The organism is Nonomuraea fuscirosea (assembly GCF_003001935.1).
In the GTDB taxonomy this organism is placed as follows: domain Bacteria; phylum Actinomycetota; class Actinomycetes; order Streptosporangiales; family Streptosporangiaceae; genus Nonomuraea; species Nonomuraea fuscirosea.
The window spans coordinates 511,037-568,707 of record NZ_PVNG01000004.1; the positions used below are offsets into that span (position 1 = coordinate 511,037).

Annotated in this window: 38 protein-coding genes (2 of these 38 running past the window's edge); 15 read left to right on the forward strand and 23 right to left on the reverse strand. The window is 73.2% G+C overall.

Going from position 1 to position 57,671, the window contains the following annotated elements; all coding sequences use genetic code 11:
* Positions 1-294 carry the 5' portion of a helix-turn-helix transcriptional regulator gene (locus tag B0I32_RS12510; RefSeq protein WP_106238010.1) on the reverse strand. Its footprint begins 864 nt before the window's first position, so only the first 294 of its 1,158 coding nucleotides appear in the window; the start codon lies at positions 292-294; its stop codon lies beyond the left edge, outside the window.
* Between the two features lie 93 nt (positions 295-387).
* On the opposite strand from B0I32_RS12510, the gene B0I32_RS12515 reads away from it, so the two are divergent.
* Positions 388-786, forward strand: a complete 399-nt coding sequence (locus B0I32_RS12515) for a VOC family protein (protein ID WP_106238013.1) — start codon at positions 388-390, stop codon at positions 784-786.
* Between the two features lie 39 nt (positions 787-825).
* Here the strand turns inward: B0I32_RS12515 and B0I32_RS12520 are convergent, their stop codons facing one another.
* The 10 genes from B0I32_RS12520 to B0I32_RS12565 form a co-directional block, all read right to left on the reverse strand.
* Positions 826-2,124 (reverse strand): MFS transporter, encoded by a 1,299-nt coding sequence (locus B0I32_RS12520; protein WP_106238014.1) that lies wholly within the window; start codon positions 2,122-2,124, stop codon positions 826-828.
* Entirely contained in the window at positions 2,102-6,229 is a 4,128-nt protein-coding gene (locus B0I32_RS12525) for a non-ribosomal peptide synthetase (RefSeq protein ID WP_106238017.1), read from the reverse strand. Before B0I32_RS12525 ends, B0I32_RS12520 begins: the two co-directional genes overlap by 23 nt.
* The gene (locus B0I32_RS12530) at positions 6,226-12,792 is read right to left on the reverse strand and encodes a non-ribosomal peptide synthetase (protein ID WP_106238020.1); all 6,567 of its coding nucleotides are present in this window, start codon (positions 12,790-12,792) and stop codon (positions 6,226-6,228) included. The genes B0I32_RS12525 and B0I32_RS12530 overlap by 4 nt, the downstream gene beginning before the upstream one ends.
* On the reverse strand, positions 12,789-15,944 hold the full coding sequence (locus B0I32_RS12535; protein ID WP_106238022.1) for a non-ribosomal peptide synthetase: 3,156 nt from the start codon (positions 15,942-15,944) through the stop codon (positions 12,789-12,791). Before B0I32_RS12535 ends, B0I32_RS12530 begins: the two co-directional genes overlap by 4 nt.
* Before the next feature lie 10 nt (positions 15,945-15,954).
* A complete protein-coding gene (locus B0I32_RS12540; protein ID WP_106238025.1) occupies positions 15,955-16,149 on the reverse strand; it encodes an MbtH family protein in 195 nt (64 codons plus the stop codon).
* A gap of 1 nt (position 16,150) precedes the next feature.
* Positions 16,151-21,676: a type I polyketide synthase gene (locus tag B0I32_RS12545; protein ID WP_106238027.1), complete on the reverse strand. Its 5,526-nt coding sequence runs from the start codon at positions 21,674-21,676 to the stop codon at positions 16,151-16,153.
* On the reverse strand, positions 21,673-26,775 hold the full coding sequence (locus B0I32_RS12550) for a non-ribosomal peptide synthetase (protein WP_106238029.1): 5,103 nt from the start codon (positions 26,773-26,775) through the stop codon (positions 21,673-21,675). Before B0I32_RS12550 ends, B0I32_RS12545 begins: the two co-directional genes overlap by 4 nt.
* Before the next feature lie 12 nt (positions 26,776-26,787).
* Positions 26,788-28,200, reverse strand: a complete 1,413-nt coding sequence (locus B0I32_RS12555) for a thioesterase II family protein (protein WP_106238031.1) — start codon at positions 28,198-28,200, stop codon at positions 26,788-26,790.
* A gap of 934 nt (positions 28,201-29,134) precedes the next feature.
* Positions 29,135-30,127: a linear amide C-N hydrolase gene (locus tag B0I32_RS12560; protein WP_245955776.1), complete on the reverse strand. Its 993-nt coding sequence runs from the start codon at positions 30,125-30,127 to the stop codon at positions 29,135-29,137.
* Positions 30,128-30,296: 169 nt separating this feature from the next.
* Positions 30,297-31,214, reverse strand: coding sequence for a TetR/AcrR family transcriptional regulator (locus tag B0I32_RS12565; protein WP_146178135.1), 918 nt, complete (start codon positions 31,212-31,214; stop codon positions 30,297-30,299).
* 246 nt (positions 31,215-31,460) lie between these two features.
* Between B0I32_RS12565 and B0I32_RS12570 the strand changes: the two genes are divergently transcribed.
* The 3 genes from B0I32_RS12570 to B0I32_RS12580 all read left to right on the forward strand — a co-directional run bounded on the left by B0I32_RS12570 (position 31,461) and on the right by B0I32_RS12580 (position 34,931).
* Positions 31,461-32,990 carry an MFS transporter gene (locus B0I32_RS12570; protein ID WP_245955777.1) on the forward strand — a complete coding sequence of 510 codons (1,530 nt, stop codon included), beginning with the start codon at positions 31,461-31,463 and terminating at the stop codon, positions 32,988-32,990.
* A gap of 112 nt (positions 32,991-33,102) precedes the next feature.
* Positions 33,103-34,299, forward strand: coding sequence for a cytochrome P450 (locus tag B0I32_RS12575; RefSeq protein ID WP_106238036.1), 1,197 nt, complete (start codon positions 33,103-33,105; stop codon positions 34,297-34,299).
* Positions 34,296-34,931 carry a TetR/AcrR family transcriptional regulator gene (locus B0I32_RS12580; protein ID WP_181307303.1) on the forward strand — a complete coding sequence of 212 codons (636 nt, stop codon included), beginning with the start codon at positions 34,296-34,298 and terminating at the stop codon, positions 34,929-34,931. The genes B0I32_RS12575 and B0I32_RS12580 overlap by 4 nt, the downstream gene beginning before the upstream one ends.
* Positions 34,932-34,950: 19 nt before the next feature.
* On the opposite strand, the gene B0I32_RS12585 is transcribed toward B0I32_RS12580, so the two are convergent.
* From B0I32_RS12585 to B0I32_RS12600, 4 genes are all read right to left on the reverse strand, one after another.
* Complete coding sequence (locus B0I32_RS12585) at positions 34,951-36,447, reverse strand: alpha/beta fold hydrolase (protein WP_181307305.1); 1,497 nt, start codon at positions 36,445-36,447, stop codon at positions 34,951-34,953.
* 156 nt (positions 36,448-36,603) lie between these two features.
* Complete coding sequence (locus B0I32_RS12590; protein ID WP_219911747.1) at positions 36,604-38,226, reverse strand: carboxylesterase/lipase family protein; 1,623 nt, start codon at positions 38,224-38,226, stop codon at positions 36,604-36,606.
* Between the two features lie 38 nt (positions 38,227-38,264).
* Complete coding sequence (locus B0I32_RS12595) at positions 38,265-38,876, reverse strand: TetR/AcrR family transcriptional regulator (protein WP_106238044.1); 612 nt, start codon at positions 38,874-38,876, stop codon at positions 38,265-38,267.
* A gap of 34 nt (positions 38,877-38,910) precedes the next feature.
* On the reverse strand, positions 38,911-40,497 hold the full coding sequence (locus B0I32_RS12600; RefSeq protein WP_106238046.1) for an amidohydrolase family protein: 1,587 nt from the start codon (positions 40,495-40,497) through the stop codon (positions 38,911-38,913).
* Positions 40,498-40,682: 185 nt separating this feature from the next.
* Between B0I32_RS12600 and B0I32_RS12605 the strand changes: the two genes are divergently transcribed.
* The gene (locus tag B0I32_RS12605) at positions 40,683-41,663 is read left to right on the forward strand and encodes an LLM class flavin-dependent oxidoreductase (protein ID WP_181307307.1); all 981 of its coding nucleotides are present in this window, start codon (positions 40,683-40,685) and stop codon (positions 41,661-41,663) included.
* A 24-nt stretch (positions 41,664-41,687) separates the two neighbouring features.
* Here the strand turns inward: B0I32_RS12605 and B0I32_RS12610 are convergent, their stop codons facing one another.
* The gene (locus tag B0I32_RS12610; RefSeq protein WP_245955778.1) at positions 41,688-42,929 is read right to left on the reverse strand and encodes a cytochrome P450; all 1,242 of its coding nucleotides are present in this window, start codon (positions 42,927-42,929) and stop codon (positions 41,688-41,690) included.
* 82 nt (positions 42,930-43,011) lie between these two features.
* On the opposite strand from B0I32_RS12610, the gene B0I32_RS12615 reads away from it, so the two are divergent.
* The gene (locus tag B0I32_RS12615; protein ID WP_106238051.1) at positions 43,012-43,653 is read left to right on the forward strand and encodes a TetR/AcrR family transcriptional regulator; all 642 of its coding nucleotides are present in this window, start codon (positions 43,012-43,014) and stop codon (positions 43,651-43,653) included.
* Here B0I32_RS12615 and B0I32_RS12620 read toward each other — a convergent pair.
* Positions 43,648-44,793: an acyltransferase family protein gene (locus B0I32_RS12620; protein WP_181307309.1), complete on the reverse strand. Its 1,146-nt coding sequence runs from the start codon at positions 44,791-44,793 to the stop codon at positions 43,648-43,650. The genes B0I32_RS12615 and B0I32_RS12620 overlap by 6 nt on opposite strands.
* A gap of 81 nt (positions 44,794-44,874) precedes the next feature.
* On the opposite strand from B0I32_RS12620, the gene B0I32_RS12625 reads away from it, so the two are divergent.
* Complete coding sequence (locus B0I32_RS12625; RefSeq protein ID WP_245955779.1) at positions 44,875-45,522, forward strand: TetR/AcrR family transcriptional regulator; 648 nt, start codon at positions 44,875-44,877, stop codon at positions 45,520-45,522.
* Between the two features lie 57 nt (positions 45,523-45,579).
* On the opposite strand, the gene B0I32_RS12630 is transcribed toward B0I32_RS12625, so the two are convergent.
* From B0I32_RS12630 to B0I32_RS12640, 3 genes are read right to left on the reverse strand one after another with little or no spacing between them, the layout of a single operon-like run.
* Positions 45,580-46,392, reverse strand: a complete 813-nt coding sequence (locus tag B0I32_RS12630) for an SDR family NAD(P)-dependent oxidoreductase (protein ID WP_106238058.1) — start codon at positions 46,390-46,392, stop codon at positions 45,580-45,582.
* Positions 46,389-46,700, reverse strand: a complete 312-nt coding sequence (locus B0I32_RS12635; protein ID WP_106238060.1) for an antibiotic biosynthesis monooxygenase — start codon at positions 46,698-46,700, stop codon at positions 46,389-46,391. The genes B0I32_RS12630 and B0I32_RS12635 overlap by 4 nt, the downstream gene beginning before the upstream one ends.
* 19 nt (positions 46,701-46,719) lie before the next feature.
* Positions 46,720-47,820, reverse strand: coding sequence for an NAD(P)/FAD-dependent oxidoreductase (locus tag B0I32_RS12640; protein WP_106238062.1), 1,101 nt, complete (start codon positions 47,818-47,820; stop codon positions 46,720-46,722).
* Between the two features lie 204 nt (positions 47,821-48,024).
* Here B0I32_RS12640 and B0I32_RS12645 point away from each other — a divergent pair, with 204 nt between their 5' ends.
* Complete coding sequence (locus tag B0I32_RS12645) at positions 48,025-48,756, forward strand: GntR family transcriptional regulator (protein WP_106238065.1); 732 nt, start codon at positions 48,025-48,027, stop codon at positions 48,754-48,756.
* A gap of 42 nt (positions 48,757-48,798) precedes the next feature.
* On the opposite strand, the gene B0I32_RS12650 is transcribed toward B0I32_RS12645, so the two are convergent.
* From B0I32_RS12650 to B0I32_RS12660, 3 genes are all read right to left on the reverse strand, one after another.
* Complete coding sequence (locus B0I32_RS12650) at positions 48,799-49,176, reverse strand: MerR family transcriptional regulator (RefSeq protein WP_106238068.1); 378 nt, start codon at positions 49,174-49,176, stop codon at positions 48,799-48,801.
* Between the two features lie 327 nt (positions 49,177-49,503).
* Positions 49,504-49,719, reverse strand: a complete 216-nt coding sequence (locus tag B0I32_RS12655) for a hypothetical protein (protein ID WP_106238071.1) — start codon at positions 49,717-49,719, stop codon at positions 49,504-49,506.
* A gap of 83 nt (positions 49,720-49,802) precedes the next feature.
* The gene (locus B0I32_RS12660) at positions 49,803-50,402 is read right to left on the reverse strand and encodes a hypothetical protein (RefSeq protein WP_106238073.1); all 600 of its coding nucleotides are present in this window, start codon (positions 50,400-50,402) and stop codon (positions 49,803-49,805) included.
* 373 nt (positions 50,403-50,775) lie between these two features.
* Between B0I32_RS12660 and B0I32_RS12665 the strand changes: the two genes are divergently transcribed.
* The 7 genes in view from B0I32_RS12665 to tsaA are tightly spaced (at most 50 nt apart) and all read left to right on the forward strand, a layout consistent with a single transcriptional unit that may run on beyond the window.
* The gene (locus B0I32_RS12665; RefSeq protein WP_106238075.1) at positions 50,776-51,423 is read left to right on the forward strand and encodes an urease subunit gamma; all 648 of its coding nucleotides are present in this window, start codon (positions 50,776-50,778) and stop codon (positions 51,421-51,423) included.
* The gene (locus B0I32_RS12670; RefSeq protein WP_106238077.1) at positions 51,416-53,227 is read left to right on the forward strand and encodes an urease subunit alpha; all 1,812 of its coding nucleotides are present in this window, start codon (positions 51,416-51,418) and stop codon (positions 53,225-53,227) included. Before B0I32_RS12665 ends, B0I32_RS12670 begins: the two co-directional genes overlap by 8 nt.
* 40 nt (positions 53,228-53,267) lie before the next feature.
* Positions 53,268-53,942, forward strand: coding sequence for an urease accessory protein UreF (locus B0I32_RS12675; protein ID WP_106238080.1), 675 nt, complete (start codon positions 53,268-53,270; stop codon positions 53,940-53,942).
* A gap of 50 nt (positions 53,943-53,992) precedes the next feature.
* Positions 53,993-54,661 (forward strand): urease accessory protein UreG, encoded by a 669-nt coding sequence (gene ureG / locus B0I32_RS12680; protein ID WP_106238082.1) that lies wholly within the window; start codon positions 53,993-53,995, stop codon positions 54,659-54,661.
* Positions 54,658-55,458 carry an urease accessory protein UreD gene (locus B0I32_RS12685; protein ID WP_106238084.1) on the forward strand — a complete coding sequence of 267 codons (801 nt, stop codon included), beginning with the start codon at positions 54,658-54,660 and terminating at the stop codon, positions 55,456-55,458. Before ureG ends, B0I32_RS12685 begins: the two co-directional genes overlap by 4 nt.
* A 45-nt stretch (positions 55,459-55,503) precedes the next feature.
* On the forward strand, positions 55,504-57,429 hold the full coding sequence (locus tag B0I32_RS12690; protein ID WP_106238086.1) for an ABC transporter ATP-binding protein/permease: 1,926 nt from the start codon (positions 55,504-55,506) through the stop codon (positions 57,427-57,429).
* Between the two features lie 44 nt (positions 57,430-57,473).
* On the forward strand, positions 57,474-57,671 hold the 5' portion of the coding sequence (tsaA, locus tag B0I32_RS12695; protein WP_106238323.1) for a tRNA (N6-threonylcarbamoyladenosine(37)-N6)-methyltransferase TrmO. The gene runs 204 nt beyond the window's last position; the window shows 198 of its 402 coding nt (coding positions 1-198); the start codon lies at positions 57,474-57,476; the stop codon falls past the right edge of the window.

Below are 57,671 nucleotides of genomic sequence, written 5' to 3' on the forward strand. Positions count from 1 at the left end.
CGCGGCCGTCAGCAGACCGGTCCTGCGCCCCGCGACCAGGCCGAGCAGCACCGCGAGCGCCTCGTCGTCACTCAGCATGAGCGGTGGCAGGCGGTAACCGGGGCCGAGCCGGTAGCCGCCGTAGCGGCCGCGCACCGACTCCACGGGCACGTCGAGGTCGATGAGGTGGCCGGCGTACCGCCGTACCGTGCGCTCGTCCACGCCGAGCCGGTCGGCGAGTTCGGTCACGGTCCGCAGGCCACCCGACTGCAGGAGCTCCAGCAGGGTGAGCACGCGAGCGGTGGGTCGGGCCATAACGGAAAGTCTGCCGCAGATACCGGGCGGGTTTCGCCCGGTATCCGGCGTAGCGTGCGGTCGTACCTCAGGAACGACCAGGGAGAACCACCCGTGAACTTCGTCTCGATCCGCATCATCACCGGCGACGTCGCCCGCCTCGTCGGCTTCTACGAGCGCGCCACCGGGGTGCAGGCGAGCTGGGCCAACGACGACTTCGCCGAGCTGCGCACCGCCTCGGCCACCCTCGCCATCGGCAGCACCCGCACCGTCCCGCTGTTCGCGCCCGGCTCGGCGGAGCCGGCGGCCAACCGCAGCGTCATCGTCGAGTTCCTGGTCGACGACGTGGACGGCGTCTACCAGAACCTGACCGAGTTCGTGGCGGACTTCGTCAACGAGCCCACCACGATGCCCTGGGGCAACCGGGCGCTGCTGTTCCGCGACCCCGATGGCAACCTGGTGAACTTCTTCACCCCCGTCACCCCCGAGGCCGTCGAACGGTTCGCCCGCTGACCCAGCCCGTTGACCCGCCCGCTGACCCGCCAGGGCCGCTCAGGTGGTGGCCGGGGCCTGGGGCATCTCGCGCATCCGGGGGATCGGCGACAGCGCCAGCACGATCATCGGCACCACCGCGCCGATCACCGCCGCGGTGAGGACCACCGGCCACATGCCGACCGCCTCGCCGATCAGCCCGGCCACCAGCGCGCCGATCGGCGCGGGCACCAGCCCCATCGCCCAGATGGTGGCGATGACCCGGCCGACCAGCTCACGCGGTGTCGCCGACTGCAGCACGGTGATGTTGTTCACCACGAACACCTGCGTGCACAGCCCGACCAGCAGCTGCGAGAAGGCCAGCACGCCGATCGCCAGCCAGAGCGGCCCCCCGGCCAGCGGCACCAGGATGAGCGCGCTGTTGCCGATCACCGTGGACCAGAACATGGTGGGCCCGGGACCCACCCCCTTCATCAGCCGCACCGACAGCCACGCGCCGGCCACGGCGCCGACCCCGCCGACCGCGAGCACGCCCCCGACCCAGCCGGCCGGCACGCCGGCGCCGTCGATCACGTACGGGATGTAGAGGGTCTGCAGGATGCCGATGTCGAAGAAGGAGTAGACGGCGCTGGCGATGGCCAGCGGGCGCACGACCGGGTGGGACATCACCCAGCCGAAGCCCGCCCGGATGGCGCCGATCATGCTGCCGCCGCTGTCGGGCGGCGGCGGGTCCTCCCGCTTGCGGATGGAGATCAGGAACGCCGCCGACAGCACGTAGCTGACCGCGTCCACCAGGATGACCAGCGGCGCCGAGCGGGTCGCGATCAGGAACCCGGCCAGGCTCGGCCCGACCGCCTTGGAGACCGAGTCGCTGAGCTGCAGCTTGCTGTTGCCGTCACCGAGGTGCTCGGGGGCCACCAGCGCCGGCAGGTACGACCGGTAGGCGATCTCGAACAGCACCCCGGCGACGCCCATCACGAACACGACCGCGTACAGCCACCACAGCGTCAGCAGGTCCATCACGAACAGCAGCGGCACCGTGGCCAGCATGAACGCCCGGATGACGTCGCTCCAGATGAGCACGGGCCGGCGGCGCATCCGGTCCACCCAGACGCCCACCACGAAGAACAGCACCATCGGCAGCCTGGACAGCGCGCCGAGCACGCCCATCTCCGCGACCGAGGCGTTCAGCCACAGGTAGGCGACGATCGGCATGGCGAGCACGGTCACCTGGGAGCCGACCAGCGACAGGCTCTCGCCGCTCCACAGCTTGAGGAAGTCGCGGTTCTTCCACAGCGTGGGCGGCTCCGCCGCGGCGGGGCCGGGCGTGGGGGGCTCAGTCGTCGGAGGTGAGGCCATGGTCGATGCTGCTCCTCAGTTCGGCGGCCGCGAGGGCGACCCGGGGTTCGTACATGACGGTGAAACGCTCGCCGTGGATGGGCGAGATGCGCAGGCGGCCGGTGACGACGTCCCGCCAGCCCATGTCGTCGGGCGGGACGCCCTCGGCGGCGGGCGAGTACAGCAGGACGTCGCCGTCGTACGGGTCGTGCCGGTAGTGGCCGACGGCGTGCGCGTTGGCGCGGAACACGTCCACGAAGCGGCGGGCCTGACGCAGGTCGGCGGTGTCGGGCTGCAGCGTGTCGGCCCGGGCCGCGGCGTCGATCACGGCCAGCAACCGCTCGTCCGGGCTCATCCGGTGCAGGTCGTCCAGGTTCACCTGGACCTTGCCGCCGGCCAGGGCGTGGGTGAGCAGCACGGCGTCGTCCTCCAGCGAGGCGCGCAGCACCGGCTCGTTCGCGTCGGAGTAGAACAGGACGACGAGCGGCACCTCCTCGCCCAGCTCACGCAGCCGGCGGGCGGTCTCCAGTGCGATGTTGCCGCCGATGCAGTAACCGCCCAGCACGTACGGGCCGTGCGGGCGGACTTCGAGCAGGTGGGCGGTGTAGTCGTCCACCATCTCCGCCAGCGTGGCGTGCGGCCGCTCGCCGGGGGCCAGGCCGGCCGCCTGGACGGCGTACACGGGCTGGTCGGGGCCGAGGTGGCGGGTCAGCGGCAGATAGCGGAAGACCTGGCCGCCGAGCGCGTGGAACAGGAAGACGGGATCGCGGTCGCCGGTCGGCCGCAGCGGCACGATCCGGCGCGGCGCGCCGTCGTTGTCCTGCGGGCGGCGCAGCTCGGCGGCGAGCCCGGCGACGGTCGGGGCGGTCAGCACCGACGACAGCGGCACGTCGCGGCCGAGCTCCTTGCGCAGCCGCATGGTGAGACGCAGGGCCAGCAGGGAGTGGCCGCCGAGGGCGAAGAAGTCGTCGTGCACGCCGATGGCGTCCACGCCGAGCGTCTCCTCCCACAGGGTGGCCAGCCTGGCCTCGAACGGGTCGCGCGGCGGCAGGTACGGCGCGCGGCCGGCGTCGCCGGGGTCGGGCAGGGCGGCCCGGTCGAGCTTGCCGTTGGCGGTGACGGGCAACGCGTCCAGCGGCACCCAGGCGGCGGGGATCATGTACTCGGGCAACCGTGTGCGCAGCGCCGCGGCCAGATCGGGCAGCCGCCCTGCCGGGGCGGCGGGGCCGGCGGCGTCGGTGTTCGGCGCGTCGCTTCCGCCGGAGTCGGTATGCGGCGCGTCGCTTCCGCCGGCGGCGTCGTTCTCGCTGCCGTTCGCGCTGCCGTTCTCGGGGACGACGTAGGCGACGAGGCGTTCGCCGCGCAGCACGACGACGGCGGCGCGCACGGAGGCTTCGGCGGTCAGCAGGGCCTCGATCTCGCCCAGCTCGACCCGCTGGCCGCGGATCTTGACCTGGAAGTCGGTCCTGCCGAGGTACTGGATTTCGCCGGTCGGGAGCCAGCGGGCCAGGTCGCCGGTGCGGTAGAGCCGGGCGCCGGGCGGGCCGTACGGGTCGGGCACGAACCGCTCGGCGGTGAGCCCGGGCCGGCTGACGTAACCGCGGGCCAGCTGGACGCCGCCCAGGCAGAGTTCGCCCGGGGTGCCGACGGGGACCCGCCGGCCGCCGGCGTCCAGGACCTCCAGGCGGGTGTTGGCCACGGGCCGGCCGATGGGCACGGAGGGCTCGCCCGGCTCGTAAGGGTGCCAGGTGACGTCCACGGCCGCCTCGGTCGGGCCGTACAGGTTGTGCAGCTCGGTGTGCGGAAGGCGGTCGTGGCAGCGGGCGGCCAGCTCGGCGCCCAGCGCCTCGCCCGAGCAGATGACGCGGCGCAGCGCCGGCAGGTCCGGCTCGTCGAGGAAGAGCTCCAGCATGGACGGGACGAAGTGCATGGTGGTGACGTCGTGGGCGGCGGCCAGGGCGGCCAGGCGGGCGCCGTCGCGGTGCGCGTCCGGCTCGGCGACGACCAGCCCGGCACCGGTGATCAGCGGCCAGAACAGCTCCCACACCGACACGTCGAACGACAGCGGCGTCTTGTGCAGCACCCGCTCGTCCGGGGCGAGCCCGAACGCCTCCTGCATCCACAGCAGCCGGTTCACGATCGCCCGATGCGACACGCCGACCCCCTTGGGACGGCCGGTGGAACCGGAGGTGAAGATCACGTACGCCGGCGAGTCGGGATGCACCCGCGCCGGCGAGCCGGGGACGTCGGGGGAGTCGGCGGCGGGCTCCAGGGCGAGGCCGGTGGCGGCGACGGGACCCGCTGCGGGGCCGGTGCGAGGGAGGGCGGCGGGGTCCGGTTCGGGGCCGGTGCGAGGGAGGGCGGCGGGGTCCGGTTCGGGGCCGGTGAGGGGGAGGGCGACGCCGGCAGGGAGGACCGTCGTGCTCGCCGCGCCGGTCAGCACCGTGCGCGCCCGCGCGTCCTCGATCATGTACGCCAGCCGCTCCGTCGGCAGCCCCGGCTCAAGAGGCAGGTAGGCGGCCCCGGCCCCGAGCACCCCGAGCAGGGCGGGCAGCAGGTCGGGGCCGCGTTCGAGACAGACCCCGACCACGTCGCCCGGCCGGGTGCCGGCCGCCGTCAGCCGCGCGGTGACGGCCCCGGCCCGCTCGGTCAGCTCGCGGTAGCTGAGCCAGGTCCCGTCGTAGCAGACGGCGGGCGCGGCGGGGGTGCGCGCGGCCTGCGCGGCGATCAGCTCGTGCAGGGCCGCGTCCGGGTAGGTCCTGGCGGTGGCGTTCCAGCCGTCGATCGCGGCGGCGTCGCGCTCCAGGTACGGGCCCTCGGACCGCGGATCGTCACCGGGGTCGGCGGCCTGGTGCAGCGCGACGAGATACAGCTCCCCGAACCGCGCGACCTGGCCGGCGTCGAACTGGGCCCGGTCGTACGTGAGCGTCAGGTCGAAGCCGCCGTGCTCGCGCGAGCGGCCGAACGCGGCGGCGAACGGCACGTCGGTCTGCTCGAAGAAGTCCTGATCGACGATCTCGACGCCGGGCAGGCCCCGGTAGACGTGGAAGTCGCGGAAGTCGAACAGCACGTCCAGCAGCGGCGAGCGGCCCGCGGCCCGCTGGATCTCGAACAGCGGATACCGCCGGTGCGGCAGCAGCGCCACCTCCGCCTCGAACACCTCGCGCACCAGCTCCGCCCAGGTGGGGGCGGTCACGTCCAGGCGCAGCGGCACGGTGTTCAGGAACAGGCCGAGCACCTCCTCGCCGGCCTCGCTCTCCGGCCTGCTGTGCGTGACCAGGCCGGTCATCACCTCGCTCTCGCCGGTGACCAGGGCGAGCACGCGCAGGTGGGCGGCCAGCAGCAGGGTCCGCAGCGGCACCGCCAGCCCTCTGGCCGCCCCGCCGAGCCGTTCCAGCAGCTCCGCCGGCAGCGGCAGCCGCAGCACCTCCGCCCCCGGCTCGCCGTGCGGCCCCGGCAGGCGGGGCAGCCGGGTGCCGGGCGCGCCGGCCATCCTGGCCTGCCAGAAGTCACGCGTCTCCGGCGCGGCCACCGCGGCGCGTTCCGCCGCGACCAGCTCGCGGAAGGCCGCGCCCGGGCGGGTGAGCGGCACCGGTTCGCCGGTGAGGTGGCCGTGGTAGCGCTGTAACAGCTCGGTGACCAGGGCCGCCACGCTCCACCCGTCGAGGATCGCGTGGTGGAAGCTCAGGCTGAACGCGAACAGCTCACCCGGCAGCACGTGCACGTGCGCGCGGGCCAGCGGCGGCGACGCCCAGTCGAACGGCCGCCGCTTCTCCGCCTCCGACCACTCCGCGAGCCGGCGCCCGGCCTCTTCTGGGTCGCCCGAGAAGCCCGCCAGGTCCGTCACCTCCAAGGGCAGCGTCGCCGAGCGGTGCACGAGCTGCAGCGGCTCGCTGAACCCGGTCAGATCGATCGAGGTACGCAGCACGGGATGCCGGGCGGTCACCTCGGCCAGCGCCGCCTCGAACGCCCCCGCGTCGAACATGCCGCGCAGGGTGATCGTGGTCAGGTCGTGGTAGGTGGCCGCGTCCGGCTCGTACGCGCTGTGGTAGAGCATCCCGGCCTGCAGCGCGGCCAGAGGATAGGCGTCCTCCAGGCCACGTGCGGCTCCCGTCGTCACGGTCATTGGGCCTCGCCTTCCAGCAGTCGTGCCAGATCGTCGGGATTGAGCAGGCCGAACGGCGTCGGTGGCGCCTCGGGTGGTTCGGCCGCCGGGGCCGGCAGCAGCCGCTCGGCCAGTTCCCTGACCGTCTGGTGGCGGAAGAGCTGCTCCAGCCGTACCGCGTAACCGGCCTCGCGCAGGCGGGAGACCACCTTGAGGCTCCGGATGGAGTCGCCGCCGGCGGCGAAGAAGTTGTCGTGCGCCGACACCCGCTCCAGCCCCAGCACCCCGCGCCAGGCGGCGGCGACGGCCAGCTCGGCCGCCCCTTCCGGCTCGGCGTGCCCGGTGGTCGCGCGGGCGCGCGGGTCGGGCAGGGCGTTCCGGTCGAGCTTGCCGCTGCGGTTGAGGGGCAGCTCGGGGAGCACGGTCAGGGTGCTGGGGATCAGGTGCTCGGGGAGCGTGTCCCGCAACCTCCGCTCCCACGCTCCCGTCACGTCCGCGCCGGCCGCCGGAGCGTCGGTCGCCGCATCAATGGCCGGCAAGGGATCGGCCGCTTCGGGATCGGCTGCTTCGGGGCCGGACGGGACCACGTAGCCGGCCAGGCGGAGGCCGGCGCCGTCCTCGATGGCGCGGACGGCCGCGGCGCGGACGCCGGGCAGCGCCGCCAGGGCCGCCTCCACCTCGCCCGGCTCCACCCGCATGCCGCGGATCTTGACCTGGTGGTCGGAGCGGCCCAGGTACTCGATCTCGCCGTCCGGCCGCCACCGGGCCAGGTCGCCGGTGTCGTACAGCCGCCCGCCAGGAGGACCGTAGGGGTCGGGGACGAAACGCTCGGCCGTCAGCGCGGGACGGGACGCGTACCCGTGGGCGAGCTGCACGCCGCCGATCCACAGGTCGCCGGGCACGCCGACGGGGACGCGGTTCATCCGGCCGTCGAGGATCTCCAGGCGGGTGTTCGCGACCGGCCGGCCGATCGGGATCGCGGCCTCGCCGGGCCGGCACGCGTGCCAGGACACGTCCACCGCCGCCTCGGTCGGCCCGTACAGGTTGTGCAGGCCCGCCCCTGGCAGGGCGGCGGCGAACCGGGCGGCCGGTTCCGCGCCGAGCGCCTCCCCCGAGCACACCACGGTGCGGAGCGCGCCCAGCCGTTCGCCCAGGCCGGGCTCGGCCAGGAAGGCGTCCAGCATGGACGGGACGAAGTGCACGGTGGTGACCGACTCGCGCTCCAGCAGGTCGGCCAGGTAGGCGGGGTCGGCGTGCCCGCCGTGCCGGGCCACGACCTGCCCGGCCCCGGTCATCAGCGGCCAGAACAGCTCCCACACCGACACGTCGAACGAGAACGGCGTCTTGTGCAGCACCCGGTCGTCCCCGGTCAGCCGGAAGGCGTCCTGCATCCAGCGCAGCCGGTTCACGATCGCCCGGTGCGAGACGCCGACCCCCTTGGGCCGGCCGGTCGAGCCGGAGGTGAAGATCACGTACGCGAGCGCGCCGGGATGCGGCTCGACCCGGAGCGGCGCGTCATCCTCAGCGGCCACGGCCGCGGCGTCGCGATCGAGCAGCACCGTCGTCGGGCCGGGCAGGCGGGCGGCGAAAGGGTCGGTCGAGACGGCCAGGCGGGCGCCGGCGTCGGTCATCATGCCTGCCAGGCGCTCGGCCGGGTTGTCGGGTTCCAGGGGCAGGTAGGCCGCGCCCGTGGCGACGACGGCGTGCACGGCGATGACCAGGTCGGCGCCCCGTTCCAGGCACACCCCCACGACCTCGCCGGGCCCGGCCCCGAGCGTGCGCAGCCGTCTGGCCAGGCGGTTCACCCGGGCGCCGAACTCCGCGTAGGTGAGCCAGGCCCGGCTCCCGTCCGCGGCCTCGTACCCCAGTGCGGGCGCGTCCGGCGTACGGGCGATCTGCTCGGCCACCAGCGCGGGCAACGTGGCGGCGGGGACCGGCACGGTCGTGTCGTTGGCCCGCAGGATGACGTCCAGCTCGGCCGGGGTGAGCAGCGGCAGGTCGGCCACAGGCCGGTCCGGCTCGGCCGCCGCGGCCGCCAGCAGCGAGCGGAAGTGGTCGGCGAAGCGCTCCATCCGGTCGTGCTCGAACAGGTCCTTCGCGTAGTGCAGCACCCCCGTGAGCGTGTCGCCGGACTCCTCGATCACCAGGTGCAGGTCCGCCTGCGTCACCCCCGGGTCGATGTCGAGGGTGCGCAGCGCGATCCCGGCCACCTCCGGCGGGGACGGCGGCACGTTCTGGTAGGCGAGCATCACCTGGAACAGCGGGTTGCGGGCCAGGTCGCGCTCCTCGGCCAGCTCCTGCACCAGCACCTCGAACGGCAGCTCGGCGTGGTCGTGCCCGTCCAGGACGCGCTCACGGGTACGGGCCAGCAGCTCGGCGAAGGACGGCTCGCCGGACAGGTCGCCGCGCAGGACGAGCGTGTTGAGGAAGAGCCCGGCCATCTCCTCCACGTCGGGGTGGGCCCGGCCGGACACCGGGGTGCCGACGGGGATGTCGGTGCCGTCCGTGTACCGCGCCAGCACCGCCTGGAACGCCGCCAGCAGCACCATGAACGGCGTCACCTGCCGTTCCCGGGCGAGCGCCCGCACCGCCGTCACGGTCGCGGCGTCGATCGGGAACGTCAGCCGCCGCCCCTCCATGGTCGCCGGCCCCTGCCGGTGCCGGTCCGCGGGCAGGTCCAGGGCGGGAGGCAGGCCGGCGAGGGCGTCCTTCCAGTACGCCAGGTCGTCCGTCCGCCCGGACACCCGGGCCCGGTGCCAGGCGGCGAAGTCCCGGTACCCGGTGGCGAGCGGGGGCAGCGCGGCCGGGGCGCCGGTGACCCGGGCCCGGTAGAGCTCCATGAGGTCGCGCAGCAGGATCGACAGGCTCCACCGGTCGGTGACGACGTGGTGCAGCGTGAGGTACAGGTCGTGCTCGGCGTCGCCGCGCCGCACCAGAACGGCCCTGACCAGCGGCCCGCCCGCCAGATCGAACCGGTGCCGAGCCTCTGCCGACCCCACGGCCGTTGCCGGGTCCGCGCGGGCCGGTTCCGTGTCCGCCGCGAGATTCGCCCCGGCCGGCGCCGCGGAGTCCGCGTCCGCCCGCACGGTCAGCCGTGGTCGGCGGGGGCCCTCCTGGAGGGCGGGCTCGCCGTCGTCGGTGACGATGACCAGGCGCAGGGCCTCGTGCCGGTCCACCAGGTCGTCGAACGCGGCGCTCAGCGCGGTCACGTCGAGCGGCCCGGTCAGCCGTTCCGCCCAGGCCACGTTGTACGCCGGGTTGCCGGGGTCGAGCTGGTCGAGGAACCACAGCCGAGCCTGGGCGTGCGAGGGCCGCGCCGGCCCGTCCGGCAGGGGCGGGATGGGCCGCGCGGCGGCACTGGGCAGGAGGGGGGCGAGGCCCGCGACGGTCGGGGTGGTGAAGCAGCGGCGCAGGGTCACCTCGGCCCCGTACGTCTCCCTGAGCCTGACCACCAGCCGCATGGCCAGCAGGGAGTGGCCGCCGAGGGCGAAGAAGTCGTCCTCGACCCCGAAGTCGTCCCGTTCGAGCAGCTCGGCCCAGACACCGTGCAGAACACGCTCGGCCGGGGTGCGTGGCGGCACCGGCACGGACGCTCCGGCGGTGGCGCGTGGCGGTGGCAGGGCGGCGCGGTCGAGCTTGCCGCTGGGCAGGACGGGCAGGTCGGTGACGGTGACGAAGGCGGCGGGGATCATCGCCTCCGGCAGCCGGGCGCGCAGGTGGGCGCGCAGGTCGCTCTCCTGGGCGGTGCCGATGGTGTACGCGACCAGGCCGCGCCCGCCGGGTGCGTCGTCGCGTACGGTCACGACCGCCCGCTCAACGGACGGGTGCTCGCCGAGCACGGCGGCGACCTCGTCCGGCTCGATCCGCACGCCGCGCACCTTCACCTGGTGGTCGAGGCGGCCGAGGTATTCGAGGGTGCCGTCGGGATGCCACCGGGCCAGGTCGCCGGTGCGGTAGAGGCGTCCGCCCGGCGGCCCGAACGGGTCGGGGACGAAGCGTTCGGCGGTCAGGGCGGCCCGGCCGTGGTAGCCGCGGGTGACGCCGGCCCCGCCGATCAGCAGCTCGCCGGGAACGCCCACCGGCACCGGACGCAGGTCGCCGTCCACCACGTAGACCGCCGTGTTGGCGACAGGCCGGCCGATCGAGCCGCCCCGGCCGTCGGTGACGTGCCGCCTGGTGGACCACACGGTGGTCTCCGTGGGTCCGTACAGGTCCCAGAGCTCGTCGGTGACGGCGAGCAGGCGGGCGGCGAGCGGGCCGGGCAGCGCCTCGCCCGTGCTGATCACGCGCGGCACCCGGTGCGTCAGCGCGGGCAGCAGCCCTTCGAGCACGGAGGGGGTGGCCTGGACGGTGTGCAGGTCACCGCTCCTGATGAGGTCGTGCACGCGTTCGACGGCGGAGGCGGAGGCGAGGACGACCGTGCCGCCGGTGACGAGCGGCCCGAAGATCTCGATCATCGCGATGTCGAACGACACCGACGTCAGGAACAGCGACCGCGCGCCGGCTGCCAGCCCCGGGCGTTGGCTTACGTCGCAGAGCAGGCTGACCAGGCCACGGTGCGGCACCACCACGCCCTTGGCCCGGCCGGTGGAGCCGGAGGTGTAGATCAGGTAGGCGGCCTGGCCCTGGTCGAAGGCGGGCTCAGGGACGGGGCCGGCGGCGGTCATGGGGTCGTCGAGCAGGAAGAGGCGGGCGTCCGCGGGCAGCCGGTCCTTGAGGGAGCCCACGGTGACGACCACGGTGGCGCCGGAGTCGGCGATGATCTGCCTCAGCCGCTCGGCCGGGTAGTCCGGGTCCAGGGGGACGTAGCAGCCGCCGGCCTTCAGCACGGCCAGCAGCGCCGCGATCAGGTCCGGCTGCCGGGGCACGCAGACGGCGACCCTGCTCTCCGCGCCGACCCCGAGGGCGCGGAGCCCGGCGGCCAGGTCGTCCGCGCGTGACTCCAGCGCGGCGTACGTCAGCGACGTCCCGTCCTGACCCTCGACGGCGATCACGCCGGGCGAGCGGGCGGCCTGCTCGGCGACCAGGTGGTGAATGCCGCGGGCCGGGTACGGCAGCGCGGTGTCGTTGCGGGCGTGCAGGGTGTCGCGCAGCTCGGCCGGGTCCATGAGCGGCAGCTCCGACAGCCGCAGCCCCGGGTCGGCGACGGCCGCTTCCAGCAGCGTGCGCAGGTGCGCGGCCAGCCGGTGCACCCGGTCGTCGTCGAACAGGTCGGTGGCGTGGTCCAGCACGCACAGCAGCGACCCGTCCGCGCGCTCCTCGACGATGAGGTCCAGGTCGAACATGGCGGTGCCGGGGCGCACGTCCAGGCGTTCCAGGCGCAGGCCGGGCAGGTCGGCGGGCAGGCCGGGGGTGTTCTGGTAGGCGAGCATGACCTGGAAGAGCGGGTTGCGGGACAGGTCCCGGCCGCTGGACAACTCCTCCACCAGCGTCTCGAACGGCAGCCCCGCGTGGTCGAACGCGGCCAGCGCCCGCTCCCTGGTGCGCCGTACCAGCTCGGTGAAGGACGGATCGCCGGACAGGTCGCCGCGCAGCACCACGGTGTTGAGGAACAGGCCGACGGTCTGGTCCAGCGACGGGTGCGGGCGGGCCGACATCGGCGTGCCGATCGGGATGTCGTCCTGGCCGGTGTAGCGGGCGAGCAGCGCCTGGAGCGCGCCGGCCAGCACCATGAAGGGGGTGGCGCGCAGGCCGGCGGCCAGGTCGCGCAGCCCGAAGGCGAGAGCGCCGTCCAGCTCGAACAGCAGGCGGTGGCCCCGGTTCGACTGCATGGGCGGGCGCGGCCGGTCGGCGGGCAGGTCGAGCGTGTCGGGCAGGCCGTCGAGGGCCTTGCGCCAGTAGTCCAGGTCGCGCTCGGGTGACGGGCCCGCCTGCTGCCAGGCCACGTAGTCGGCGTACGCCACCGGCCGGTCGGGCGGCGGCTCGCCGGCGTAGAGCCGGAAGAGGTCGCTGAACAGGATCGCCACCGACCACCGGTCGGCCAGGATGTGGTGCAAAGTCAGGATCAGGCGGTGTTCGGCGGCCTCGTGCGGCCGGCGGTTCTCGACCGGTTCGGTCACCACTCCCGTGTCGCGCTGTTCGCCGGTCCCGGGCGTCACCCGGATCAGGCGGGCCCTGGTCAGGGGGCCGGTGGTCAGGTCGAAGGCGTAGCGGGCCTCCTCGCGGGCGGCGGCGTCGGCCTCGCCGGCGGTCATCGTCTCGATCCGCAGCGCGGGACGCACCCGGCCGGGAGCCTGGCGGGGCTCGCCGTCGCGGGTCTCGATCACGTACCCGAGGATCGGATGCCGCTCCACGAGCGCGTCGAACGCGGCGGCCAGCGCGCCGGCGTCCAGGTCGCCCTCGATCCGGTACGCCCACGACAGGGTGTAGGCGGGATTGCCCGGATCGAGCTGGTCGACCACCCACAGGCGGCGCTGCGCGTCGGACAGCGCCCCGCCGTCCCCGGCCCGGTTCCCGGGGAGAGGCCCGGGTTCGGGTTCGGTCCTCCGCGCGGCCCGGGTGCGCGTGAGGCGGGCCTCCAGCGCGGCGCGTCGTTCCGGGCTGAGCCCGGCCAGTCGCGCGCGTACCCCGTTCGGGTCGCTCACCGCTCCTCCTCCAGCAGGTCCAGCAGGTCGGCATCGGTCAGTCCCTCTTCGAGCACCGCCAGCGCCTGCTCTTCGACGGTCGTGGCGTCGAAGCAGCGCCGCAGCGGCAACTCGACGCCGAACTCGTCGTCGATCCGGCCGATCAGGCGGACCACCAGCAGCGAGTGGCCGCCGAGGGCGAAGAAGTCGTCGTTCACCCCGACGCGCTCCCGGCCGAGCAGCTCGGTCCAGATGCCGGCCAGGGTCTCCTCCATCGGGGTGCGCGGCGGCACGAAGGCGGCAGCCCGGTCACCGGCGCGCGGCGGCGGCAGGGCGGCGCGGTCGAGCTTGCCGCTGGGCAGGACGGGAAGGTCCGTGACGGTGACGAACGCGGCGGGGATCATCGCCTCCGGCAGCCGGGCACGCAGATGGGCGCGCAGGGCGGCCTCCTCCGCGTCGCCCAGGGTGTACGCGACCAGGCCGCGCCCGCCCGGCGCGTCGTCGCGTACGGTCACGACCGCCCTTCGCACGGACGGGTGCTCACCGAGCACGGCGGCGACCTCGTCCGGCTCGATCCGCACGCCGCGCACCTTCACCTGGTCGTCCAGCCGGCCCAGGCATTCGAGGGTGCCGTCGGGATGCCAGCGGGCCAGGTCGCCGGTGCGGTAGAGACGTCCACCGGGTGGCCCGAACGGGTCGGGGACGAACCGCTCCGCCGTCAGCGCGGCCCGGCCGTGATAGCCGCGGGTGACCCCGTCCCCGCCGATCAGCAACTCGCCCGGCACGCCCACCGGCACCGGACGCAGACCGCCGTCCACCACGTACACCGTCGTGTTCGCCACCGGCCGGCCGATGCGCATCGTGGCGGGGGAGCCCGGCACCCGGTACGCGGTCGACCAGATCGTCGTCTCGGTGGGCCCGTAGAAGTTCCACAGCTCGTCGGTGACCATGAGCATGCGGGCGGCGAGGTCGAGGGGCAGCGGCTCGCCGCCGAGGATGGCGCGCGGCAGCCCGGCGGGCAGGTGCTCCAGCGCCACGCCCGCCACGGACGGGGTGAGCTGGACCAGGTCCGCGTCCTCCGCGGCCCGCCGGATCTCCTTCGGCGTACGGGCGGCGTCCTCGGGAGCGATCACCAGGGTGCCGCCGGACAGCAGCGGCGTGAAGATCTCCAGCGCCGCGATGTCGAACGAGAGCGAGGTCATGAACAGCGCACTGCCGCCGCCCAGCCGCCGGATCACGTCGGTGACCAGGTTGACCACCCCGCGATGCGGCACCTGCACCCCCTTGGGGCGGCCGGTGGAGCCGGAGGTGTAGATGAGGTACGCCAGATTGTCGGGCGTGACCAGCGGCGGCGGCCCCGGTTCACCGCGTATGCCGGAAACGGGCGCGTCGGCCACGGGCACGTCGGAAACAGGCGCGTCCAGCAGCAGCTCAGCGGGACGCGTTTCCGGCAGCCGATCGAGGCAGGACGACTCCGTGAGCAGCAGCTCCGCCCCCGAGTCGGCCAGCAGATAGGCCAGCCGCTCCGCCGGATAGGCCACGTCCAGCGGCAGATAACAGCCGCCCGCCCTGAGCACCCCGAGCAGCGCGACGATCTGGTGCACGCCGCGCGGCAGGCACAGCGCCACGCACGACTCCGTCCCCACACCCCTGGCCGCCAGCCGCACGGCCAGCGCCGCCGTACGGGCGTCGAGCTCGGCGTACGTGAGCTCCGCGCCGTCCTGCGCGCGCACCGCCACCGCGTCGGGAGTGCGCGCCGCCTGCTCGGCGACGAGCTCGTGCAGCGTCCGCTCCGGGTAGGGGGCGGCGGTGTCGTTCCAGCCGGTCAGCAGCTCACGCCGCCGCTCGGAGGTCATCAGCGGCAGCTCCGACAGCCGGATGCCCGGCTCCGCCGCGACGGCCTCCAGGATCAGCCGGTACGCGCCGGCCAGGCGGGCGATCGTGCCGGCGTCGAACAGGTCGGTGCTGTACTCCAGGTAGACGCCGGCGCCGTCGCCCGTCCTGACGACGTCCACGTTCAGGTCGAGCTGGGCGGTGCCGTTCGGGAACTGCCCGCGCGACGCCATCGGCAGCAGGTTGAACCCCACCTGGAAGAGCGGTGTGCGGCTGGTGTCGCGGACCGGCTGGAGCGCCTCGACCAGCCGGTCGAAGGGCACCTCGGCGTGGTCGAGCGCGTCGAGCACGCTCTCCCGCACCCGTTCCAGCAGCTCGGTGAACGCGGGGTCGCCGCCCAGGTCCGTACGGAGCACCAGGGTGTTGATGAACACGCCCAGCAGCGGCTCGAACTCGGGCAGGTCGCGCCCGGCCACCGGCGTGCCCACCGCCACGTCCTCGCGGCCCGCGTACCGGGACAGCAGCGCCTTCAGCCCGGCTAACAGCACCATGAACAGCGTCGCGCCGTGCCGCCTGCCCAGCGTTTCCAGCTCGTCGACCAGGGCGGCCGGCAGCGCGAGATGATGCTCGGTCCCCGCATGTCCGCGCACGGCCGGTCTGGGCCGGTCGGTGGGCAGCCCGAGGTCGGGCGGCAGGCCGGCCAGCCGCTCCCGCCAGTGGCCGAGCTGGGCGGCGAGCACCCCGCCGGCCAGGTGCTCGCGCTGCCAGGCGGCGTAGTCGGCGTACTGGACGGGCAGGTCGGGCAGCCGCGGCGGGCGGCCCTCGTCGAGCGCCGCGTTCAGCTCCCGCAGCTCCTCGGCGAGGTTGACGCCCGAGCGGGCGTCGAACACGGCGTGGTGCACCACGAACACCAGCCGCTGCACCGCCCGGCCCTTCTCCCCACCAGGCATCCGCACCAGGTGCGCCCGCCACAGCGGGGCCTGGTCCAGCGCGAACGGCTGCCTCGCCGTCGCCAGGGCCAGCTCCCGGAACTCCCGCTCGGCCCGCTCCGGGGGCAGCGCGCGCAGATCCGTCACAGGCAGGGTGACCGGCAGCTCGACCTGGACGACCTGGACGAGCCGCCCGTCCTCGATCGTCAGGGCGGTGCGCAGCGTCTCGTGCCGCCGGACCAGCTCGCCCAGCATCCGCTCGCACCGGCCCCCGTCACCGCTCTCGTCACCGCTGTCTGGCAGGTCCAGCACGGCGTTGACGTGGTACGCGGGCGCGCCGGGGTCCAGCCGGGCCAGGAACCACAGCCGTTCCTGGGCGAACGAGGCGGGAAAGACGTACGTGCCGGTCACCTACGCTCCTCTACTGCCGGGACATGGCCTCGCGCAGGCTGCGCGGGCGCATGTCGGTCCAGACCTGCTCGATGTGGTCGAGGCAGCTCTGCTTGGCCCCTTCGAACCCGGTCTCCCGCCAGCCCGCGGGCACGGGCCGGTCGGCGAACCAGATGGAGTACTGCTCCTCGTCGTTGACCACGACCTTGTACTGACCGTCCCGCATGTCAGCGCCTTTCCTCCCGGGGAAGCCGGGTGATCGTCGTTGCCTGTGCCTGTGGCCGCGCCGGGGCGTCCTGGCCGCGCAGCTCCTCCACCAGCGCGGCCATGCCGGCCACGGTGGGCACCTGGAAGAGGCTGCGCATCGGCAGCCGGACGCCGACCTTCTTCCTGATCAGGGCGATCAGCTGGACGGCCACCAGCGAGTTGCCGCCCAGCTCGAAGAAGTCCTGCTCGACGCTGACCCGGCGGGCGCCGAGCACCTCGCCCCACAGACCGGCGAGCACGCCCTCCAGGTCGTTGCGCGGGGCGACGTGGTCCTCGTCGTCCGTGTCGGCCTGCCCGGCGGCGGTGGCCGCGGCCAGGTCGCCGGCCACGGTGTCCTGGGTCAGCTCGCGCACCCCGGCCACGAACTCGGGCAGCGCGGTGGCGTTCACCACGACCTGGACGCCCAGGTCGGCGGCGAGCAGGCGGCGGAAGGCCTCGGCGCCGTCCGCCGGCGCGATGCCGCGCCTGGCCCCGTCGAGGTCGAGGGCGACGCCCGCGGTCGCGGACTCCTCCTTCACCACCACCTCCTCCGCGCTCTGCCTGGCCTCCTCGCCGACGGTGCGGGTCATCGCCTCCCGGTCGATGCGCCGCAGCACGAAGTCGGAGATGCTCACCACGGGCTCGCCGGCGTCGTCGTACAGGACGAGGTCGGCGGCCAGCACCTCGCCGCCGCCGGTGTCGCGCAGGCGGGCGTGGCTCCACACCGTGGCGGGCAGCGGACCGCGCACGGTGACGCGGCCGTAGCCGAGCGGCAGGTAGCTGTGCTCGCCCGAGACGGCGATGAACGCGGTCGCCTCATCCAGCAGCGCCGGATGCAGCGGCAGCGCGCCCAGCTCGGCGGCCACCAGCGGCCCCGCCTCCAGCTGGGCCAGCTGCTCGTCCTGGCCGAGCCGCACGTCGCGCAGGCTGCTCCACCGGGGTCCGAACGTGACCAGCCCGGACGCCGACGCGAACAGGTCGGCCCGGCCACCGCCGTGCACGCAGCGGCCCCGCGCCCCGGCCAGCCCGCCGGCCGGGTCGCCCGCGCCCGTCTCCGCGGGCACCCAGGCGGCCGAGCCGCGGGCGTGCTGGGCCGGCTCGCCGCCGGTGACGCTGACCACCTCGAAGTCCACGCCGTCGCCCGCCGGGGTGAGCAGCACCCGCACCTCGGCGCTCACCCCCTCGGCGACCGGCAGCGGCGCGACGAAGGCGACGTCGCGCAGCTCGATCACGTGCTCGGGACCCGGGCGCGGCACCGCCGCCTCGAACGCGGCGCGGGCCGTCTCCAGGTAGCCGGTGCCGGGCAGCACCGGCACCCCGGCCACCCGGTGCTCGTCCAGCACCCAGTGCGTCGCGGGCGACAGGGTCGCGGCGTACCAGGGGCGGCGGCCGGCGCTCTCGTGCCGGTGGCTGAGCACGGGGTGCTCCAGCCGGGTCACCCGGTCGCCGCGCTGCAGGGCGCGGAAGGCCACCGGGGCGGCGACCTCGGCGGCCATGCCGACCTCCAGCCACGCCCCCCAGTTCACCGACAGGACCCGGCCCGGCCAGACGTGCGCGTACGCGTCCATGAAGGCGTTGGCGCCGCAGTAGTCGACCTGGCCGAACCCGCCCGCGACGGCGGTCACCGAGGAGCAGAGCAGCACGAAGTCGAGCGGCAGGTCCCCGAACACCTCGCGCAGCGCCAGCGTGCCGGCGATCTTGGGGGCCATGACGTCGTCGGCCGCGCGGCGCTCCTTGACCTCGGCCATGCCGCCGCCGGGGACCCCGGCCGCGTGCAGGACGCCGTCCACCCGGCCGAACCGGGCCAGCGCCTCCTCCCTGGCCCGGCGCAGCGAGCCTGGGTCGGTCACGTCGGCGGACAGCACGATCACCTCGGCGCCCGCCCGCTCCATCCGGCGCACGGCCGCCACGGCCCGCCGCACCCGTTCCTGGGCGCCGTCGAGCGTGTCCCACTCGTCCCTGGGCGGCAGGCCGGTGCGTCCGAGCAGGACCAGCCTGGCCTGGGCGCGCTGGGCGAGATCCTCGGCCAGGGTGAGGCCGATGCCGCCGAGCCCGCCGGTGATGACGTACACGCCGTGCCGGCGCAGCGGGTCGTCCTGCGGCGGCAGCGGCACCGGCTCGAAGCCGCGCACCCATCGGCGGCCCGCGCGCAGCGCGACGGGCGACGGCGGCACGCCCTCGTCCGGCTCCTCCGGCTCGGCGGCCAGCTCGGCCAGCACCCGGTCCAGGGAGGGGCCGGGCTGGTACGGGCCCGGCTCCAGGTCGAGATGGCGGGCGGTCAGCCAGCGGGCCTCCAGCGGGACCACGCCGGTGAACCCGGCGACCGTGGCGTGCTCGGGCCGGTGCACGTCCTGGCCGGTCACGCCCTGCGTGCCGGCGGTCACGACGTCGAGCCGCACCCCCGACTCCCGCTCGGCGCCGGCCAGCGCCTGCACCAGGGCCAGCAGGCTGTGGAAGCCGACCTCCTGGGCGGTCGTGGCCTCCTCGGCCGTGGTCGCCGGATCGCCGTCCAGCGCCCAGGCGTGGATGACGCGCTCCGGCACGCCGGTCGCGGCCAGCAGCGCCTCGTAGTCGTCGCGGGCGGCCGGGCGGACGGTGATCGTGCCGTCGGGCGCGGTGCCGTACGCGCTGCCCGGGACCACCCGGACGGCGTCGGCCCCCGCCGCGCGCAGCCCGTCCAGCAGCGGCTCGGCGGCGGGCCCGGCGAACACCAGGCAGCGCACGCCGGCCAGCGCGGACCGGCCGGCCGGGGTGACGGGCGCCTGCCGCCAGGCGGGCACCGAGAACCATTCGTCCAGCGGCAGCGCGCCCGCGCGCGGCGGCCGGGTGAAGACGAGCTCGGGGTCGAAGCCGGTGTGCACCCAGTGCTCGGCCCGCTCGTACGGGTAGGCGGGCAGCGGGACCCGGCGGGCCGGCTCGGCCAGCGCCTCGGTGTCCAGCGGCACGCCCGCCGTCCACAGGGCCCCGGCCGTCGCGTACAGGACCTCCAGGTCGGCCTTGCCGTCGGCGGGGCCCGGCAGGCTGGCCAGCGGGCGCGGCGCGGTCCTCGGCAGCTGGGTCCTGGCCAGGCCGGCGAGCTGCCGTCCTGGGCCGCACTCCACCAGCCGCCACTCGCCCTCGGCGGCCAGCGTCGCCACGCAGTCGCCGAACCGGACCGCCTCACGCAGGTGGCGGGTCCAGTAGGCGGGGTCCACGGCCTGTTCGGCGGTGATCCAGCCGCCGGTGACGTTGGACAGGAACGGCAGGCTCGGCGCGTGCCTGGCCGCCGCGGCGACGGCTTCGTGGAAGTCGCCCAGGATCGGGTCCATCATCGCCGAGTGGAAGGCGTGCGAGGTGCGCAGCGCGGTGTGCTGGACGCCGCTCTCGCTCAGCCGGGCCGCGTAGGCGGCGATCAGCTCGCCGGGGCCGGCGACCACGCAGGTGCCGGGGCCGTTCACGGTGGCGATCGACAGCCCCTCCGGCAGGTCGGCGCGCACCTCCTCGTGGTCGCGGCGCAGGGCCAGCATCGCGCCGGGCGGCATGCTCTGCATCAGCCGGCCCCTGGCGGCCACCAGGCGCAGCACGTCGGGCAGGAAGAAGACGCCCGCGACGGTCGCGGCCACGTACTCGCCGATGCTGTGCCCGATCATCGCGGCCGGCTCCACGCCCCACGAACGCCACAGGCGGGCCAGCGCCCACTCCACCGTGAACAGGGCCGGCTGGGTGAGCGCCGTCTGCCGCAGCCGCTCGTCGGCCGCCTCCCGCTCCTCCTCGGACGGGAAGAGCAGGGTGCGCAGGTCCAGGCCCAGCTCCTCGCGCAGGATCGCGGCGCACTCGTCGACCGCGGCGGCGAAGACCGGCTCGGTGCGGTAGAGCTCCGCGCCCATGCCCGCGTACTGCGCGCCCTGGCCGGAGAAGAGCCAGGCCACCTTGGGCGTGCCCGCCTTGCCCTTGACCAGCCGGCGCGAGGTGGTCAGCGCCGCGACCGCGTCGGCCGCGTCGGCGGCCACCACGGCGGCCCGGTGCGCGTACGTGCGCCGGCCCGTCCGCAGCGTGTGCGCCACGTCCGCCAGATCGGCCTCGCCGCCCTGCAGGTGCCCGGCCAGCCGGGACACGGCGGCGTCCAGCGCCGACGAGGTCCGGGCCGACAGCAGCAGCAGGTGCGCGTCGCGCGGCTGGGCGGTCGGCAGCGGCGCGGGCGGCGCCTGCTCGACCAGCACGTGCGCGTTGGTGCCGCCGATGCCGAACGAGCTGACGCCCGCGCGGCGCGGGAAGCCGTTCGTCTCCCACTTGGTCAGCGACGAGACGACTTTGAACGGGTTCGTACCGAAGTCGATGCGCGGGTTGGGCGACGCGTAGTTGAGGCTCGGCGGGATCATGCCGTGCTCCACCGCGAGCACGGTCTTGATGAACCCCGCGATGCCGGCCGCCGGGCCGAGGTGGCCGATGTTGGTCTTGACCGAGCCGAGGCCGCACCAGCCCGCCTCGTCCGTGCCGGCGCCCAGCACGCTGGACAGGGCCGCCACCTCGATCGGGTCGCCCAGCGAGGTGCCGGTGCCGTGCGCCTCGACGTAGGTGACGGTGCGCGGGTCGATCTGGGCGACGCCCAGCGCCTGCGAGACCGCCGCCGCCTGACCCTCGGCGCTCGGCGCGGAGAAGCCCATCTTGGTGGCGCCGTCGTTGTTGATCGCGTTGCCGATCACCACCGCGCGGATGTGGTCGCCGTCGGCGACGGCGTCCGACAGCCGCTTCAGCACGGCCATGCCGCCGCCCCCGCCCCAGATCGTGCCGGCCGCCGAGGCGTCGAACGCGCGGCAGTGCCCGTCGGGGGAGTAGATGCCGTCCTGGTGGTACTGGTACCCCCACTCGGCGGGCAGCTCCAGCGAGGCGCCGCCGGTCAGCGCCATGTCGCACTCGCCGGTGCGCAGCGCCTCGCACGCCACGTGCAGGGCGACGAGCGAGGAGGAGCAGGCGGTGTGCAGGGTCAGGCTGGGGCCGCGCAGGTCCAGCTTGTACGACACCATCGTGGCCAGGTAGTCGGGATGGTTGCCGGTGTAGACGGCGAGGTTCCCCACCGACGCGAACACCTTCTTGTTCGGCCGGATGTACAGCCATTGGTACTCGTCCGACCCGATCGCCCCGTACACCCCGATCTCGCCGGCGTAGCGCGCGGGATCGTAACCGGCGTCGTCCAGCGCGGTGCTGGCCAGCTCCAGGAACATCCGCTGCTGCGGATCGCGCAACTCCGCCTCACGCGGCGACATGCCGAAGAACGCCGCGTCGAGCGCGCCGTAGCCGTCCGCGATCGAGCACGCGGGGACGAACGTCGGATCGTCCAGCAGGTAGTCCGGCACACCGAGCGCCTCCTGCTCCTCCCGCGTGTAGAAGCGCACCGACTCCACGCCCCCGACCAGGTTGCGCCAGAAGGCCGGCACGTCCTCGGCGCCGGGCAGACGGCAGGCCAGGCCGACGACCGCGATCGGCTCGACCCCGGGCCCCTCTTCCTCGTGGTTCAGCGCAGCGGTCATTCCTTACTCTCCCGTCTGGCCCGGTGAGGCCGAGTTGAGGGTCGTGCCCGGCGCGCCGCGACCCGCCGGGCGGCGCGCTCCGATCCGGCGGTGCGCCGCTCGCCGTCGAGGTGCGCCGCGAGCGTCCGTACGGTGGGGAAGCGGAACAGGTCCACGATCGGCACCTCGCGCCCGAGCGCGGCAGCGAGGCGGGCCTGGACCTGAGCGGTGGCGAGCGAGTGCCCGCCGATCTCGAAGAAGTTCGCGTCGGCGGAGACCCGCGGCAGGCCGAGCACCTCCCGCCACACCCCCGCGACCAGGCGTTCCGTCGTGGTGGACGGCTCCTGCCCCGGCCCGGCCGCGGCCCGCCGCGGCGGTGGCGGCAGCGCGGCCCGGTCCACCTTGCCGTTCGGCGTCAGCGGCAGCGCGGGAAGGAGCACCAGCTCGGCGGGGACGGCGTAGTCGGGCAGGCGGGCCGCGAGATGACGGCGCAGCTCGCCCGCCTGGACGGCCGCGCTCTCCGGCACCGCGTACGCGTGCAGCACCCGGCCACCTGGCTGCTCGGCGGCGCGTACGGCGGCGGCCAGCACGCCCGGGTGCGCGGCCAGGGTCGCCTCGACCTCGCCGAGCTCGACCCGGTGCCCCCGGATCTTCACCTGCCCATCCGCCCGCCCAGCCGGCACCACCCGCCCGTCGGGGTCGTACCGTCCCAGGTCACCGGTGCGGTAACGCCCCGTTACGTCGGCCGTCTCGCTGTCCGGCTCGCGGGTGAAGCGTCGGCGGGTGAGCTCGTCGTCCAGGTACGCCTCCGCCAGGCGCCGGCTCCTGACCACCACCTCGCCCAGTTCCCCCACCGCCGCGGGGGAGCCGCCGGCGTCGAGCACGAGCAGCTCCGCGCCGTCCATCCCGTGTCCGAGCGGGACCGGGTCGCCGGTGGCCGGCACCGGGCCGGTGATCTCGCAGACGGCCTGCGCCTGCGGGGTCTCGGTGGTGCCGTACGTGTTGAGCAGCCGGGCCTTCGGCGCCACCGCCGCGAACCTGGCCGCCTCCGCGTAGGTCAGCCGGTCCCCGCCGAACAGCACCAGCCGCAGATCCGGCAGCTCCACCCCGGCGGCGGCGATCAGCGTGGCCAGCTGCGGCGTCAGATGCGCCACCGTCACGGCCCGCTCACGCAACCACGCCGCCAGCCGGGCCGGATCCCGCACCCGCTCCTGATCCGGCACGTGCAGCGTCGCGCCCAGCGTCAGCGGGGTGAAGACGTCCCGCAGCAGCGGATCATGCGCCAGCCCCGCCAGCAACGCGAACCGATCGTCCGCGGTCAGCCCGAACTCGGCCGCGTACCAGCTCAGGAAGCGAGCCAGCGGCCGCTCCGCCGCCCGCACCGGCTTCGGCTCCCCGGTGGTGCCGGAGGTGAACGACAAATACCCCCGCCGCCCGGCCGCCATCGGGAACGTCGTGCCCCGGTCGGGCCCGACCAGAACCGGCTGTCCGGCTGGTCCGGTGCGTGCGGCGGGTTCTGGGAGCGGGTCCGGCTGGGGGAGCCAGGACAGTTCGGCGGGAACGGGCACGCCGGGGCAGGCGATCAGCGCGCGAGCGTCGGCCGAGCGGGCCTGGGCAGCCAGGCGGGCGGCCGGCAACGCGGAGTCGAGCACGGCCCAGCGGGCCCCGGCACCGAGGACGCCGAGCATCAGGGCGGGCAACTCGCACGTGCGGGCCGCCAGGATCGCCACCGCGTCACCCGGACGCACCGCCGCGGACACGACGGCACCGGTCGCCTCCGCGAGCCGCACCAGCTCGGCATAGCTGAGCTCGCCATCCTCCCCGGCCACCGCCACCCGCGCACTACCGGCCACCGCCATGCGCTCACCGTGGGCCACGGCCACCCGCTCATCACCGGTCCGCGTGGGAGCGGCCTGGGCGAGGACGCGTTCCAGCACGCCGGGCCCGTTCCAGGCGGGCAGTGGGGCGGTGCCGTCGGGCAGGTTCGATCGGCGCGGGCCGCACGGACGCAGGGACGCCTTCATGACCGGCCTTTCAGGCGCGGTCACCAGGTCGCCGAGGATCTGGAGGTAGCCGGCCAGCAGTTCCTCGATCCGCTCCGCTCGGAACAGCCGTGGGTTGTAGACGGCCTGCAGCACGTACCGGCCGTCCCGTTCGCCGACGTACAGGGTCAGGTCGAACAGCGCGCCCGGCAGCCCAGGCGGCAGCGGGACGGCGGTGACGCCGGGCAGGTCCAGGCGGGGCTCGGTGAAGTCGTACATGTTGAACAGGACCTGCACCAGCGGGTTCCTGGACAGGTCGCGGCCGGGGCCGAGTCGGTCGACCAGTCGTTCCAGGTGCACGTCCAGATGCGCCAGCGCGCCGGACAGCGTCTCCTGGCAGCGCGTGACGTGCGCCTCGAAGCTCCCGGCGTCCTCGACGCGCAGCCGTACCGGCAGCACCTGGACCAGGCAGCCGGTCAGCGGATGGAAGGACGGGTCGCGGCGGTCGGCGACCGGCGCCCCGACGATCAGGTCGTGCTGCCCGGTCAGCCGCCGCAGCACCTGCCCGAACGCCGCCAGCATCACCGCGTACGGCGTCCCGCCCAGCCGCGCGGCCAGCGCCCGGACCCCGTCGCTGACGGAGGCGTCGGCCTCGGCGGTGGCGCCGGCCCCCTCGAACGTCTGCACGGCCGGGCGCGGATGGTCGCGGGGCAGGTCGAGCACGCTGGGCGCGCCCTCCAGGTGCTCCCGCCACCACTCCAGGCTCGCCTCCTGGTCCCGCCCGTCGAGGAAGGCCACGTACCCGCCGAACGACGTGCGCAGCGGCGGAAGCGCGGCCCGGCGGTAGGCCAGCCCGAGGTCGTCGTAGAGCACCCGCTGCGACCAGCCGTCGAACACCAGGTGGTGCGCCGTGACGGCGAGCACGTGCTCCCCGTCGCCGACCCGCAGCAGCCGGGCCCGCCACAGCGGCCCCGCCGCCAGGTCGAAGGGAAGCCGGGCCTCGGCCTCCAGCCGCTCGCCCACCTGCTCCTCGCGTACGTCCTCCACCGGCAGCGGCACCGGGCCGGGCGGCGACACGGCGACGGACGGCACCCCGTCCGACTGCGGGACCCGCCAGCGCAGTACCTCGTGCCGTTCGGCCACCACCGCGAGCGCGGCGCGTAGAGCTTCGACGTCCAGCGGCCCTGACAGGCGCTGCGCCATCGCGATGTTGTGCGCGGGCGTGCCGGGCGCCAGCCGTTCCACGAACCACATCCGCCGCTGCACCGCCGACAGCGCTGTCGAGGGCGCGACCGGCGGTTCGTCCCGCACCGGCGGGGCGAGCTCGGCCAGGCGGGCGATGCCGGCCACGGTACGGCCCGCGAGCACGTCGCCGACCCCGATCTCCCTGCCCAGCCCGGTGCGCAGCAGCGCGCTCAGGCGCATGGCGACCAGGGAGTGGCCGCCGCAGGCCAGGAAGTCGTCATCCGGTCCCGGCTCGCCGGTGCCGAACGCCTCGGCCCAGGCCGCCGCGACGCCGCGTTCCGTCTCGTTCGCGGCCCGCCGTCGTGGGCGCTGCTGCGGGGGCGCGGCGCGGTGAGCGCGCAGGGCGCCTATGTCGACCTTGCCGGCCGCCGTCAGCGGCAGCACGGGCAGCCGGACCACCCGGGTGGGCACCATGTACGCGGGCATGCTCTCCAGGCAGTGGGCCCGCACGCCGTCGATGCCCGGCGCGTCCTCCGGGGTCAGGTAGGCGGTCAACTCCTTCAGCCCGGCCGGGCCGTCGGCCACGTCCGCCACCGCCTGCCGCACCCCGGGCAGCGCGCGCAGCACCGCCTCCACCTCGCCGATCTCGACCCGCTGGCCCTGCACCTTGACCTGCCGGTCCAGCCGCCCGATGAAGCCGATGCGGCCGTCGTCCTCCAGCATGACCTGGTCGCCCGTGCGGTACATGCGCGCCCCCGGCTCGCCGTACGGGTCCGGCACGAACCGCTCCGCCGACAGCCCCGGCCGGTCCAGGTAGCCGCGCGCCAGTTGCGGGCCGCCGATGCACAGCTCTCCCGGCGTGCCGGGCGGGCAGGGGCGGAGCAGGTCGTCCAGGATGTACGCGCGGCAGCCGGGCAGCGCGAACCCGATCGGCAGCGGCCGGTCCCAGACGCCCTCCAGTTCGGTGCCGACGACGCACACCGTGGTCTCGGTGGGGCCGTACCAGTTGTGGAAGCGCCGCCCGCCCGTCGCCCAGCGGGCCACCTGCTCGGGCCCGGCCGGCTCGCCCGCCGTGAGCAGATCGCGCAGCCACGGCAGCCGGTCCGGCTTCAGCAGGGGGAGCAGAGCCGGCGGGATCGTCCCCCAGGTCACCTGGTGCCGCTCCAGGAAACGCTGGAGCAGCACGGGATCGACCCTGGCCTCGTCGGGGGCGAACATCACCGACCCGCCCCGGGCCAGTGGGGCGAACACGTCCAGCACCGACACGTCGAACCCGAGCGCGGCGAACCCGATGGACCGGCACCCGGCGTCCAGCCCGAACACCTCACCCGCCATCCTCACGAACGCCACCGCCGAGGCATGACTCACCACGACCCCCTTGGGCCGCCCGGTCGAGCCCGAGGTGTACAGCACATAGGCGGCCGCACCCGGCGGCGGTCCCGGCTCGGGCGCCGCGCCCGTGAGCGGCCGGCCGGCGGGCACGACACGCGGCGCCGGCGTGCCGCTGGTGGTTCGCGTGGTCGGCTCGTCCGGCGCGGTGAGTGTGGCGGGTGTCGGTTCGGTGGTCGGGTGGGGCGGGGTTTCGAGGCGGATGGGGAGGCCGGTGAGCAGTTCTGTGCCCGTCTCGTCGGCGACGACCGTGGTGATGCCGGCGTCCTCGATGATCCCGGCGAGCCGCCGGCGCGGGTGCGAGGGGTCCAGCGGCACGTACGCGCCCCCGGACATGAGCACGCCGAGCACGCACACCAGCAGGTCGGGCGTACGGCGACGGCAGATGCCGATCCGGACCTCGGGCCCGGCCCCGAGGCCGCGCAGCCGGTGGGCCAGCTCCGCCGCCGCCGTGACCAGCTCGCGGTAGGTCAGGCTGCGATCCCCCTGCCGCACGGCCGTCGCGTCGGGCGTGCGGCCGGCCTGCGCCAGGACGAGGTCATGAAGAAGCGCCCTCTTGGTCACCTGTGTCCCCCGTTACCCTGCCTGCTCCGTTGCCGGCATGTCGAATCTCAGCCGCACCCTGTCGTGCGGTACGGCGACCGCTCCCAGCGCCTCGCCCCGTGAGGTGTGCAGTGGCAGGTGCACGACCTGCCACCGGTCCAGCCGGTCCAGCCCCGGATCGCCCCTCGGATCAACCGGATCGCACTGGGCTCGCCAGGGGCCGGGGTCGGCCAGGTCGGGGAAGCCGACGCGGGTGGGATCGGTGCCGTGGCCGTCGGCGGCCAGCAGCGCCCGTTTCGCCGTGACGGCACGCAGCGCCAGCCACCCCCGGTCCTCCTCGGCGGCGTCCTCGATCTGCTCGCGCTCGTCGTCGCTCAGCTCGTCCCGGCACACCTTGTCCAGCCCGCCGTCCGGCCCGGCCTCCAGTCCGCCGTCCAGTCCGCCGTCCAGTCCGAAGGCGTCCAGCGCGCGCAGCAGCGACACCCCGATTCCGCCTCCGTCCGCGGCGCCCACCAAGGTCAGCCCGCCCGCGTGGCTCGTGCCGGTCGCGGCCCGGCCGGCATAGCGGCGCAGGACCTCGGTATGGCCGTCGGCCGGGCCCAGCCAGAGGTGAAGTTCGTCCGGCTCAGGCAGAAGGTGCCCGTCCTGTTGCGGCAAGGCATGTCCGTCCGGCTCGGCCCGGTCGTGCTCGTCCGCTTCTCGCCGGGCGTGCCCGTTCGATGCAGGCAGGGCGTGCACGTTCGTCAGGTCGGTGGCGATGAGCTCGGCCAGTTCGGCCGGGCGGTCCTTCACGAACAGGTGGCCGCCGCGGAGCGTGCGCAGGCGGAAGCCGGCGGTGGTGTGGCGGGCCCAGCCGAGCATGTCGGCCGCCCCGACCTCCCCGTCGTCCAGCCCGGTGAAGGCCACGATGGGGCAGTCGATCGCGGGCTCGGGCACGAAGGAGTAGTTCTTGATCCAGGTGAAGTCCGAGCGCAGCACGGGCATCATCAGTTCCCGCAGCTCCGGCAAGTCCCGCAACTCCGGCAGCGCGCCCGATCTGCGGACGAGCTGGTCGATGAAGGCGTCGTCGGGCAGGTCCACGGCGGCGGCCAGCGGCACCCGGCGATCCGGCGGATGCGCCCCGCCGACGTAGAGCCGCGACGGGCCGCGCAGGCCGCGCCGGCGCAGCTCCCTGACCACCTCGAAGGCCAGCCGGGCGCCCATGCTGTGGCCGTACAGGGCGTACGGCTCATCAGTGGCGGGCGCCACCTCGTCGGCGATCTCGGCGATCGTGAAAGCGGGCGGCTCGGCGATGCGGCTCTCCCGGCCGGGAAGCTGAACGGGGACCACGCTGAGTCCGGGGACGGCGGGAAGAGCGGAGAGCGCGCGCAGGAGCCCGGTGTAGGCGCCGGCTCCTCCTCCCGCGTACGGCAGGCAGAACAGGGTGCGGGCGGTGCCGGGATCCATGGGGTGCGGACCCTGCGCCGCCGCGGCTAGCTGGCCGCTAATCGCCCAGCACCTCCCCCGCGGGGAGCGACCGTCCGCGACACGCACGGGCCGGATGAGAAGGTCGAAGGGATGATTCGTCGCTGAATACTGAGGTCGTCAACCGCCATGTTACGGCGCTCCTGGACAATGCCTCGAAACAACATCGAAATAGGGAGCTTACGAACTGTCCTGACATAGCGTGTGATCTCACGCCGTTGCACGACATTAACTCTTATATCGATGTTGCTGGGAGGAGTCAACGGTGTGATTAGCGGTTCTCGGTACCTGACGGAGGTCAAGGGAATTGAACCCTGACGGCCTCTTGCAGCGCCGGACACCCGATGATAGATGGGCGGTCCGTAGCGTGGCCGTAACCAGGATTCGGGCAACCGAAACCAGCGCGTGGCGGTTACCCCCGTTGTTTCGCATGGTTTGTCCATGTTTGTACGTTCGTCGGCGACCGCCCCAGGGGTAGGGCGGTCGCTGCCGAAGTGCGGCACCGCCTCCTGTCGCTCCTTGACAACGACTCGAAACAGGCCCGGAGCAGTGGAGTTAGAGTTTTCCTCGCCGGCCCGACGCGGGCGGTCGTCCACTCGGCCCTGGACGGATTTGTCGGCATACCTGTCAAGTTGCGGTGAAACTCTTCACATATCGGACGGGCCGATTGTCCTGTCTCCCTAACCCGCGCTCGGGTCACCCCGAAACTCCGGCTCGACGTGCGAGGTTGAGGGCATGTGCGGGCCCGCTCGGGCACCCGTCAGGGGGTTATCCACTTATTCATCCGAAAAAGAATTCATTAATTCATTTCCTGATGACCTGGCCGGGCGAATACGCGGCCGGGAAATGAACGAGGGGCGGATCGCGGTACGGGAAATGCGGCGTACTCGTCGAGCAGTCTGGAGGCCCTGCCAGATCAGCCGCCCGTGGAAAGGCTTAAGTCGCGCACGCGGTTCCACCGCTGCGCCGTCACGATCTCGGCGGTGAGGCTCTTCTGGTCGTACACGATCGACCACCGAGTGTGGTACTGGGCGACCCGCTCGAGCAACTTCATCGCGTCCGTGCCCTCGCCCTCGGCGAGCAGCCGGTAACGGCGGTCGGTCAGCTTGGCGGCCCGGTCGGCGCCGGTCATCGTGATGTTGGTGAGATAGCGGTCGTCGATGACGTTCATCCGGCCGCCGGCGTACTCGACGACCGCCGACCTGCCCTCCCGGTCCGCGATCAGATAGTGGAGCTGCGGGCCGCCGGTGAAGTCGAGGTCGTAGCGGCGCATCAGCTCGATCGCCTCGGGCACGGTCGCGGCCCGGTCGAGCATCAGCCGGATGATCCGCACCCCGCTCACGACGGCGCGGCCGGGCGTGCGCGCGGGCAGCTCCGCGTCGGGCGCCTGGGCCAGGCCGACGGCGAGCCCCTTCTCGTTCATGCCGTCGAACGGGGTCAGCACCGCGTGCGCCAGCCGCCGCCGGTCCTGGGCGGCGCTCAGATCGGGCTTCGCCCCCGGCGGGAACAGGTAGGAGACGTCGGCCACCGAGAGCGAGGCGTAGCCGTCCGGCGGGTCGAAGTGGATCACCATGGCCGGGTTGGGATCCCAGTCGAAGTTCCGGCCGAACTCGCCGGGGCGGTGGAACAGCGAGCACGCCCAGCCGTCACCGCGCCTGGCCAGTTCGGCGTCCGTGAGCGGCGCCTCGGCGTCGTAATCGCCGTGGTAGGTCATCTCGTACAGCGGCATGTCGTCCAGCCGGCGCAGGCTCGCCGACGTGCGGGCGATCTGGTCGTCCGTCTGCCTGAGCAGCCCGTTGGGCGACGCCGAGGTGGGGGAGGACGCCGGTGGCGGCGCGGCGGACGGCCCGCACGCCGCGAGCGCCGCCAGGGTCAGAGCCGACAACACCGCCACGGCAGGGGTCCGCATGACAGTAGTCTGCCTGTCCGGCCCCCGCGCTGTCACCCCGCCCGAGCGCGCGAACGCCACCCGTCCGGCCGCCCGCCACCGGCCGGGGGAGAAGCCGGCCCCTCCGGCTGCGGCAAGTACGTCCGCGCGGTGGCGGAGGAGCTCGGACACCGTCCCGGCTGAGCCCCGTTCAGCAGGTGGCCTCGGCGCCCGTCACGCCGGCCCGTCCGGCCACGCGGGCCCGGCCCTCCACCCCGGCCCGCCCGGCCACGCCGGACCGCTTGCCCACGCCGGCCCGGCCGTCCACGAAGACCTCGAGGCCGTCGAGGAGCCGCTCCAGGCTGAACTCGAACCAGGCGTTGATGTCGGCCACGTCCTCCTGCTCCTCGAACAGCCGGGTCAGCATCGGGAACCGGCCCGAGTCGAGCAGCTCTCTGATGGCGGGTGACTTGTCGCTGCGCCACTGCTGGGTGGTGCGGCCGGTGCGCCGCTTCGTCTCCAGCTCGTTGACCAGCAGCAGCGCGGCTCCCTGTACCTGGGCGCCGACCGCGATCGCCACCCAGTGCATGGTCACGGCGTCGAGCCCGAGCCCGTCCATGGCCCGCATCGGCCGCTCGACGCCGGCCAGTACGTTGGGCCCGACCGGCGGCTGCGGCGTGGCCACGATCCGCAGGACCCACGGATGCCGGGAGTAGATCCCCCACTCGCGCCGGGCGGCGAACTCCAGGCGGGTGCGCCAGCCCGCGTCCACGGGCGCGTCGTCGCCGTTCTCGCCGTGCACGGCGTCCACCATCAGCTCGATCAGCGCGTCCTTGCCGGAGACGAACCGGTAGAGCGACATCGTGGCGAGCCCGAGCTGCGTCGCGATCCGGCGCATGGAGACGGCGTCGAGGCCCTCGCGGTCGGCGATCTCGACGGCGGCCCGCACGATCTGCCGCACGCTCATGCCCTCGGGCGGCCGGGCGGGCGGGGTGCGCGGCGGCAGCTCCCCGTTGCCGGCGGAATGCGGGGGCGAGCCCTTCCTGACGGCCGCCCGCGCCCGGTAGGCGCGGGCCTGACACGAGCGAGAGCAATATCGGGGCCGCCGCCCGCGGGGTGGGGCGTCCATCGGCTTACTACATTGCGCGCAGGTCAGCATGGCGTCCTCCGGTGACGAATTCTAACACAGGAGGTGTGTGACGAAAACGTCTCCGCTTCGTGACGTATTAATCCGCCCCAGTGCCTCCGCATGACTGCTGGATGGCTAATCAAAGGTGAGAGATAGCCACACTCAAGGGTGTATCGGCCGAGTGGGCGCCATCGGCCGGTACGCTGTACACCATCGATGATGTACGCCGTACATAGGAGCGCCAACGTGAACGGAGCCCCACCCAAGGCCGGGCGGAGGGAGTGGCTCGGGCTGGCCGTCCTGGTCCTGCCCGTGCTCCTCGTCTCCATCACCGTGACCGTCCTCTACTTCGCCGTGCCCTTCCTCAGCGTCGACCTGCGGCCGAGCGGCACGGAGCTGCTGTGGATCGTGGACATCTACGCCTTCCTGCTGGCCGGCCTGCTGATCGCGATGGGGTCCCTCGGCGACCGGATCGGCCGCAGGAAGCTGCTCCTGTGGGGCGCGGCGGCGTTCGGGCTGACCTCGGCCGCGGCCGCCTACGCGCCCAGCGCCGAACTGCTCGTCGTCGCCCGCGCCCTGCAGGGAGCGGCCGCGGCCACGCTGATGCCGCCCACGCTGGCGCTGATCCGCAACATGTTCCACGACCCGGCCCAGCGCCGGACCGCCGTCGCGCTCTGGGCGGCGAGCTTCGCCGGCGGGAGCGTGCTCGGCCCGATCGTCGGCGGCTGGCTGCTCGAACAGGCGTGGTGGGGCGTCGTGTTCCTGATGAACGTGCCCATCATGCTGCTGCTCCTCGCGCTCGGGCCGCTGCTGCTGCCGGAGTACCGCGACCCCCGGCCCGGCCGGTTCGACCTGTGGAGCGCGGTGATGTCGCTGGCGGCCGTGCTCCCCGTCGTGTACGCGATCAAGCAGCTGGCCGGAGGCGGCGCGGTGCTGGAGGCCGCCGGAGCCCTGGCGCTGGGCCTGCTCTTCGGGCTCGGGTTCGTCCGGCGCCAGCACCGCCTGGCCAGCCCGATGCTCGACCTGAGCCTCTTCCGCGACCGCGGCTTCGGCGTCTCCCTGCTGACCGGCACCCTGGCGATCTTCGCCCTGGTCGGCGTGTTCTACTTCGTCTCGCAATACCTGCAGATGGTGCTCGGGCTACGGCCCTTCGTGGCCGGCCTGCTCACCCTGCCCGCCGCCGGCATGGCGCTGGCCGGCGCGCTGGTGGGGGCGGCGCTGGTGTCCAGGTTCCGGCCGGGGCCGACCATCGCGGCGGGCATGCTCGTCGCCTGCGCCGGCTTCCTCGCGCTCGCCCAGGTCGGTCCCGGCAGCGGCGACGCGATCCTCGTCACCGGGCTGGCGCTGCTCGGCGGCGGCATCGGCGTCGTCCAGGCGCTCGCCTCCGACCTGGTGGTGGCCGTGGCCCCGCCCGAGCGGGCCGGCTCCGCCTCGGCCGTGCTGGAGGCGGCCACCGAGCTGGGCGGCGCCCTTGGCGTAGCGGTGCTGGGCAGCATGGGGCTGGCGGTGTACCGCTCGGCGTTCGTCGCCCCCGAAGGGCTCGCGCCCGAGGTGGCGCGGATCGCGGGGGAGACGCTCGGCGGCGCCGCCGGCGTGGCCGTGGACCTGCCCGGCCACCTGGCCGACGCCGTGCTCGGCTCCGCCCGCGCCGCCTTCACCGAGGGCATGCAGCTCTCGGCGGTGGTGGCCGCGGCCATGCTCGGCGTGGCCGCGCTGCTGACCGCCGTGACGCTGCGGCGACTGGAGGCCGGCGTGGTGCCCGGCGAGGACGGGTAAGAAGATCGCGCGCCCAGAGAAACGATGGGTTACTCTCGTTTATGAGGGGACGCGGTCTTTCGGGAGGCGGTCGACGAAGTCCGTCCGGGGCCGGTTCCGCACGGGAGATGACATGAGCGAACCTGTGACGTTGCCCCTGCACATGCGGCGCGACGTGTTCGATCCCGACCCCGAGCTGTCGGCGGCGCGCGACGAGGAGGGTGTGCGGCGGGTGACCACCCCGTTCGGCGTCGACGCCTGGCTCGTCAGCCGCTACGCCGACGTCCGCGAGGTGCTCGGTGACGCCGCGCGCTTCAGCAACGCCCAGAACATGGCGTTCCGGATGGGCGCCGCCGCGCAGTACAGCGAGGAGCAGCTCAACCGGCTGCGGGCGGGCAACCTGCTGGCCTTCGACCCGCCCGAGCACACCCGGCTGCGCCGCTTCCTGACGCCGGAGTTCACGATGCGCCGGATGCGCCGCCTGGAGCCGCGCATCCACGAGATCGTCCGGGAGCACCTCGACGCGATGGAGCGCGCGGGCTCGCCGGCCGACCTGGTCACCGCCTTCGCCCTGCCGATCCCCTCGCTGGTCATCTGCGAGCTGCTCGGCGTGCCGTACGCGGACCGGGAGGGGTTCCAGCGGCGTACCGGCAAGGTGCTGGACATCTCGCTCCCGGTCGCGGAGCGGACGGCGGCGAACCTGGAACAGCGCGCCTACATGGGCGAGCTCGTCGCCCGCGCCAAGGCGGAGCCGGGCGACGACATGCTCGGCATGCTCGTCCGCGAGCACGGCGACGACCTGTCCACCGACGAGCTGGTGGGCATCGCCGCGCTGTTGCTGCTGGCCGGCCACGAGACCACCTCCAACATGCTCGGGCTCGGCACCCTGGCCCTGCTGCGTCACCCCGACCAGCTCGACCTGCTCAGGAAGGACCCCGAGCGGATCGGCGCCACGGTGGAGGAGCTGCTGCGCTGGCTCAGCATCGTGCACTCCGGCACCGGCAAGGTCACCATGACCGACGTCGAGCTGTCCGGCGTCCGCATCCCGGCCGGCGAGCTGGTGATGTGCGCGCTGCCCGCGGCCAACCGCGACCCGGCCTACATCTCCGAGCCCGACCGCCTCGACATCACCCGCGGCGACCTCGGCCACGTCGCCTTCGGCCACGGTGTGCACCACTGCCTGGGCGCGCCGCTGGCCAGGATGGAGATGCGGATCGCCTTCCCGGCGCTGTTCGAGCGCTTCCCCGAGCTGCGCGAGACCGGCACCTCGCCCGAGTTCCGCTCGTTCAACGTCGTCTACGGCCTGACCTCCTTCGAAGTCGCCTGGTGACCGTGCCCGAACAGCGGCAGCGGGCCGACGCGGTACGCAACGCCGACAGGATCGTCCGGGCCGCGATCGAGATCTTCCGCGAACGCGGCCCGGACGCCTCGCTCGACGAGATCGCCCGGCGGGCGGGCATCGGCAGCGCCACCGTCTACCGGCGCTTCGGCGACCGCGACGGCGTGATCAGAGCGGCCTTCCTGACCTACTTCGCCGAGGAGATCGAGCCGCTGGCGCTGAGCGCCCGCGGCGAGGCCGACGCCGACGCCGGGGCCGCGCTGGCCGGGGCGCTGGCGGGAGCGGTCGACACGCTGGCCGCCCACCAGGGGCTGGTGATGGCGGTCAAGCAGTCGCGGGCGCTGAGCGTCGACATCGCGGAGCGGTTCATGGGGCCGCTCAGCACCGTCCTGACCCGCGCCCAGGAGGCGGGCCAGGTACGGGACGACGTGTCCGTACGGGACCTGGCGGCGATCGTCATCATGGCGCTGGCCACCGCCCATCCGGGCGACCCCGGCCAGCACGACCCGCGCCGCTACCTGGCCCTGCTGCTGTCGAGCCTGCGGCCGTCCGCCGACCGCCTGCCCGCGCCGTCCGGGCAGCACTTCCTCGACCGCGCCTCCGGAGGCTGCTCGAAGACGTGACGACGGGCCCCTGCCCGGCCTAGCCCTGAGGCTCCTCGGCCGGGCAGCGGGCGTCCGGCGCGGGCACGGTCAGCGAGATCAGGTAGGCGTCCATGACGGCCGTCACGCACCCGGTCATGCCGTAGACGCCGTGGCCCCACCCCTCGTACGTGAGCAGCGTGGCCTTGCCGCCGAGCTGGCGGGCCACGTTCGCCGACCACCCGTACGGCGTCTCGGGGTCGTGCAGCGAAGTGGCGACCAGCAGCGGCGCGTCGCCCGTGTACCGCAGCCGATGCGGCGGGTTGCCGGGCAGGCGGCCCTGGCAGATCGGCATGTCGCCCATCGGCATCGGGTTGTAGCGCAGGTCGGGAGCCACCGCGTTCGCGGCGCGCAGCACGTCGGCGTACTCGGCGTAGTCCCGCAGCGACAGGTCGAAGTCCTCGCAGAGGATCGCGGTCGGGAGCTCGGCGAACTCGCCGTACGCCCGCCCGTTGCCCGGCGGATCCGGCAGGTCCCCCGGCACCGGCCCGCCGGCCAGGGCGAGCAGCGTCGCGGCCTGCCGCCGCCAGGCGGGCGCCTCGTTGAGCACCACGCCGAGCCAGAGCAGGTCGTGGGCGCGCACCATACGGCCGAACAGGCCGGGCCAGGACAGCTCGCCGCGCTCCGCCCGCTCCAGCAGCCCCCGCCACAGCGCCCGTACGTCCCGCCCGTGCAGCACGCAGCCGGCGTCCCGCTCGCACCAGGCGACGAACTCGTCGAAACCGTCCTGGACCGCGGCCGCCTCGCTCACCTGGAACTCCTTGACGGTCAGGCTGTGGTCCATGTTGCCGTCCAGCACCATGGCCCGGACCCGGCCGGGGAACAGCTCGGCGTACATCTGCTGGGCGAGTGTGCCGTAGGAGACGCCGTACGAGGTCAGCCGCTCCTCGCCGAGCGCGGCGCGGACGGCGTCCATGTCGCGCGCCACGTCGGCCGCGTCGAGATGGTCGTACAGGGGGCCGGTGAGCTCGCGGCAGCCGGCGTGCAGCCTCTTGCCGTACGCGACCCAGGAGCGGAAGGCGGCCTCGCTCGTGATGACCGGGTCGGGCATCTCGTTGTAGACCGAGGCCGGGCAGGTCACCGAGCCGCTGCGGGCGACGCCCCGGGGGTCGTGGCCGACGATGTCGAACCGCCGCCGGATCTCCTCGCTGAAGCCGGACGGGTTGCGCAGGATGTCGTCCACGCCGGAGTTGCCCGGCCCGCCGGGGTTGGCCAGCAGGGACCCGATCCGGGCGGCGGGGTCGGTGGCCCTGCGCCGGGCGAGCGCCAGCCTGACGGCAGGGCCGTTCGGCTTGGACCAGTCGATCGGCACGGCCAGCGTGCCGCAGTCGACGTCGGGCTCCCGCTCGCACGGCCGCCAGGTGATCCCGCGTCCGCCGACCGCGTTTGTGACGTCGGGCCCGGTCACGAACGCCCGCGCCACGTACGCCGCCGGGGCGGTCAGCAGGGTGGCCGTCAGCACGAGGGCGGTGGCGATCAGGATGACTCTTCGTGGCACGCCGCTCCCGCCGTCGATCGGCCGCCGGAGCTGCTCACACGGCACCCGCCCGGTCCCGCCGCGCCTCAACGCCTTCCTGGATCATGACCAAGGAATCCTACCGGCGGGCCGGGGGAGTGCGGCGCCCGCGCCGGTCGCGCGGGCGCCGCGAAGCGGTCAGCCGATCGACCTCCAGAAGGCGCACTTGTGGTCGGCGCTGTAACCGATGGGCTTGACGGCGTCCGGCACCAGGCCGAGCACGGGTCCCTTCCCGGTGAAGCGGGACCAGCGCGGCGCACCCTGCCCGTTGGGGTCGCCGGTCCTGGCGAAGGCGGCCCAGTAGCCGACCATTTGAGCGCCGAGCCGCTGCTGCGGCGGCGTCTTGAGGGCGTAGCGGCCACCCAGGTCGAACACTGACGGCAGGTCGGTGGCGTGGGTCGCGCCCAGGGGGAAGCCGGGGACCTCGACGCCGTTGACGTTGGGCGCGTCGCGGTCGCCGAACTCGAAGGCGTAGACGGTGGTGCGGCGGGCGAGCAGCCGGTCACCCTCCAGCGCGGGGCAGGCCCAGGACCGGTCGGTGATCACGGTCGCCCACGCCAGCGCCGGCGACGCGTACGCGGAGAGCGGATAACGGGCCGCCACCGCGTCGGCCTGGTCGCCGAACGCCTTGCTCATCAGCTCGGTGTACTGCTCGGGGGTGTACTTCTGACCGGCCATGATCGCGCCGCCGATGAAGGAGCGCATCTCGTCGCGGGTGCCACCGGAGATCACCGGCACACGGTGGAACGTTCCCTTGCGCAGCGCGTCGGCGGGGTGGACCGGCAGCAGCGGGGTGCCGTACGTGAGGTGGTCGGCGAACGCCTGCGTGTGCGGCACGAGCTCGGTGGCGGGGAGTGCGCGCAGGCAGTCGAGGGTCTCCTTGGCCGAGCCCTTGTCGCACTTCAGCTTGGCGGCGAGCGCGGCACCGTCCTTGCGCGTGGTCGCCAGGGACGCGTACGGCGTGTGCCCGGGAGCGGTGGGGAACAGCCCGCCGTCGGGCCAGTCGATCAGGCACGACCCGGACGAGATGATCGCCCGGTCGAACAGGCCGGCCGCGGCGGGGCTGGTCAGCAGCGCGCACGTGCTCATGCCGCCGGCGGACTGGCCGGCGACCGTGACCTTGCGCGGGTCGCCGCCGAGCGCGGCGGCGTTGCGCCGCGTCCAGCGCAGCGCGGCGATCTGGTCGGCCATGGCGAACGTGCCCGAGCCCGCCAGCCCCTCGTGGCCGAAGTAGCCGAACACGCCGAGCCGGTAGTTCACCGTCACCACGATGACACGGCCCTGCGTGGCCAGCCGCTTGGCGTCGTACTGGCTGCCGGCCCCGGTGGTGAACCCGCCGCCGTGGAACCAGACCAGCACGGGCAGCCGCTTGCCGCCGGTGTCACGCGGCATGGTGACGTTGACGGACAGGCAGTCCTCGTCGGTCGGCGGCACACCGGGGAACTGGGCCTGGGGGCACGCGGCGCCGGGCTTGGTGGCGTCGGCCACTCCTGGCCACGGCTCGGCGGTCTTGGGCGGCGCCCAGCGCAGGCGGCCGACCGGTGGCTGCGCGTAACGGACGCCGGAGAACGTACGGACCGCCCCCTGGTCGAGGCCGCGGACCCGGCCCGAGGACAGGCGCACGACCGGCGAGCCGGTCACCTGCTCGGATGCGCTAGCGGGAGGCGCGGAGGCGGGCGGTCCGGTCGTCTGAGCGGGTGTGGCCGTGCCGGCCATGAGCAGGGCGAGGGCGGAGTACACCAGGTGGTGCACGGTGAGCATGAGAAAATCTCTCCTGTCGTAGGGGTTGACTGCCCGGGTCACGTGTCCGCGCGAGTGGCCCGCTCGAACAGCGTCACCAGCTCCCGGGCGTAAGCCTGCAGATCGAGCGTCGTGTCACCGGCGAGCAGGAAGTTCGGCCCCTCGACCGAACGCTGCACGCTCGTCGCCATCACCCGGACGTCGAAGTCGCGGAACTCGCCCGACTCCTGACCCCAGCGCAGAATCTGCTCCAGCGGCGACACGGCGGTGCGCTCCTTCGGCTCGTCGTAGTCGATGCCGCCGTTGACGAAGATGTCGAGCAACGCCTTCATCTGCGTCGGGTGCGTCGCGGAGAACTCGACGTTCCCCTCGATGTAGGCGCGAAGGGCGGCCGACGCCGTCGTATGCCCTTCGAGGCGCTGGGTCATGAACGCGGTGATCTCGCCGTAGATCTGCAGCACGGCCTGCTCGAAGAGCTCGGCCTTGCTGGCGAAGTGGTACGAGATCAGGCCCGTGCTGGACAGGCCCGCGCGCTTGGCGATCTGGGCGAACGAGGTACGGGTGTACCCCAGTTCGGCGATCGTCTCGATCGCGGCGGCCACGATCTGCGCCCGGCGCCCGACCTCCGTGAAGGTCCGGCCGGGCTCACGCGGCGGCTCATTTGCTGGCATGAGCAAACAATAGCTCACTCAAGCAAATCGTGCGTCACCGGGCGCCGGTTTCGGCGTTCTCCCACGTGCGCAGGTACGACTCGGCACCCCCCGCCATATCGCGCACCAGGTCGGGGCCGGCCAGCAGGCGCATGTCCTCGATCCAGTCCGGGACCAGGCCGTAGTTGGCCACGCCGTCCACGTTCACGTCCCACGTGCGCTGCCCGGTCCGCAACCGGTCCAGCACCTGGGACCCGTCGTGGGAGGTGAACGGGTACGTCACCGGGTTCGCCGCGTTGCCGGGACGCGGGGCGGGCAGCCGGCCCAGGCCGTTGGCGTCCAGGCCGTAGCCGTACCCCGGCACCTGGTACTGCTGCCGCAGCGGCACCGTGCGCCGCCACTCCGCGACGAAGTGCTCGGCGTCGTGGCCGTATTGGGTGACCATGCCGCCGAGCGCGTAGATGCGCGCCAGGAACGCCGGGTCGGACCAGCTGTGCGAGGAGACCACGCCCGGATAACCCGCCGCCTCCAGCAGGTCGAGGGTGCGGTCGGCGGCCTTGACGCTCATGTGGTCGACCTCGACGAGCATGCCGCGCCGCATCATCCCGCGCACCATGTACTCGCCCAGCGCGGTCAGCCCCCGGGTGTTGCAGTGCGGCGCCGGGGGATAGAGCGGCAGGGAGACGCCCGGGGGCAGCAGCCGCGCGATCTGCGCGGGCAGCACGCCGGCCGGGTCGATGGTGTTGTCGTGCTCGGGCCCGGTGCAGGTGCGCGCCTGCCAGAACGAGCCGGTGCCGAGCAGGTTGCCGACGTTGACCACGGCGCCCTGGGTACCGGAGTCGAAGCGGACGCCGCACAGCGCGTTGTCGTACTTGTGGCAGACGAACATGCTGCGCACGCCGAGCGCGCGCATCTCGTCGAGGCCGCGGTCGATCTGGGCCCGCGTGCATGCCGGGATCCCGAGGATCTGGCGGCAGCCGAACGGCTCCGAGGTCTCGACGCCGAGCACGACGGCGAGCTTGCCCGCCCCGATCACCCGCCGGGCCTCGGCCGGATCGGCCACGATACGGAACCAGCCCAGACCGGGCCCGCCGGCCTCGGCGTCGATGTGGTCCTGCAGCTCGCGGGCGCGCTGGGCCTGCCGCCTGATGGCGGCCATCTCGTCGCAGGCGTACCGGCGCAGCGGGTAGATGGCGCACAGCTGCCGGTTGGCCACCAGATGGTTGACCAGTACCCGCAGCCCGCCCCGCCAGGCCCGCTCGACCCAGGTGTGGTACGCCTGCTGGTGGGTCAGCGAGTCGTGCGCCGGCCAGTCGCGGAAGCTCGGCCAGCCCACGGGGTCGTGGGTGCCGGTGGGCGAGCCGGTGCGGGTGAAGTTCTCGAACCAGGCCAGTTCGCCGTTCGGGTAGTGGTCGGGGCAGTCGGTCAGGGCCGCCGCGATGCCGGCGGGGTCGTACGGCTTGCCGCACATGAGCCTGCCGCCGAAGGCCTCGTACGAGAACAGGTGACTGTGACCGTCCACGAAACCGCTCACCAGGGCGTTCGCGGGGGCGGCGGTCTGTGCGGCGGCGGGTGGCGCGATCAGCACGCTGGACAGCAGCAGGGCGGCCGCGGCCGCCCTTCGGGTGAGATGGAGGAGCACGGGACGACCTCCCAGCCTGCGGTACCGGGGTTGCCGCCAGCATCCACCGCCCGGCACCCCGCATCAAGACCGAACATGAGCCGATCTCACCTCAGCGGCCCGCCTTCATGGGAAGCTCAGGGCGGAAGCTCATCTCGGCGCCGAAGAAGCCGCGCCGAGGCCGCCCGTGGGTAGAGTCTCGCCTTGTGGAGGTCTACCTGCTGATCCTCGGCGATCACCTGCCGGATCCACGCACCGGCCACGCGCCCTCCGAGCCCGAGCGCGTCCGCGCCATGGTCGACCAGGCCGTGGTGGCGGAGGAGTCCGGCTTCACCGGCGTGGCCATCGGCGAGCACCACTTCACCCGCTACATCGTCTCCGCGCCCGAACTCCTCCTCGCCACCATCGCGGCCCGCACCACCACCCTGCGCCTGTCCACCGGCGTCACCCTGCTGGCCCACCACGATCCCGTCCGCGTCGCCGAAGAGCTGGCCACCCTCGACGTGCTGTCCGGCGGGCGGGCCGAGCTCATCGTGGCCCGCGGCGTGTCCAAGGAGACCGACGTCGCCTTCGGCATCGCCCCCGCCGACCTGCGGCCGCGCCTGCACGAATACCTGCGCCTGCTGCTGCGGCTGCTGCGGGAGGAGGACGTCACCTGGCGCGGCACGTTCCGCAGCCCGCTGGAGGGCGTGACCACCACGCCGCGCCCGGTCCAGCGCCCGCACCCCACCCTGTGGGTCGGCAGCGGCTCGGCGGCCTCCGCCGGCCTCGCCGCCGAGCTGGGGCTGCCGCTCATGCTGCCCAGCACCCTGCGCGACCCCGGCGTCTACCTGGACGTGGTGGCCGGCTACCGGCGGCACGCCCCCGGCCGGGTCGCGCTGCCCAGTCACGTGTTCGTCGCCGAGGACGACGCGCGCGAACGCTGGCGGCCCTACCTCCAGGCGTACGCCACGTTCGCCAGCCCGTGGCGTGGCGACGGCCGGGAGATCGACATCGACGCGCTGATGGAGGGCGCGGCGATCTGCGGCGGCCCCAGCGAGGTGGCCGACCGGCTCAACGCCCAGCAGAAGCTGCTCGGGCTCGACGCGCACCTGGTGCTGATCGACATCGGCGGCCTGCCCTCTGACGAGGTGCTCGCCGCGATCCGGCTGTTCGGCGAGAAGGTCATCCCCCAGCTCACCGGCTGACACCACACGTCGGGCCCCGGCCGGTCACGACCAGGTGACCGGCAGCGAGCGCACGCCGAAGATCAGCATCTCGTCCCTTACCGGCACCTGCCCGGCCGGCACCGCCAGCCGCAGGCCCGGCAGGCGGGAGATCAGCTCGCCCAGCCCGATCCGCAGCTCGATCCTGGCCAGCTGCTGGCCCAGGCACTGGTGCACCCCGTGCCCGAAGGCCAGGTGCGGGACGCGCGGGCGGCGCAGGTCGAGCACGTCGGGATCGGACCACTGCCGCGGGTCACGGTTGGCCTCCGGCGTGGCGATCACGACGGTCGCGCCGGCCGGCAGCTCCACCCCGCCCAGCGTCACCGGCTCGGTGGTGACCCGGCTGACGCCGAGCTGGATGATCGACAGGTAGCGCAGCAGCTCCTCCACCGCGCCCTCGATCAGGCCGGGGTCGGCGCGCAGCTCCGCGAGCCGATCCGGGTGCTCCAGCAGCGCGAACGTGCTCAGGCTCAGCATGTTCGCGGTGGTCTCGTGGCCCGCGTTGAGCAGGCCGAGCGCGACGTCGGTCAGCTGCCTGTCCGTGAGGGGCGGGTCGGTGTCGTGGACGAGCCCGGACAGCAGGTCGTCGGCGGGTTCGGCGCGCTTGAGCGCGACGAGGCGGCCCATGAACGCGTACAGCCCGGCCCGCGCCGCGCCCTGCTCCTCCGCGGTCGCGCTCGCGTCGAGCGCCACCGCCGTGCGCTCCTGGAACTCCGCGCGGTCGGCGTAGTCCACGCCCAGCAGCTCGCAGATGACCAGCGACGGCAGCGGCAACGCGAACGCCGGCACCAGGTCGGCCTCCGGGCCCGCCGCCCGCATCGCCTCGATGTGCTCGACCGCGATCTCCCTGACCCGCGCCTCCAGCCGCCGCATCCGCCGCACCGTGAACTGGCCCGTCAGCGGCCGCCGCAGCCGGGTGTGCTCGGGCGGGTCCATGAACACGAAGATCCCGTCCGCACGCTCCGCCGTCTCCTGCCCGGCCGGCCCCGGCGGCCTGGGCGAGGTCGCGTCGTGGTGACGCAGCTTGTCGGCGCTGAAACGCGCGTCCGACAGCACCGTACGGGCCTCGTCGAACCCCGTCACGAGCCAGGCCCGCGCGCCGTTGAGCAGATCCACCGGCCGGATCGCCCCCTGCCCGCGCAGGCCCGGCGGCGGGTCGAAGGGACAGCGCCCCCGCTCCACCAGGTCCGTCGGCAGGATCCGCCGCATCGCCATGGTGCTCACGCTCGCCGAGCTGTCGGCTGCCATCAGCATGCCCTGCTTTCCCGAAATAAAGTACGTGACTGTATCTAACGGTGGTCACCGTAGATCACCGCGATAAGATACGCAAGTGAATCTCAAGCCCGCCAGCCCGCCGTCCGAAGGCTCGTCACGGGACGGGGGCGCGACGCGCCGGCGCGGGGCCAAGCTGGAGGACGCCATCCTCGACGCCGCGTGGGACGTGCTCACCGAGCACGGCTACCACGGCTTCACCTACGAGGCGATCGCCGCCCGCGCCGGCACCAGCCGTCCCGTGCTCTACCGTCGCTGGCCCCGGCGCCAGGACCTGCTGCTGGCCACGCTCGCCAAGTTCTGGCGGCTGATCGACGTGCCCGACACCGGCAGCCTGCGCGAGGACGCGATCGGCTTCCTGCGCAACGCCGACGCCGACCGCGCGGGCATGATCACGCTGATGAGCGTGCACCTGGAGGAGTACTTCCGCGACACCGGAACGAGCCTCGGCGACCTGCGCGACACCCTGCTCCCGCCGGGCCTGCCGAGCGCCTTCGAGACGATCGTCGCCCGCGCGGTCGGACGCGGCGAGCTGCCGGACGCGCCGCGCTCGCCCCGGATGCTGAACCTGCCGCTCGACCTGCTGCGCCACGACCTGCTCCTGACGATGCGCCCGGTGCCGGACGAGACGATCGTCGAGATCGTGGACGAGATCTGGCTCCCCCTGCTCGGCCAGGCGCCCCCGCCCCGTTCGTCATGACCGGCTCGGGCGGGCCGCGCCGCCCGCCGAGCCGGCCCCGGCGACGGCCGGCGGCCTCCGGCGGCCGAGGCCGAGGACGAATCTGGTGAGGCCCCAGCGCCGCACGATCTCGTAGGTGATCAGGCTCAGCGCGAACGACACGGTCATGATCACCACGTACGGCAGGGGCCCGGCGTCCGCGTGCCGCAGAACGTGGAAGCCCGTGGCGACCAGGAACGTCTGATGCAGGACGTACAGGGGGAAGGCCGCCTCGTTGCAGTACGCCACCGCCTTCGACCCGCCGTTGAGGTACCGCCTGCCGTACCCGAGCATGGCCAGCAACGCCGTCCAGCAGGCGAGGTCGCGCACGGCCGTGGCCGGCAGGCTCTCCTGGCCGCCGAGCAGAAGAACCCCCGCGGCCCCGCATACCGCCAGCGCCAGGAACAGCGGCCGCCGCCGCTCGACCATGTCCATGATCGAGTCGTCGGTGGCGACGAGGAAGCCCAGCATGAAGTAGGCCGCGAAGACGAAGATGTTCTTCCCGCCCACCTCCGGCAGGTACGACAGCGCGGTCAGCGGCGCGACGGGCAGCAACGCGAGCGGGGGCCGCCGCAGCCACCCCGGCGTGTATCCCCGCCTGGCCAGAGCCAGCATCGGCTGGACGAGCGCGGCCGAGATGAGGAAGAGGAACAGGACGAACCACAGGTGCGCCGGCGAGATCCCGCCCGCGTATTCCGACCAGGAGGAGAAGTCGGTGAAGTACCGCCACAGAAAGCCGGCGTAGGAGCCCTCGTAGCCGCGATGGAACCGCAGGGCGTAGTACGCCTGCGGCGGCACGACCACCAACACGCCGAACAGCAGCGGCACCAGCAGCCTGGACACCCGCTCGCTGACGTAGCGACCCGCCGACCTGCGCTTGAGCGCGTGGAAGCTGGCCGAGCCGGCCAGCAGGAACAGCAGCGGCATGAACCAGTAGGACAGCTGCACCAGCACGGTGGAGAAGGTGTTCACCTCGCCCTTGACGTAGAACGAGGCGTCGCCGTCGAACACCCGCGCCGTGTGGTACGGGAACAGGAACAGGATGCCCAGGTTGCGCAACCAGTCGATGTAGTTCTGGCGCCCACCGCCTCGCCCGGACGTCGTCGTTGTCGCCGTCGTCAAAAGGTCCTCCGCAACCGAAAGGTGATCAAGTCCCGCCACACGATACCGAAAGTATTGAGTACTTTCGGTATGCTAGGTGTCGTGAACGGCGATCAGCAGAGGAACCCGGCCCGGCGCCTGCCGCGTGAGGAGGTGCGCCGCCGGCTGCTGGCCGAGGCGGCGCGGGTGTTCGCCGAACGCGGCTACGCCGACGCCCGTATCGAGGACATCGCGGCCGGCGCCGGCTTCACCAAAGGGGCCGTCTACTCGAACTTCGGCGGCAAGCAGGAACTGTTCGGCGCCATCCTCGGCGACGGCGCCGCGAGTGAACTGGCCGCCGTGCGGGAGGAGATCCGTGACCTCGACGACCTGCCCGCGATGATCGCCCGAGTGGCGTCGCTGGTCACCCGGCACATCGTGCAGGACAGCGGCGACGGCCACCTCGGCCTGGAGTTCGCGGCCCGCGCGGCCAGAGACGAGCAGACCAGGCAGGTGCTCACCCCGATGCGCCGGGCTCAGCGCGAAGGAGCGGCCCGCTCGATCGCCGACGTCGCCGAGCGGACCGGCGTCCGCCCCGCCGTCGATCTGGACCAGGCCGCGCTCATCCTGCACTGTCTGACCAACGGCCTGGTCAACGAGCACATCGCCGATCCCGAGGCGGTCGACGCCGAGGCTGTCGAACGGGCGTTGACCACCGTGCTGACCTGCCTGCTGCCCCTTCCCCCGAGCGACGACCCGCCACGCTCCTGACCGTTCCCGGCGAACGAGTCTCGCGGATCTCCTTGTTCGAGGGGCCGAGGCACGCGCTCAGGCCAGCCCGGGGAAGCGCTCGACGGGGAACGTCTCCACCTGCGGGCTGCGCTGCTGCACGAGCACGCCGCCGTCCACCACGAGCGTGGCGCCGGTGACGTAGGCGGACTCGTCCCCGGCGAGGAAGAGGGCCGGTCCGACCAGGTCCTCCGCCACCCCGCCCCGCCCCAGTGGAACGGTCTCGTCGCGCAGCCGCCGGGCCTCCGGCTCGAAGTGGGCCGGCCTGGTCGCGATCAGCCCGGGCACGAGCGCGTTGACGCGGATCCCGTACGGGCCGAGATCGAGCGCCATCGACCGGGTCAGCCCCTCCACGCCACCCTTGGAGGCGTCATAGGCGGCCATGCCCCGGTGCGCCCGGGTGGCCCCGCCGCTGGACATGTTGATGATGCTGCCCGACCGCCGGGGCGCCATCACGGCGGCGGCGCGGCGGCCGCACAGGTACTGGCTCTTGAGGTTGGTGTCCAGGAAGTGGTCCCACCACCGCTCGTCGGACTCCAGGAAGTGCCGCTGGACGGTCACGTCGCCGGCGTTGTTGACCAGGATGTCGAGGGTGCCGTGGGCGGAGAGGGTGGCGTCGAAGAGGCGGTCCACGTCCGCGGCACGGCCGACGTCCGCGCCGAAGCCGACGGCCGTGCCGCCCGCCGCGGCGACCTCGGCGGCGGCCTTCTCGGCGGCGGCGCCGTCGAGGTCCGCGATGACGACGGCGGCCCCCTCGGCGGCGAACCCGCCGGCGATGGCGCGGCCGATCCCGTGCGCGGCGCCGGTGACGATCGCCACCCGGCCCGCGAGCCGGCCCGTTCCGCCACTCATGCGACCTCGCCCTCCGTCACGGTGAAGTGGGCGACCGTCCGCTCGAAGTCCGTCAGGACCGCGCGGGCCGCCGGCTCCACGACCGCGTGATCGAGATCGTCACCGGCGAAGGCGCGGATCGTCTCCAGCGACTCCCAGTGCGTGATCACCTGGATCTCCACCAGCTCTCCCGACTCCCGCGTGAGCAGGTAGGCCGCGCGGCAGCCGCCCTGCCGGCGCAGCTCGGGCAGGACGGCGCCGTCGAAGTGCTCGGCGTAGCGGCGCGCGCCCTCAGGGGTGGCGGACGCCTTCCAGGCTCTGGCGATCATCGACGCTCCTTCTCGCTGGTCAGATCACGAACTTCTCGGGACGTACGGCGCCCGCGCGGAACCGTCCGGCGGAGAACGGGGACAGGTCCAGGCTCACGGGCAGGCCGAGCACCCGTTGCGCCAGATGCTCGCCGACGGCCGGCGACTGCTGGAAGCCGTGGCCGGAGAACCCGGTCGCGTAGTGGAAGCCGTCCACCGGGCCGGAGCCGATCATCGCGTTGGAGTCCGGGCTCATGTCGTAGTAGCCCCACCACGACGACTCGATCGGCAGCCCGGCCAGCACGGGCAGCCGCCTGACCGCGGGCTCGCCGAGGTCTTCGAGCTCGCGCTGACGGCCGCCGAAGACCATTCCAGGGCCCTCGCGGTGGAAGTAGAACCCCGACGCGAAGTCCACGGTGAGCGGGGCCGAGCCGGGGACGCCGCCGTCGCGGCCGGTGTAGTGGATCGCGCGGGCCTCGCCGTGCACGGGGAGCTCCATCCCGATGCCGCGGGCGAGCCCGGCCGAGTGCACCCCGGCGGCGCAGACCACGGTGGGGGCCGCGATCGGCCCGCCGTCGGTGTCGACCCCGGTGATCCGGCCGTCCTCGGCGCGGACGGCGGTGACCGCGCGCCCGGTCTCGACGCGGACGCCGAGCCGCCGTGCCGCCGTCGCGTACCCCTGCACCACCGCCTCCGGCGTCGCGTATCCCTCGCTCGGGCAGAACGTGGCCCCCACGAGGTCGTCCGTGGCCAGCTGCGGGACGAACTCGCGCACCGCCGCCACGTCCACCAGTTCGCTGGGGATGCCGAGGCCCTGCTGCACGCCTACCGCCCGGCGGAAGGCGTCGAGGTCGGCGGCGGAGCTGAGCAGGAACAGGTAACCCACCTGCTTGAAGCCGATCGGCACGCCGGTGAGCTCCTCGAAGCGCAGGAACTCCGCCAGCGAGCGGCGTACGAGCAGGGAGTTGAGCGCGTCGGCGTGCTGCAGCCGGATCCCACCGGCGGCCTTGCCGGTCGAGCCCGAGCCCAGCGCGTCCGCTTCGAGCAGGACGACGTCCGTGCAGCCGGCCGCGGCGAGGTGGTAGGCCGTGCTGGTCCCGACGCAACCGCCACCGATGACCACGACCTCGGCTGTCCGCATCCAGCCCTCCTCATCGGATCCGAAAAGGCATGATCGAGCCTAGATCGGTGGTATAGCCGCTGTAAAGCGCGAACTCTTGGATCCGAGAAGTCAGAATAGTGACACCACCGGAACCGGCACCCTAGCGGCGACCGGGCCGGGGGAGGAGAGCCGTAGGCTTGGCCCCGATCGGGGGCGATCACGACCAGGGAAGGGGAGCCGCGCGTGACGGCAGACCGGGTGCGGACGGACACCGGCGGCGATCCGGCGGCCACCACGAAGGCCGACCAGATCGCGCAGGCCATCGAGGAAATGATCATCGCCGGCCGCCTCGCCCCCGGCACGGTGCTGCGCCAGGACGAGCTGTCGCACCGCTTCGGCGTCAGCCGCACCCCGATCAGGGAGGCGCTGCGGCAGCTCGCGGCCATGGGCCTGGTGTCGTTCACGCCCAACCGCGGCGTACGGGTGCGCGCGCTCGACCGTGACGAATGGGCGCAGACGTTCCTGGCCAGAGCCGCCCTGGAGGGCGCCGCCGCCGAACTGGCCGCCCAGCGCATGACGGACGCAGGACTGGCCGAGCTGGACGCGGCGAACGCCGAGTTCGGCCGGCAGACGGCGCTCCTGCGCGACCCCGGGGTCCCGGCGGCCGAGCGGGAACGCGCCTCGTTCGCCTGGATCGCCGCCAACGAGGACTTCCACACCACGATCATCAGAGCCGCGGGCGCGCCCCTGTTCGAGCGGCTGATCGCCGGGTTGCGGCGGGTCTTCTCCGGCGAGGCCCTGTGGGCGCCCGGCTCACCCGCCGACCGCCTCTACGAGACCAACGTGCGCCAGCACGAGGCGATCCGCCACGCCCTCGCCGTACGCAACGGCCCGGCCGCCCGCATCCTGGTCCAGGACCACATCATGGACTCCTGGCGGCTCCTGCAGGCCGTCCTGGACGAGCCACCCATCTGACGCCTCCCGCCCGAGAAGCACGTCAAACCGAAGAGACGCGGATCAGACGGGCGAAACGCAGGCCGTCAGCCCCCGGTGCGCACGGTTGGCGTCGATGAGCAGGTCGAGTGCTTCGCGAGCCCGCCCGAGCTCCCGCATGTGCCGGTCGATCCGCTCGCGCTCCTGGACCAGCCGCTCGAACGCCTCGTCGCTGGTCTTCTCACTGGGCGACTCGACGCACGGCAGCACCTCGGCGATCGTCCGGCTGGACAGCCCGGCCGCGTAGAGACGCTGGATGAACCGTACCCGCTCGACCTCCTTGTCGGTGTAGCGGCGCTGCCCGCTGGCACTGCGCGTGCTGCTCAGCAGACCCTGCTCCTCGTAGTACCGCAGAGACCGCACACTCACCCCGGCCTGCGACGCCAGCTCACCGATCCGCATCGCCCATTCCTTCCAGAGGGGATCCCCGTCAGAAACTCGCGTCTGACGTCAATGTCAGGGTCCAGCGTAACCGCCGCTGTCGCCGGCGTCGGTCCGCGCCGAGCTGTCGCGCTGGGGTTCTCTCTGAGACAGGCGGTCACGCAGGGACGCGACGACCTGGAGCTGATGGTCGAGAAGTTCGCCGTGACCGGCACGGACGGGCTGGAGGTGCTGCTCCGGCACGCCGAGCCCGGCTCACGTTCAGCCCGCGCGCTGGAGACGCTGGGCGAGCGCCCTCTCCCGTGAGCGACGCCGGCCCGATGACGACGCGTCGATCCCGGGCGGTGGTCAGGCGCTGGCCGCGGCTCGCCAGCGGTCGAGGATGGCCGCGTCGTCGGTGTCGCCGCGCCAGGCCGCCTCTTCCGGGACGGCGAACGGCAGCCAGTCTCCGTAGTCGGGGGCGCCGGGGGTGATGTCGCGGGTGCAGTCGACGCGGGTGCCGTCGGGCAGGGTGATCGGCTCGATGACGCGAAGAACTCCGCCGGTCAGCATGAGGGCGGTCATGAGGGGCGTCCCTTCCGTCTCGCACGTCACCTTTCCCCGCTCAGCATAGCGCGGGCCCGCGAACGCGGGGGAGTGGCGGGCCATCAGCCGATCCCGTACCGGCCGGCCAGCCAGGTGTAGGCCTGCTGGGCGGCGTGCTCGTCGCCGAACAGGCCGATCAGCCGGCGGGCCCGGCGGGTGAGCACGCAGGCGAAGGCCTCGGCGAAGAGTTCGGCGGCGTCCTCGCGGTAGGGCGGCGGCAGGTGGCGGGCGCGTACGGCGTGCAGCCCGGCCCAGGTCTCGCCCCGCGACGGCATGCCGTCCAGGTGGTCGGTGGCGTGGCCGAGTTCGTGGCCGGCCACGCTGACGGAGGGGGAGGGCGTGCTGCCCACGCCGATGCGGCGCCGGTGCGGGTCGTAGACGCCGGCGCTGCGCTCCCAGCCGCCCTGCTGGACCGGCAGGGGCACCCCGCGCAGCGCCTCGAAGCCGGGCAGGTCCGGTACGGCGCCGGGCCCGACGACGATCCCGCCGTCGAGGTGGGTGGCCAGGCGGGTGCCCAGCGGGCGCGGCACCGCGCTGAACGTCATGATCGCCAGCAGGACGGCGGCCGGCGGGAAGGTGCCGGGGAACCAGGCGCGGGTCAGGCGGTGTTCGAGCGCGCCGACGTGCAGCCAGCCCGGCCGTCCTCTGCTCTGGCTGGGCACACCCGTCTCCCTGATGAGTCGCTGGGACGGCGGCCGGGCCGGCTCCGTCCGCCGCCCGGTCGCATGACGTAAATCTACAAAGTAAAGGCGCTCGATTTCTACGGTTTGCCCTTTTTCGCCCCTCAAAAGACCACCCATTCCGTCGACGACACCGGATGATCATCTCAATCGGTGAGAGCGGTCGCGACGTGAACGCGGCCGGCGGGAGAAGCGGCGGGCATCGCATGGTGGCGCCTGGCGGGCATCGCATGGTGGTGCCGCCTGCGGGTGAGGGGCTCGTCACCACCTTGTCACCTTACTTTGCGTGCTCATCGAGTTACGTTCGGTGAGTGAGCTCCGGAGTTCCGGAGCGGAGGCGAAGGTGAGGTGGCGGGTGCGTCTGACCCCGCACGAACAGGAACGGCTGATGATCCACGTGGCCGCGGACGTGGCCCGCAAGCGGATGGAACGCGGGGTTCTGCTCAATTACCCCGAGGCGGTCGCGATCCTGACGGCGTACGTCCTGGAGGGCGCGCGCGACGGCGTGTCGGTGGCGAAGCTGATGGAGATGCCGGCGCCGGTGCTCAAGGGTTCGCAGGTGATGGACGGGGTGGCGGAGATGATCCGCGACCTGCAGATCGAGGCGACCTTCCCCGACGGCACGAAGATGGTCACGTTGCGTGATCCGATTCCGGCGACGACGAGGGAGGCGGGGCGGGTTCGTCCGGGGCGGGTGGATCATCCGGTCGACGCGGGGCCGGTGGCGTTCAACGTGGGTCGTGAGGTGACGACGGTGCGGGTGACCAATACCGATGATCGTCCCGTTCAGGTGGGTTCGCACTTTCACTTCTTCGAGGTGAACGCGGTGCTTCTCATCGAGCCTGGTCGTGATGCCGCGTATGGCAGGCGGCTGCATGTCCCGGCCGGCAGTTCGGTGCGTTTCGAGCCGAATTGTCCGCTCGACGTGCAGTTGGTGCCGCTGGAGGGCCGCCGGGTCGTCGAGGGCCTGAACGGGAAGGTCGGGGGTGAGCTGGATGCTTGACGAGACGGCGCCCGAGCTGCCGGCGCCGGTCGACGAACGGCATCTGCCGCTGAGCCGGGAGCGCTACGCCGACCGGTTCGGCCCGACGACCGGGGATCGGATCCGGCTGGCGGACACCGATCTGCGGATCGAGGTCACCGAGGACTGGTGCGGTGGTCCTGGCCGCAGCGGGAACGAGGCCATCTTCGGCGGGGGGAAGGTGATCAGGGAGTCGATGGGGCAGTCGTGCGCGCCGCGTGATCCGGCGCGGTTCGGTGCTCCGCTGCCGCCGGACACGGTCATCACCGGTGCGGTGGTGCTGGATCACTGGGGGGTGGTGAAGGCGGATGTGGCCGTTCGTGACGGCCGGATCGTGGCGCTGGGCAAGGCGTACAACGACGAGACGATGGATCGGCTGCATGACGGGCATGCGGTGGCGACGGACTTCGTGATCGGCCCGGAGACGGAGGTGATCTCGGGGAACGGCAAGATCCTCACGGCGGGCGGGGTGGACACGCATGTGCACTTCATCTGTCCTGAGCAGGTGAGCGAGGCGCTGGCGTCGGGGGTGACGACGCTGATCGGCGGGGGCACGGGTCCGGCGGAGGGCAGTACGGCGACGACGGTGACGCCGGGGTCCTGGCATGTGGCGCGGTTGTTCGAGGCGCTGGACGCCTTCCCGGTCAACGTGGGGTTGCTGGGCAAGGGCAGCACGATGTCCGCGGAGTCGCTGTTCAACCAGGTGGAGGGGGGTGTACTGGGGCTCAAGATCCATGAGGACTGGGGTGCGACTCCGGCGGTGCTGCGGCGGTGCCTGGAGGTGTGCCGGGCGACGGGGGTGCAGCTGGCTCTGCACGCCGATTCCCTGAACGAGGCCGGGACCGTGGGCGACACGATCGCGGCCATCGGTGATGATCCGATTCACGTCTTCCATGTGGAGGGCGCGGGTGGTGGTCACGCTCCTGACATGATCAGGATGGCGGGGCTGGCGAACGTGCTGCCGGCTTCGACGAATCCGACGCGGCCGTTCACCGTGAACACGGTGCCCGAGCACATCGACATGGTGATGATCTGTCATCATCTGAATCCGCTGGTGGAGGAGGATCAGCGGTTCGCCGAGTCGCGGATCCGGCCGGCCACGATGGCGGCGGAGGATGTGCTGCACGATCTGGGGGCGATCTCGATCATGTCGTCGGACGCGCAGGCGATGGGCCGGATCGGCGAGATGATCATGCGGACGTGGCAGACCGCGCATGTGATGAAGGCGCGGCGCGGTCCGCTGGAGGGTGATTCGGGGCGGGCGGACAACCTCAGGGCGCGCCGCTATGTCGCGAAATATACGATCAATCCGGCTGTCGCGCACGGCATCGACCACGAGGTGGGGTCGGTGGAGGTGGGCCGGCTCGCCGACCTGGTGTTGTGGGAGCCGAAGTTCTTCGGGGTCAGGCCGCATCGGGTGATCAAGGGCGGGCAGATCGCCTACGCCCAGGTCGGGGACGCCAGTGCCTCCATCACCACGCCGCAGCCGGTGCTGCCGCGCCCGGTGTGGGGCGCCGTGGGCCGCGCGCCGGCGGCGAACTCGGTCAACTTCGTGACGGGGGCCGCGATCGCGGCCGGTCTGCCGGAGCGGGTGGGGGCGGGTAAGCGGTTCGCCGCCATCCGTGACACGCGCAAGGTGTTCAAGAAGGACATGCGGCACAACGACGCCGTGCCGCGGATCGAGGTCGATCCGGACACGTACGAGGTGGTGATCGACGGGGAGGCCGTCGATCACCGGCAGTACGCGACCGTGTTGCCGATGGCGCAGCGGTACTTCCTGTTCTGACTGTTCCGAGCGTGGCTGCCGCGGGGGAGGGGTGCGCCTGATGAGTCGTGCCGCGTTGCTGATGCTGGCCGATGGCCGTTTTCCGGCCGGTGGGCACGCTCATTCGGGTGGCGCCGAGGCGGCGGTGGCGGCCGGGCGGGTGCGCGACGCGGCGGGCCTGCGGGAGTTCTGTCGTGGCCGGTTGCACACGAGCGGGCTGGTCGCGGCGGGTCTGGCCGCGGCTGCGGCGGCCGGTGCCGATCCGCTCGTGCTGGAGGAGGCGGCGGACGCCCGTACTCCCGCGCCCGCGCTGCGGCGGGTGGCGCGCGTGCTGGGGCGGCAGTTGCTGCGGGCCGTCCGGGTGACCTGGCCGTCGGCCGAGCTGGACGCCCTGGCCGTGGCGCGGCCGGGTGGCGCGCACCAGTGCGTGGTGCTCGGGGTGGCCGGCCGGTCTGCGGGGCTGAGTCCGCTGGACGTGGCTCATGTGGCGGCTTACGAGAGCGTCAGCGGGCCGGCCGCGGCGACGGTGCGGCTGCTCGGTCTCGATCCGTTCGAGGCGGCCGGGGTGCTGGCCGGGCTGGCCGCCGAGGTCGATCAGGTCGCGGGCCGGGCCGCCGGGGCCGCGCGGCGGGTGCGGGCCGAGGGGGTGGCGGTGCTGCCCGCCGTCTCCGCGCCGCTGCTGGACATCGCGGCCGAGCGGCATGCCGTCCGGCGGGTGCGGTTGTTCGCCTCGTGATCTGCGCCGTGCTGCCGGGTTCTGCTCTTCGACGAGATGACGGGAGTGTCATGCATCTGCACCATGACAGGGCCGAGGATGCTTCTCCGGGCGATGATGGTCGCCGGGCGCTGCGGGTGGGGTTGGGCGGGCCGGTCGGTTCCGGGAAGACCGCGACGGTCGCCGGGCTGTGCCGGGCGCTGCGGGCGCGGTGGTCGATCGCGGTGGTCACCAACGACATCTACACCTGTGAGGACGCGGAGTTCCTGCTGCGCGAGGCCGTGCTGCCGGCGGAGCGGATCAGGGCGGTGGAGACGGGCGCCTGCCCGCACACGGCGATCCGCGATGACATCTCGGCGAATCTGGAGGCGGTGGAGGAGCTGGAGGAGCGGCTGGGGCCGCTGGATCTGATCCTCATCGAGTCGGGTGGTGACAATCTGACGGCGACCTTCTCCCGGGGGCTGGTCGACGCGCAGATCTTCGTCATCGACGTCGCCGGTGGCGATGACATCCCGCGTAAGGGGGGTCCTGGTGTGACGGCCTCCGATCTGCTCGTCATCAACAAGACGGATCTGGCGCCGTACGTCGGGGCGGATCTGGAGGTGATGGCGCGTGACGCGGCGGCGGCGCGGGGCGGGTTGCCGGTCGCCTTCACCGCGCTCAAGGGCGAGGACGGGGTCAGGCCGGTGGCGGACTGGGTGCTGGGGCTGCTGGCCGCCCGCTCGTCCGCTCCGGCATGACCGTCGCGGGCGAGGCCGGGACGGGGGTGCGGGCGACGGCCCGGATCAGGGCGGTCCGTGCTGGTGCGGATACCGTGCTCGCCGTCCTGCACGGTGCGGGGCCGTTCGATCTGCGCCGTAATCGTGCGTACGGGAGGCAGGCGCGGGTGTGCGTGCTCGGCGCGATGTGCGCTCCGCTGGGCGGTGACCGGCTGCGGATCGAGGCGGTCGTCGAGCGGGAGGCGCGGCTGCGGGTGACGACCGCTGGCGCGACCATCGCGCTGCGGGGTCCCACGCGCGGGCCCGCCACCTATGACGTGCGGCTGGTGGTGGGAGAGCGGGGGAGCCTGGACTGGCTGCCCGAGCCGGTGATCTCGGCGGCCGGCAGCCATCTGCGTCAGAGCTGTGTGGCGGACGTGGCGGAGACCGCGCGGCTGGTCCTGCGGGAGGAGCAGGTTCTCGGCCGGGCGGGGGAGGGGCCGGGCCGGTTGTCGTCGCGGTTGACGGTCAGGTGCGGCGGGCGGTTGCTGCTGGATCAGCAGGCCGGTTACGGGCCGGACGTGCCCGGCTGGGACGGTCCCGCGGTGCTGGCCGGTCATCGGGCGGCGGGTCAGTTGCTGATCGTCGATCCGGCGTTCGCCGCCGGGCCGGCGCAGGTGCGCTCGTTCGGCGATGAGCCGGCGGGCGGGCTGGCCGTGCTGGTTCCGCTGGCCGGGCCGGGCGTCCTGGTCACCGCGGTGGCGCCGGACTCGCTGCGGTTGCGGCGGCTGCTCGACGAGGCCGGTCGCGTCGGCGGGCAGACACCTGGCATGAGTTGAGCGTTCCAGGGTGCTCGTCACTCTCCGTGCATATACGTTTCCCCAATGGAGTTGTTCACCCCGACGCTGGACTGGAGTTCCGAGGTCTGGGCATCGCTGGTGTGGATCGCCACGGCGTGGGCGATCGCGGCGGTGTGCACCCTGGCGGTCCTGGTGCTGGTCGGGCTCTTCACGACGTGGGGCAGGCAGTTCTGGCGTATCACCGGCGGTTACTTCACCGGTCGCGGGAGCGTCAGGGTGTGGCTCTGGCTGGCCGTCCTGTTGCTGTCGGTGGTCGCCGGTGTCCGGCTGGACGTTCTGTTCAGCTATCAGGGCAATGACATGTTGTCCAGCCTTCAGGTGGCGGTGCAGGGCATGGCCGTGCACGAGCAGGCGGTGAAGGCGTCCGGGGAGCGCGGGTTCTGGACCTCTCTGGCGATCTTCTGCGTCCTGGCGGCGATACACATCGCCCGGTTGCTGCTGGATCTGTTCCTGTTGCAACGGTTCGTGCTGGCCTGGCGGGTGTGGCTGACCGACCGGCTGACGGGGGACTGGCTGGAGGGCAGGGCGTACTACCGGTCGCGGTTCATCGACGACACGATCGACAATCCGGATCAGCGGATCCAGTCCGACATCGACCTGGTCACCGCCGGGTACGGGCCGCTGCCGAACCTGCCGAGCAACGGGGGGACGGCCAACACGCTGCTGTTCGGGGGGATCTCCGCGGTGACGTCGATGGTGTCGTTCACGGCGATCCTGTGGAACCTGTCGGGTACGCTGTCGATCTTCGGGCTGGACATTCCCCGGGCGATGTTCTGGATCGGCCTGGTCTACGTCGTCATCGCGACGGCGGTGGCGTTCTGGATCGGGCGGCCGATCATCTGGCTGGCCTTCCGCAACGAGAAGTTCAACGCGGCGTTCCGGTACGCGCTGGTGCGGCTGCGGGACGCGGCGGAGGCGGTGGCGTTCTACCGTGGCGAGGTGGCCGAGCGTTCGGGGTTGCGGCGGTTGTTCGCGCCTGTGGTGAGCAACTACAAGCGGTATCTGAACCGGACGATCGGGTTCAACGGCTGGAATTACGCGATCAGTCAGAGCATCGTGCCGTTGCCCTATCTGCTGCAGGCGCCGCGGTTGTTCGCGGGGGAGCTGCGGCTGGGGGATCTGACGCAGTCGGCGTCGGCGTTCAACTCGATCCAGGGCGGGCTGTCGTTCTTCCGTAACGCCTATGACGCGTTCGCCGGGTACCGGGCGGCGATCATCCGGTTGCACGGTCTGGTCGTGGCGGATGAGGAGGCGCGGGCGCTGCCGGAGGTGACGACGCTGCCGTGTGCCGACGGGACGGTGGCGCTGAAGGACGTCGAGGTGCGCACCCCTGACGGGCGGCAGCTGATCAAGCCGCTGGATCTGCGGCTGGAGGTGGGGGACACGCTGGTGGTGACGGGGCCGTCCGGCAGCGGCAAGACGACGTTGCTGCGGAGCCTGGCCGAGTTGTGGCCGTTCACCAGTGGCACGCTGACGCGGCCGTGCGGGCCGGAGGAGACGATGTTCCTGTCGCAGTTGCCGTACGTGCCGCTGGGCGATCTGCGTGCGGTGGTCTCCTATCCGGGCAAGCCGGACGCCTTCGGCGACGAGACGCTGCGCGGGACGCTGGAGAAGGTGGCGCTGCCGCATCTGGTGGGCCGGCTGGACGAGGTGCAGGACTGGGCGAAGGTGCTGTCGCCGGGGGAGCAGCAGCGGATCGCGTTCGCGCGGATCCTGCTGACGCGGCCGAAGGTGGTGTTCCTGGACGAGTCGACGTCGGCGCTGGACGAGGGGCTGGAGTTCGAGCTGTATCGGCTGGTGCGGACGGAGTTGCCGGACACCATCGTGGTCAGCGTCAGTCACCGTTCGACGGTCGAGCAGCATCACACGCACGAGCTGGAGCTGCTCGGGCGGGGTGAGTGGCGGTTCGGGCCGCTGGGGGACGGCGCGCAGGAGCCGGCTCCGGCGTGACGGGGCCCTGGCGTGTCGGGGTCGTCGTCCGGTACGGGTGGTGCATGACGTACGAGATTCGTCCCGTCGCGGTCGTGGAGTCGTCCCTGGCGGATCCGGCGGTGGCGCCGAAGCAGGGGGTGGAGGGCGCGCCCGAGGCCTGGCTGCGGTTCGATCCGGCGGTGGCCGGTGGGATCGGTGATCTGGCGGCGGGTGACGAGGTGTTCGTGCTGACCTGGTTGCATCTCGCCGACCGGTCCGTG

What these genes read in the sequence shown, in the direction of transcription:
- B0I32_RS12575 (WP_106238036.1), top strand. Translation starts at nt 33,103, where the DNA reads ATGAGCGAACCTGTGACGTTGCCCCTGCACATGCGGCGCGACGTGTTC.
- B0I32_RS12655 (WP_106238071.1), bottom strand. Translation starts at nt 49,719, where the DNA reads ATGACCGCCCTCATGCTGACCGGCGGAGTTCTTCGCGTCATCGAGCCG.
- B0I32_RS12545 (WP_106238027.1), bottom strand. Translation starts at nt 21,676, where the DNA reads ATGACCGCTGCGCTGAACCACGAGGAAGAGGGGCCCGGGGTCGAGCCG.
- B0I32_RS12630 (WP_106238058.1), bottom strand. Translation starts at nt 46,392, where the DNA reads ATGAGTGGCGGAACGGGCCGGCTCGCGGGCCGGGTGGCGATCGTCACC.
- B0I32_RS12635 (WP_106238060.1), bottom strand. Translation starts at nt 46,700, where the DNA reads ATGATCGCCAGAGCCTGGAAGGCGTCCGCCACCCCTGAGGGCGCGCGC.
- B0I32_RS12685 (WP_106238084.1), top strand. Translation starts at nt 54,658, where the DNA reads ATGACCGTCGCGGGCGAGGCCGGGACGGGGGTGCGGGCGACGGCCCGG.
- B0I32_RS12640 (WP_106238062.1), bottom strand. Translation starts at nt 47,820, where the DNA reads ATGCGGACAGCCGAGGTCGTGGTCATCGGTGGCGGTTGCGTCGGGACC.
- B0I32_RS12560 (WP_245955776.1), bottom strand. Translation starts at nt 30,127, where the DNA reads ATGCGGACCCCTGCCGTGGCGGTGTTGTCGGCTCTGACCCTGGCGGCG.
- B0I32_RS12670 (WP_106238077.1), top strand. Translation starts at nt 51,416, where the DNA reads ATGCTTGACGAGACGGCGCCCGAGCTGCCGGCGCCGGTCGACGAACGG.
- B0I32_RS12650 (WP_106238068.1), bottom strand. Translation starts at nt 49,176, where the DNA reads ATGCGGATCGGTGAGCTGGCGTCGCAGGCCGGGGTGAGTGTGCGGTCT.
- B0I32_RS12555 (WP_106238031.1), bottom strand. Translation starts at nt 28,200, where the DNA reads ATGGATCCCGGCACCGCCCGCACCCTGTTCTGCCTGCCGTACGCGGGA.
- B0I32_RS12610 (WP_245955778.1), bottom strand. Translation starts at nt 42,929, where the DNA reads ATGGCAGCCGACAGCTCGGCGAGCGTGAGCACCATGGCGATGCGGCGG.
- B0I32_RS12690 (WP_106238086.1), top strand. Translation starts at nt 55,504, where the DNA reads ATGGAGTTGTTCACCCCGACGCTGGACTGGAGTTCCGAGGTCTGGGCA.
- B0I32_RS12675 (WP_106238080.1), top strand. Translation starts at nt 53,268, where the DNA reads ATGAGTCGTGCCGCGTTGCTGATGCTGGCCGATGGCCGTTTTCCGGCC.
- B0I32_RS12565 (WP_146178135.1), bottom strand. Translation starts at nt 31,214, where the DNA reads ATGGACGCCCCACCCCGCGGGCGGCGGCCCCGATATTGCTCTCGCTCG.
- B0I32_RS12595 (WP_106238044.1), bottom strand. Translation starts at nt 38,876, where the DNA reads ATGCCAGCAAATGAGCCGCCGCGTGAGCCCGGCCGGACCTTCACGGAG.
- B0I32_RS12520 (WP_106238014.1), bottom strand. Translation starts at nt 2,124, where the DNA reads ATGGCCTCACCTCCGACGACTGAGCCCCCCACGCCCGGCCCCGCCGCG.
- B0I32_RS12590 (WP_219911747.1), bottom strand. Translation starts at nt 38,226, where the DNA reads ATGCTCACCGTGCACCACCTGGTGTACTCCGCCCTCGCCCTGCTCATG.
- B0I32_RS12525 (WP_106238017.1), bottom strand. Translation starts at nt 6,229, where the DNA reads ATGACCGTGACGACGGGAGCCGCACGTGGCCTGGAGGACGCCTATCCT.
- ureG (WP_106238082.1), top strand. Translation starts at nt 53,993, where the DNA reads ATGCATCTGCACCATGACAGGGCCGAGGATGCTTCTCCGGGCGATGAT.
- B0I32_RS12540 (WP_106238025.1), bottom strand. Translation starts at nt 16,149, where the DNA reads ATGCGGGACGGTCAGTACAAGGTCGTGGTCAACGACGAGGAGCAGTAC.